The organism is Arachnia propionica (genome assembly GCF_003932785.1).
Taxonomy (GTDB): domain Bacteria; phylum Actinomycetota; class Actinomycetes; order Propionibacteriales; family Propionibacteriaceae; genus Arachnia; species Arachnia propionica_B.
The window spans coordinates 1-57,671 of the sequence record NZ_RQYT01000010.1; the positions used below are offsets into that span (position 1 = coordinate 1).

At 69.2% G+C, this 57,671-nt stretch carries 46 protein-coding genes, 1 tRNA gene, 1 other RNA gene and 1 pseudogene (1 of these 49 running past the window's edge); 20 read left to right on the top strand and 29 right to left on the bottom strand.

Annotated elements, in window-relative coordinates; genetic code table 11:
• The 3 genes from EII35_RS06095 to EII35_RS06105 form a co-directional block, all read left to right on the top strand.
• The coding region (locus EII35_RS06095) for a DUF4132 domain-containing protein (RefSeq protein WP_148098934.1) at positions 1-2,619 on the top strand (2,619 nt) is incomplete at its 5' end.
• A gap of 225 nt (positions 2,620-2,844) precedes the next feature.
• On the top strand, positions 2,845-3,402 hold the full coding sequence (locus EII35_RS06100) for a hypothetical protein (protein WP_125227575.1): 558 nt from the start codon (positions 2,845-2,847) through the stop codon (positions 3,400-3,402).
• A gap of 80 nt (positions 3,403-3,482) precedes the next feature.
• Complete coding sequence (locus EII35_RS06105; protein ID WP_125227576.1) at positions 3,483-4,514, top strand: PDDEXK nuclease domain-containing protein; 1,032 nt, start codon at positions 3,483-3,485, stop codon at positions 4,512-4,514.
• A 32-nt stretch (positions 4,515-4,546) separates the two neighbouring features.
• On the opposite strand, the gene EII35_RS06110 is transcribed toward EII35_RS06105, so the two are convergent.
• The 13 genes from EII35_RS06110 to EII35_RS06170 all read right to left on the bottom strand — a co-directional run bounded on the left by EII35_RS06110 (position 4,547) and on the right by EII35_RS06170 (position 18,320).
• Entirely contained in the window at positions 4,547-6,265 is a 1,719-nt protein-coding gene (locus EII35_RS06110) for a WD40 repeat domain-containing protein (protein ID WP_185744206.1), read from the bottom strand.
• Positions 6,262-8,205 carry a WD40 repeat domain-containing protein gene (locus tag EII35_RS06115; RefSeq protein WP_125227578.1) on the bottom strand — a complete coding sequence of 648 codons (1,944 nt, stop codon included), beginning with the start codon at positions 8,203-8,205 and terminating at the stop codon, positions 6,262-6,264. The genes EII35_RS06110 and EII35_RS06115 overlap by 4 nt, the downstream gene beginning before the upstream one ends.
• Before the next feature lie 127 nt (positions 8,206-8,332).
• Complete coding sequence (locus tag EII35_RS06120) at positions 8,333-9,319, bottom strand: aldo/keto reductase (RefSeq protein WP_125227579.1); 987 nt, start codon at positions 9,317-9,319, stop codon at positions 8,333-8,335.
• A gap of 73 nt (positions 9,320-9,392) precedes the next feature.
• Positions 9,393-10,781, bottom strand: coding sequence for an alpha/beta hydrolase family protein (locus EII35_RS06125; protein ID WP_125227580.1), 1,389 nt, complete (start codon positions 10,779-10,781; stop codon positions 9,393-9,395).
• A 47-nt stretch (positions 10,782-10,828) separates the two neighbouring features.
• Complete coding sequence (locus EII35_RS06130; RefSeq protein ID WP_125227581.1) at positions 10,829-11,701, bottom strand: WD40 repeat domain-containing protein; 873 nt, start codon at positions 11,699-11,701, stop codon at positions 10,829-10,831.
• Entirely contained in the window at positions 11,695-12,798 is a 1,104-nt protein-coding gene (locus tag EII35_RS06135; RefSeq protein ID WP_125227582.1) for a hypothetical protein, read from the bottom strand. The genes EII35_RS06130 and EII35_RS06135 overlap by 7 nt, the downstream gene beginning before the upstream one ends.
• Positions 12,795-13,205 (bottom strand): WD40 repeat domain-containing protein, encoded by a 411-nt coding sequence (locus EII35_RS06140; RefSeq protein WP_185744210.1) that lies wholly within the window; start codon positions 13,203-13,205, stop codon positions 12,795-12,797. Before EII35_RS06140 ends, EII35_RS06135 begins: the two co-directional genes overlap by 4 nt.
• 78 nt (positions 13,206-13,283) lie before the next feature.
• Positions 13,284-13,700 (bottom strand): type II toxin-antitoxin system VapC family toxin, encoded by a 417-nt coding sequence (locus tag EII35_RS06145; RefSeq protein ID WP_125227584.1) that lies wholly within the window; start codon positions 13,698-13,700, stop codon positions 13,284-13,286.
• Positions 13,697-13,933: a FitA-like ribbon-helix-helix domain-containing protein gene (locus tag EII35_RS06150; protein ID WP_125227585.1), complete on the bottom strand. Its 237-nt coding sequence runs from the start codon at positions 13,931-13,933 to the stop codon at positions 13,697-13,699. The genes EII35_RS06145 and EII35_RS06150 overlap by 4 nt, the downstream gene beginning before the upstream one ends.
• Before the next feature lie 86 nt (positions 13,934-14,019).
• On the bottom strand, positions 14,020-16,065 hold the full coding sequence (locus EII35_RS06155; protein WP_185744207.1) for a GDSL-type esterase/lipase family protein: 2,046 nt from the start codon (positions 16,063-16,065) through the stop codon (positions 14,020-14,022).
• A gap of 11 nt (positions 16,066-16,076) precedes the next feature.
• Positions 16,077-16,415 (bottom strand): hypothetical protein, encoded by a 339-nt coding sequence (locus EII35_RS06160; RefSeq protein WP_125227587.1) that lies wholly within the window; start codon positions 16,413-16,415, stop codon positions 16,077-16,079.
• Positions 16,416-16,844: 429 nt separating this feature from the next.
• Positions 16,845-16,932, bottom strand: a tRNA-Ser gene (locus EII35_RS06165).
• Positions 16,933-16,979: 47 nt separating this feature from the next.
• Positions 16,980-18,320, bottom strand: coding sequence for a Na+/H+ antiporter family protein (locus EII35_RS06170; protein WP_125227588.1), 1,341 nt, complete (start codon positions 18,318-18,320; stop codon positions 16,980-16,982).
• 73 nt (positions 18,321-18,393) lie between these two features.
• On the opposite strand from EII35_RS06170, the gene ffs reads away from it, so the two are divergent.
• From ffs to recR, 4 genes and pseudogenes are all read left to right on the top strand, one after another.
• An RNA gene (gene ffs / locus EII35_RS06175) (signal recognition particle sRNA small type) lies at positions 18,394-18,490 on the top strand.
• 281 nt (positions 18,491-18,771) lie between these two features.
• Positions 18,772-20,967 (top strand): DNA polymerase III subunit gamma and tau, encoded by a 2,196-nt coding sequence (locus EII35_RS06180; RefSeq protein ID WP_395858230.1) that lies wholly within the window; start codon positions 18,772-18,774, stop codon positions 20,965-20,967.
• A 417-nt stretch (positions 20,968-21,384) separates the two neighbouring features.
• Positions 21,385-21,690, top strand: coding sequence for a YbaB/EbfC family nucleoid-associated protein (locus EII35_RS06185; protein ID WP_125227590.1), 306 nt, complete (start codon positions 21,385-21,387; stop codon positions 21,688-21,690).
• A gap of 1 nt (position 21,691) precedes the next feature.
• Positions 21,692-22,273 (top strand): annotated as a pseudogene (recR, locus tag EII35_RS06190) (recombination mediator RecR); the annotation flags it as partial.
• A 106-nt stretch (positions 22,274-22,379) separates the two neighbouring features.
• On the opposite strand, the gene EII35_RS06195 reads toward recR, so the two are convergent.
• The 5 genes from EII35_RS06195 to EII35_RS06215 form a co-directional block, all read right to left on the bottom strand.
• Positions 22,380-24,635: a PEP/pyruvate-binding domain-containing protein gene (locus EII35_RS06195; protein ID WP_125227591.1), complete on the bottom strand. Its 2,256-nt coding sequence runs from the start codon at positions 24,633-24,635 to the stop codon at positions 22,380-22,382.
• Entirely contained in the window at positions 24,632-25,765 is a 1,134-nt protein-coding gene (locus EII35_RS06200; protein WP_221739689.1) for an MFS transporter, read from the bottom strand. Before EII35_RS06200 ends, EII35_RS06195 begins: the two co-directional genes overlap by 4 nt.
• Positions 25,762-26,337: a TetR/AcrR family transcriptional regulator gene (locus EII35_RS06205; RefSeq protein WP_125227592.1), complete on the bottom strand. Its 576-nt coding sequence runs from the start codon at positions 26,335-26,337 to the stop codon at positions 25,762-25,764. Before EII35_RS06205 ends, EII35_RS06200 begins: the two co-directional genes overlap by 4 nt.
• An 82-nt stretch (positions 26,338-26,419) precedes the next feature.
• Positions 26,420-27,016 carry a response regulator gene (locus EII35_RS06210; protein ID WP_260465041.1) on the bottom strand — a complete coding sequence of 199 codons (597 nt, stop codon included), beginning with the start codon at positions 27,014-27,016 and terminating at the stop codon, positions 26,420-26,422.
• 31 nt (positions 27,017-27,047) lie between these two features.
• Positions 27,048-28,271, bottom strand: coding sequence for a sensor histidine kinase (locus tag EII35_RS06215; RefSeq protein ID WP_125227594.1), 1,224 nt, complete (start codon positions 28,269-28,271; stop codon positions 27,048-27,050).
• A 127-nt stretch (positions 28,272-28,398) separates the two neighbouring features.
• Here EII35_RS06215 and EII35_RS16470 point away from each other — a divergent pair, with 127 nt between their 5' ends.
• Entirely contained in the window at positions 28,399-28,524 is a 126-nt protein-coding gene (locus EII35_RS16470; RefSeq protein WP_260465035.1) for a hypothetical protein, read from the top strand.
• On the opposite strand, the gene galE is transcribed toward EII35_RS16470, so the two are convergent.
• The gene (gene galE, locus EII35_RS06220) at positions 28,518-29,507 is read right to left on the bottom strand and encodes a UDP-glucose 4-epimerase GalE (RefSeq protein ID WP_125227595.1); all 990 of its coding nucleotides are present in this window, start codon (positions 29,505-29,507) and stop codon (positions 28,518-28,520) included. The genes EII35_RS16470 and galE overlap by 7 nt on opposite strands.
• Before the next feature lie 118 nt (positions 29,508-29,625).
• Here galE and EII35_RS06225 point away from each other — a divergent pair, with 118 nt between their 5' ends.
• Positions 29,626-30,798, top strand: coding sequence for a hypothetical protein (locus EII35_RS06225; RefSeq protein WP_125227596.1), 1,173 nt, complete (start codon positions 29,626-29,628; stop codon positions 30,796-30,798).
• A gap of 1 nt (position 30,799) precedes the next feature.
• On the opposite strand, the gene EII35_RS06230 is transcribed toward EII35_RS06225, so the two are convergent.
• Together EII35_RS06230 and EII35_RS06235 are read right to left on the bottom strand one after the other, a co-directional pair.
• Positions 30,800-31,402: an MBL fold metallo-hydrolase gene (locus tag EII35_RS06230; protein ID WP_125227597.1), complete on the bottom strand. Its 603-nt coding sequence runs from the start codon at positions 31,400-31,402 to the stop codon at positions 30,800-30,802.
• 8 nt (positions 31,403-31,410) lie between these two features.
• The gene (locus tag EII35_RS06235; RefSeq protein WP_125227598.1) at positions 31,411-31,998 is read right to left on the bottom strand and encodes a TetR/AcrR family transcriptional regulator; all 588 of its coding nucleotides are present in this window, start codon (positions 31,996-31,998) and stop codon (positions 31,411-31,413) included.
• 93 nt (positions 31,999-32,091) lie between these two features.
• Between EII35_RS06235 and EII35_RS06240 the strand changes: the two genes are divergently transcribed.
• Together EII35_RS06240 and EII35_RS06245 are read left to right on the top strand one after the other, a co-directional pair.
• On the top strand, positions 32,092-34,758 hold the full coding sequence (locus EII35_RS06240; RefSeq protein WP_260465036.1) for an MMPL family transporter: 2,667 nt from the start codon (positions 32,092-32,094) through the stop codon (positions 34,756-34,758).
• A complete protein-coding gene (locus tag EII35_RS06245) occupies positions 34,755-37,646 on the top strand; it encodes a hypothetical protein (RefSeq protein ID WP_125227600.1) in 2,892 nt (963 codons plus the stop codon). The genes EII35_RS06240 and EII35_RS06245 overlap by 4 nt, the downstream gene beginning before the upstream one ends.
• Here the strand turns inward: EII35_RS06245 and EII35_RS06250 are convergent.
• The 6 genes from EII35_RS06250 to EII35_RS06275 are packed head-to-tail and all read right to left on the bottom strand — an operon-like array spanning position 37,631 to position 43,233.
• The gene (locus tag EII35_RS06250) at positions 37,631-38,764 is read right to left on the bottom strand and encodes an AZOBR_p60025 family cell surface glycopolymer formation protein (protein WP_125227601.1); all 1,134 of its coding nucleotides are present in this window, start codon (positions 38,762-38,764) and stop codon (positions 37,631-37,633) included. The two genes, EII35_RS06245 and EII35_RS06250, sit on opposite strands and share 16 nt — an antisense overlap.
• A gap of 34 nt (positions 38,765-38,798) precedes the next feature.
• Complete coding sequence (locus EII35_RS06255; protein WP_125227602.1) at positions 38,799-40,001, bottom strand: ABC transporter permease; 1,203 nt, start codon at positions 39,999-40,001, stop codon at positions 38,799-38,801.
• The gene (locus tag EII35_RS06260; RefSeq protein WP_125227603.1) at positions 39,998-40,669 is read right to left on the bottom strand and encodes an ABC transporter ATP-binding protein; all 672 of its coding nucleotides are present in this window, start codon (positions 40,667-40,669) and stop codon (positions 39,998-40,000) included. Before EII35_RS06260 ends, EII35_RS06255 begins: the two co-directional genes overlap by 4 nt.
• Positions 40,666-41,835 (bottom strand): efflux RND transporter periplasmic adaptor subunit, encoded by a 1,170-nt coding sequence (locus EII35_RS06265; RefSeq protein WP_125227604.1) that lies wholly within the window; start codon positions 41,833-41,835, stop codon positions 40,666-40,668. The genes EII35_RS06260 and EII35_RS06265 overlap by 4 nt, the downstream gene beginning before the upstream one ends.
• Positions 41,835-42,818, bottom strand: a complete 984-nt coding sequence (locus EII35_RS06270) for a hypothetical protein (RefSeq protein ID WP_125227605.1) — start codon at positions 42,816-42,818, stop codon at positions 41,835-41,837. The genes EII35_RS06265 and EII35_RS06270 overlap by 1 nt, the downstream gene beginning before the upstream one ends.
• A gap of 13 nt (positions 42,819-42,831) precedes the next feature.
• Positions 42,832-43,233: a hypothetical protein gene (locus EII35_RS06275; RefSeq protein WP_125227606.1), complete on the bottom strand. Its 402-nt coding sequence runs from the start codon at positions 43,231-43,233 to the stop codon at positions 42,832-42,834.
• An 857-nt stretch (positions 43,234-44,090) separates the two neighbouring features.
• Here EII35_RS06275 and lacZ point away from each other — a divergent pair.
• From lacZ to glpK, 9 genes are all read left to right on the top strand, one after another.
• Positions 44,091-47,063: a beta-galactosidase, LacZ type gene (gene lacZ, locus EII35_RS06280; protein WP_221739690.1), complete on the top strand. Its 2,973-nt coding sequence runs from the start codon at positions 44,091-44,093 to the stop codon at positions 47,061-47,063.
• Between the two features lie 175 nt (positions 47,064-47,238).
• Positions 47,239-48,708 (top strand): xylulokinase, encoded by a 1,470-nt coding sequence (gene xylB / locus EII35_RS06285; protein WP_125227607.1) that lies wholly within the window; start codon positions 47,239-47,241, stop codon positions 48,706-48,708.
• A 21-nt stretch (positions 48,709-48,729) separates the two neighbouring features.
• The gene (locus EII35_RS06290; RefSeq protein ID WP_125227608.1) at positions 48,730-49,788 is read left to right on the top strand and encodes an NAD(P)-dependent alcohol dehydrogenase; all 1,059 of its coding nucleotides are present in this window, start codon (positions 48,730-48,732) and stop codon (positions 49,786-49,788) included.
• Positions 49,781-51,280 (top strand): sugar ABC transporter ATP-binding protein, encoded by a 1,500-nt coding sequence (locus tag EII35_RS06295; RefSeq protein ID WP_125227609.1) that lies wholly within the window; start codon positions 49,781-49,783, stop codon positions 51,278-51,280. Before EII35_RS06290 ends, EII35_RS06295 begins: the two co-directional genes overlap by 8 nt.
• A 2-nt stretch (positions 51,281-51,282) precedes the next feature.
• The gene (locus EII35_RS06300; RefSeq protein ID WP_125227610.1) at positions 51,283-52,293 is read left to right on the top strand and encodes an ABC transporter permease; all 1,011 of its coding nucleotides are present in this window, start codon (positions 51,283-51,285) and stop codon (positions 52,291-52,293) included.
• Between the two features lie 12 nt (positions 52,294-52,305).
• Positions 52,306-53,313 carry a sugar ABC transporter substrate-binding protein gene (locus EII35_RS06305; RefSeq protein WP_185744208.1) on the top strand — a complete coding sequence of 336 codons (1,008 nt, stop codon included), beginning with the start codon at positions 52,306-52,308 and terminating at the stop codon, positions 53,311-53,313.
• Positions 53,314-53,331: 18 nt separating this feature from the next.
• Positions 53,332-54,099: an SDR family NAD(P)-dependent oxidoreductase gene (locus tag EII35_RS06310; RefSeq protein ID WP_125227611.1), complete on the top strand. Its 768-nt coding sequence runs from the start codon at positions 53,332-53,334 to the stop codon at positions 54,097-54,099.
• 203 nt (positions 54,100-54,302) lie between these two features.
• Positions 54,303-55,067 (top strand): MIP/aquaporin family protein, encoded by a 765-nt coding sequence (locus tag EII35_RS06315; RefSeq protein ID WP_125227612.1) that lies wholly within the window; start codon positions 54,303-54,305, stop codon positions 55,065-55,067.
• 27 nt (positions 55,068-55,094) lie between these two features.
• Positions 55,095-56,618 carry a glycerol kinase GlpK gene (gene glpK, locus EII35_RS06320; RefSeq protein ID WP_125227613.1) on the top strand — a complete coding sequence of 508 codons (1,524 nt, stop codon included), beginning with the start codon at positions 55,095-55,097 and terminating at the stop codon, positions 56,616-56,618.
• Positions 56,619-56,662: 44 nt separating this feature from the next.
• Here the strand turns inward: glpK and EII35_RS06325 are convergent, their stop codons facing one another.
• Both EII35_RS06325 and EII35_RS06330 read right to left on the bottom strand, forming a co-directional pair.
• Positions 56,663-57,262, bottom strand: a complete 600-nt coding sequence (locus tag EII35_RS06325; protein WP_125227614.1) for a hypothetical protein — start codon at positions 57,260-57,262, stop codon at positions 56,663-56,665.
• 184 nt (positions 57,263-57,446) lie between these two features.
• Positions 57,447-57,671, bottom strand: partial view of a galactokinase family protein gene (locus EII35_RS06330; protein WP_125227615.1) — the end only. The gene runs 975 nt beyond the window's last position; the window shows 225 of its 1,200 coding nt (coding positions 976-1,200); the start codon falls outside the window, past its right edge; its stop codon occupies positions 57,447-57,449.

Genomic DNA, 57,671 nt, shown 5'->3' on the forward strand with positions numbered 1-57,671 from the left:
GTGGTCTCGGATGCGGCGGCGGATGATCTGGGGCTGAGGGTGACGCCGTTCGAGTTGGCCTATGACCTGAGCCGGGAGGTCGTCGTCGAGGCGGATTCGGAGCCCTTCGACCCCAAGATCGAGGCCGAGCGCGCCGCGCGGGTGGTGATCCCGCCTGAGAAGAAGGATGCCTACCTGGGGGAGGTGCCGCTCGTGACCATCGAGCCGTTGTTCACCACCCTGCCCAGCGCGGAGCGGCGGGAGTGGTGGCGCAACCACTTCGAGGAGCGTCGTGCTGCTGCGAAGAGGTCAGACCCCCACATCGAGCTGCCGCACTGGCTGAATGCGGTGCTGAAGGGTGGCGTGCGTGAAGCGGCTGTGACCGGGTGGGTGAGGGCGCACGATGCCCTGCCTGAGGCCTTGGCCTCCCGCCCGCTCCTGACGGCTCTGCCCGAGGAGGAGCGGCAGCGCATCCTGGATTCCCTCCCGCCCCTGTCCGAGCCGATGTACACCTATTCCCCCTGCGTGTGGGATTTCACCCATACGGGGCCCTTCATCCGTGCCGCACTGGGCGCCCTCTCGCCGGAGGAGGCAAGGCAGGTTCTGGAGGACATCCCACAACAGGCTTTGGAGAAGGATTACTGGGTCACGCCACTGGCTGCCCTCCTACTGTCCACCCCTGAGGAACGGGTGGAGTTCGTCACGAGGCACAAGCTGCGAATCCTGACCTGGACCGAGGTCGTGCCTTGGCTGATCGCGACGGGGCGCCACGGGCTCGATCTGCTCAGGAGTGAGATCAGCAGCGAGGGCCGAGGTCCTGAGGAGGCGATGGCCTTTGCCCGCAGCGTCGCTGCAGTGGCTCACGGCCCGGGGATGGCCCCGTTCTTCCTTGATCTGTTGGACACGAAGGTGGCCCTTGTTGCCACCGAATGGCTGAACCACCACATCCCCGAGGCCTTGAAGGCGCACCTGACCCCCGCCCGGGCGGAGCGGCTGAAGCCCACCCTCCGCACCCTCACCGCCGAGCAGTTGCGCGACCTCCTGCCCGGGGTCTCCGAGTCGACCCGGGCAACGGTGGTGGAGGTCCTGGCGGAGATGGAGACCTCCGAGTTGCCTGCCGACACCGGCTGGTGGGTCGAGGCCGCTACCAGCCTGCCGAAACCCCCAGCGGTGTCCTTCGATCTGGCGATGTTGCCGCCGTTGGTGGTGGAGGGTCATCGGCTCTCGGCGGTCCAGGTGGGTGAGGTGGTGCAGGCGCTCAGCACCGACACCGACCACCCCCTTGTCACTGCGGTACGCGACCGCGCCGAGGTGACCAGTCGGGATCGGTTTGCGGTGGCGGTGTTCCGGGCGTGGTTGGCTTCGGGGGCGGTGGCGCGGCAGTCGTGGTGTTTGACGGGTGCGGGCTGGTTGGGGGACTCCCAGTTTGTGGCTGAGTTGACTCCGTTGATTCGTCAGTGGCCGGGGCAGAGTCAGCACCAGCGTGCGGTGAAGGGGTTGACGGCGCTGCGGAATGTGGCCACGGATGCGGCGTTGCAGGCGATCTCGGGGATCGCGGCGAAGGTGAAATTCGCTGCGTTGAAGAAGCGGGCCGGGGAGGCGATGGATGAGATCGCCGCGCAGCGGGGCTTCACCCGGGATGAGTTGGAGGACCGCATCCTGGCCGATGGTGGCTTGGATGAGCGTGGCACCCGGGTGTTCTCCTACGGGTCTCGTCGGTTCCTGGCCTTCGTGGCCCCGGATGGGAAGATCGCAGCCCGGCTGTTGGATGCGCAGGACCGTCCGACGGGGAAGGTGTTGACCAGTCTGCCCGCGCCGAACAAGAGCGACGACCCCGAGCGGGCCAAGGAGTCCAAGGCCGCCTATGCCGGGATGAAGAAGGATCTCACGGCGTTGGTGAAGGTCCAGACCAGTCGGTTCGAGCAGGCGATGATCCAGGACCGTCGTTGGACCCCGGCCGATCATGCGGCGTTCATTGCCCCGCATCCGGTGCTGCGTCGGCTGCTGGCCGGGGTCATCTGGGCCATCCGGGACGGTGACGGTACCTTGGTGGCCACCGCCCGCATCGACGAGGACGCCACCCTCATCGACACCGATGACGATCCCATCACCGTGCCCGAGGGTGGCAGTATCGGGATCGTTCATCGGCTCGATCTGACCGATGAGAAGGCCAGCGCTTGGGGTGAGGTGTTGGCCGACTACGAGCTGACCACCCCGTTCAAACAACTCGACCGCCCCACCTTCACCCTGCCCACCAGCCAGGGCGAGAAGCTGGAATTGCAGGGCATCCCCGAAGGCAAGATCCCGGCGGCGAAACTCATCGGCGCCTTCGGCAAGTACGGCTGGTTGCGCGGGAATGCCTACGACGCCGGGGTGTACTCCGTTCATTACCTGCCCGTCCCCACCGCGAACCTCACCATCGTCGCCCACTACGAGGATGGGATGTGGATGGGGTCTCTCGCGGAGCAGGAGGACCAGCTCCTGGTCGAGGTGTACGTGGTGGCGGGAGTTCAGGAGGCTGACGACCTTGGTTGGGGTGACCCCGATGAGGTGAAGGACCTCACCAAGCTTCCCTGGACCCACGTCCCTGCCAAGATCGCCAGCGAAGTGCTGGCCACCATCCATCAGATGGGTGGCTGATTCCCCGCTGGTCGAGCCGGACCGCGCGCCCGCGCGCCGTCCGTGTCGAGACCCCTGGCACACGGTGCTGGTGCTCGAGTTGAGTGGGTGTCTCGCGGGGGCTCGACACGGTTTCCTTCGCAGGCTCTGGAAACCGGCTCGACCAGCGGAAAAGGGGCCAGCGGGCCAACGGACCACGGTTCCCCTCCGTGAGGGGCAGTCACGATAGCTCGTAGTATCGGGCCCATGACGGAGGAGGCGCGGGCTGCCCTGCAGCAGGTCCGGGAGGCCGTCTCACTGATTCTCTCCGGCGGTTGGGAGCATGGTGACGGGCGCGTGGAGTTCCGGGGCGTCCTCGACAGGGAGTCCGTCCCGGCCGGGCCGTTCTGCTGGTGGAATCTCGATGGGGAGATCCTGCTCTCGTGCCTCTGGGTGAGAAACGGCCACGAGCTGAGTTCGGTGCCCGTGGGTGATCTCACCGCCAACAATGACCGCGGTTGGTGTGGCGAGGTCAACGATCTGCTCCTCGACCTCGACGACGACCACCGGCAGCAGCTGCGGAGCTGGCTCCGTGAGGAATGCGACCTCCAGCATCCCGAGACCGCCATCGTCTGGGCCGCAGACCTGTGGGCCGCGGCGTCCACCGTCGGTGGCGCGCGCGAGGAGGAGGCCCTTCAGCGCCTCGTCGAGACCATCCGGAAACACCTCGACGCTGGACGCATCAGTGCCGCCCGGATCCGGAGACTCACGGGCATGAGCCGCTTGATGCTGAGGCGGACAGCGCAGGGCGAACCAGAGAAGTGACGCGGTGAGACTGAGACCGCTTGAAGGGGCGAATCCAAAGCGCTGGCCCGCTGTCCCTCGACTTCGACGATGATTGATCCATGACCATGCCCGAACCCGGACTTCCTCTCCCCACCGGTCCCCAGGAGGGTCCCCTGGTGGAGCGGATCTCGGCGCTCATCACCCAGACCCGCACCCACGTCGCTGCTCGAGCCAATGCCGCCCTGACCATGATGAACTGGCAGATCGGCCACATGATCCACATCGAGGTACTCCACGAAAACCGCGCTGACTACGATAAACAGATTGTCGCTTCACTGGGGCAACAATTGACGGAGCGCTTCGGGCGCGGATTCAAGCGCGCTGACCTCTACCGGATGATCCAGTTCGCCCAAGTCTTCCCGGACCCGGAGATTGTGGCGACACTGTCGCAACAATTGAGTTGGAGCCACATCAAGACCCTGCTACCAGTCCCCAGCGCAGAGACCCGCGACTTCTACATAGAGCAGGCGGTCAACGCCCGGCTGAGTGTCAGGGCTCTGCGAGAGCTCATCGGGAGGCAGGGTTTCGAGCGCCGGGAGATCGCCAACGCACAGACCCCCGGAGGATCTGCCGTCCCAACCGATCTGTTCCGCGACCCCTACTTCCTGGACTTCCTGGGGCTCGAGGAGGCCCACACCGAGAGCGACCTTGAGGGGGCCATCGCCAGGGACATGGAGGCCTTCCTGCTCGAGGTCGGCGATGGCTGGGCCTTCGTGGCCCGTCAGAAGCGGATCACCATCGACAACGACGACTTCCACCTGGATCTGCTGTTCTACTCCCGCCCGCTTCGCCGTTTGATCGCCGTCGAACTCAAGGTCGGCAGGTTCAAGGCGGCCCACGAGGGGCAGATGAAGCTCTACCTGAAGTGGCTCGACCGCTATGAGCGCCATGAGGGTGAGGAGGCCCCCATCGGCCTGATCCTGTACACCGAGGCCAGCCGTGAGCAGGTCGAGCTGCTGGAGATGCACAAGGACGGCATCATGGTCGCCGAGTACTGGACCGCGCTCCCGCCCAAGGAGCAGCTGCAGGCCCGCATCGCCGAGATCCACCGGGCAGCCCAGGAACGTCTGGCTCGACGACAACCCGGGTGACGAACGGCACCGCGAGGGAGCCTCACGTCTTTTCAGTGCAGCTGGAGAACTGGCGCATTCCACAGCTTCACGGCCTCGTCGCTGACCGAGAGCAGGAGTTCCCCGGAGTCATCCCAGGCCATGTGGGTGACCGGGTTCAGGTGGCCGTCGAACACGTGCGACGGTTCGGGGGAGCCCGGCGTCCACACCCGGACGACGCAGTCGTCCCACGCCGTCGCGAGTCTCGTGCCGGTCGGGTCCCAGATCGCGAGCCACGGGGTGTCGAAGCCGTCCTCGAACATCCCGTCGGGGTCCTGCACCACCAGGGGCGGCAGCGGCTGGCCGGTCGAGGAGACCCAGCGCAGTCCGGAATCCCCCTCCAGCTGTGACCCGAGGATCAGCTCGCCGTCGGTGCTCCAGCGCAGTTCGTGCGTGGTCTCCACCCCCGCCACTCTCCGTACCGCATCCCCGGAGGTCGCATCCCAGATCTGGAACGACCGCCCCGACTCGTTGACGGGGCCCGCCATGACCTCCGCCCCGTCCGGCGACCACGCCACAGCGACGCGGCCGTAGGGCACCCCGCCAGGCAGGGTGTGCAGCACCTCACCCGTGGTCGCGTCCCAGACCCGGACGGTGCCGTCACGTCCCGAACTGATGACCCGGGTCCCATCCGGGCTCCACGCCGCGTCCTGCGGGTACGGATCGTGGTCGAGTCCGGCCACGAGGTCCCCGTCGAGACCCCGCACCTCAAGGGACTCGCCGCATCCCAGCAGGACCCGGGTGCCGTCGGGGCTGAGCTGCAACAGACCTCTCACGGGCCTGTCGCCGACGTTGAATCCGCCGAGTTGTTGCCCCTCGCGATCCTGGAGCTGCACCGAACCAGATGAATCGAGGACCACGACGGCGTCGTCCCGCCCGCGGAAGGCGGCCGCGACAGGTACCGTCGGCTCCTCGGCCGGTAGCAGCAGCCGCCCGCTCGGATGCCAGAGCACCTCGTCCCAGTCGCCGTCCTCGCCGGGTAGCTCCGCCGATTCGCCGGTGGCGATGTCGACGACCCGCGCGCTGCCGTCGTCGTGGACGACGAGCCGACCGCCATCCAAGCTGAAACCCTGCAGTGCCACCAGACCGGGGATCTCGCGGAGCAGCTGCTGCGAGTCGAGGTCGAGCACCTGGGTGACCCACTCGGTTCGGTGGTCGGGCCGCTCCCGTGGGATCGTCATTGCGACCTGCCGCCCCTCCGGATGCCAGACCAGGGTGTTCGCTGCGAGGCCCAGCCGCGTGACCAGCTCGCCGCCGTGCAGCTCGACGATGCTCAGCTGCTCATCGACGTCGATGAAGGCGAGCCGCCAGCCGTCGGGGCTCGGCCGGTTCGCCCGGTCCCAGTCGTGGGGGAGGGGCCAGCGGACGACCTCCTCCCAGTGCTCGTCGAAGCAGATCATGTGGTCGCCGTCGATGTCCGCGACGACACCGCCCTCGCCCCAGGTCGCGGATCGGGCCTGCCGGAGTGCCGGGACCTCGCCGAGTGGGGCGCCGTCGGTGGCGTCCCACAGCCTCGCCACGCCGGAGGTGAGGGTGAGGATCCGGGTGCCGTCGGGGCTCCAGACCGGCCGCCCCATACCGGCCTCCGATGTGGTGAGGGTGAACAGCTCATCTCCGGTGGCCTCCTCCCACACGACCACCTGACGTTGGGCGTGCGCCGTCGCGACGCGCGTCCCGTCGGGGCTCACAGCGGATGGGCCGCGTCGTGGGGATCGGGTGACCTCAAGTCTCATGCCGGGAGGTCCGAGGGGGTGACGGGGAGGAGGACGGTGTCGCCGTCGACGATGCATTGGACGGCCAACCATCGGTGGGCTCCGGGGCTGGTCTGGCGGATGATGCCATCGGGGGAGCGGACCACCCAGTGGTCCTCGGGGAGCGAATCGATCTGGAAGCCGGTCTGTGTGCCGGTGGCGACATCCCAGATCCGGACGGTGCGGTCATCGGAGTGGGAGACCAGGCGTGAGCCGTCGCTGTTGAACTGGACGCTGGCGACCCCTCCGGTGTGGCCCCGCAGTTCCTGAAGGCACTCGCCGTCGTCGAGGCGCCACAGCGTGATGACCCCGTCGGCCCGGCTGAGTGCGGCGGTGTTCGTGGCCGGGTCCCAGTCGAAGGCGGCCTCGTCCGCCACATCATCGGGTTCGAATCCCTGGATGAGTTCCCCGGTGAGGGCGTCGAGCACCTGGATGGGGCCGTTCTCGATGTCCTGAGCGAGGATGCGGGTGCCGTCGGGGCTCCAGCGGGCGGCACACCCCCAGTCGAATCCGTCGAAGGTGCGCAGGTGTGCCCCGGTGCGGGTGTCCCACACCCGGATCTCGAACCCGCCCTCGGGCGGCAGTACCCCGACGGCGAGTTGCCCGCCATCGGGGGACCACGCGGTCCAGGTGGCCTCGACATCCTTGCCGAGCAGGGTGTGGATGGTTTCCCCGGTGGTGGGGTCCCAGATCCAGCAGCCCTTGCCCCGGAACATGTCGCAGCCGCCCGCGACCCGGGTCCCATCGGGACTCCAGGTGAGCGTCCACCAGCTCTCCAGGTGTTCCCGGTGGGAGAGCAGTCGTCCCGCTGGCACCTCGCGCACCTCGGTGCGGTACCGGTTGGACACCAGCAGTCGGGTGCCGTCGGGGCTCCATGCGCTCTGCGGACCACTGCTCAGCTCCGCTGAGCTGCGGGCCTCGCTCACCAGGGCGCCGTCGTCGCCCCACAGCCGCAGCCTCCCGTTGGCCGACACGGTGGTGAGCGCGTCGTCGCCGGGCCGGAAGTAGGCCGAGACGATCCGGTTCTCGCTGGCCTCAGGGGTGTGGTCGCCGCCGAGAACCGCGACCTGTTTGGCGCGGCGGGGTTGGATGTCCCACAGCTGGATGCTGCCATCCTTGGTTTGGGCGATGACGTGTCGGCCATCGGGGTGCCAGATCGCGGAATGGCACCACTGCCCGAGGTCGAGGCGGCGCAGTTCCTCGCCCGTGGCGGCGTCCAGGATCCGCAGGTGATCGTCGTTCGGGATCTCCAGCAGCCGTGAGGCGTCCGGGCTGAACCGAACCGGTGCGGAGGCAGGCAGCTGCCGGACCAGCTCCCCCGAGGACGCCTCCCAGATTCGGGCGGGAGCTCCGCCGCTGCCCACCAGATACCGGGAGTCGGGGCTCCAGTCGAGGGCATGGAGGTGGTCTCCCGCGGGGAAGCCGCCGACCTCCTCCCCGGTACGGCTGTCACGGACCGTGATCTGCATCGAGGCATCCATCAGGGCCAGCCGGGTGCCGTCAGGGCTCAACGCGCCGCGCCACATCAGCAGCGGCGGGGGCCTGAAGTCGTGGAGGAGTTCGCCGTCGGCGTCGACGGTGACCGCCCGCTTCACGGTCATGGTCAGGATGACGTCCCCGCGCCAGGCCACCGGAATCCCCGGGGTCGGGAACTCACGCAGCTGTTTCGCCGTGGCGAAACTCCACAACCAACTCCTCCCCTGGGACGAGGTGAGGATGTTGGCGCCATCCGGGCTCCACACGACGGCATCCACCTTGCCGGGATGGTCGGTCAGGAGGCGCGCCTGACGACGGTTCGCAAGATCCCAGACGGTGACCGTGCGGCTGTACGACCCGACCGCCAGGAACCGACCATCACCGCGGCACGCCACCGCCCACGGATGGCTGCCGTGAGGAAACAGCGAGATGATCTGCCTTGTCATGCCGAGATCCTACGGCCTCAGAGAACGAAGGAGATCCTCCTTGGTCATGATCTCCAGGGGCTCCTCCAAGGAACCATCTGGTGGCGCAACGGATCGGCGATGCGGGCGCGGGGCTGAACCCCGGCCGTCACCAGTTGGCGTGGACATGCTCACGGATGCGCTCGTCGTAGATGCGCTCCAGTGCATCGAGCTGCGGCTGGGTCAGCGGCGCGAGCGAGCCCGCCAACGCATTGGCCCTGGCCTGCTCCGGGTTGCGCGCACCGGGGATGACGACGCTCACGCCGGGCTGGTCGACGATCCACCGCAGCGCGAACTGCGCCGTCGACGCCCCCTCCGGAGTCAACGCGGCGACCTCACGTGCCGCGGCCACGCCGACGTCGTAGGGCACCCCCGAGAAGGTCTCGCCCTTGTCGAAGGCCTCGCCGTGGCGGTTGTAGCTGCGGTGATCGGAGGGGTCGAACCGGGTCGACTCGTCGTACTTGCCCGACAGGAGACCGGAGGCCAGGGGGACACGGGCGATGATGCCCACCCCTGCCGCCGCGGCGGCGGGCAGCACCCGTTCGAGGGGCTTGCGTCGGAACGCGTTGAGGATGATCTGGACGCTCACCACGTTGGGGCGGGCGATCGCCGTGAGGGCCTCGTCGACGGTCTCGACGGAGACGCCGTAGGCCTTGATACGGCCCTCCTCGACCATCGCGTCGAGCTCGTCAAAGACGGCGTCGGTGCTGTAGACGGGTGTCGGCGGGCAGTGCAGCTGGACGAGGTCCAGGGTGTCAACCCCGAGATTGGCACGGGAACGGTCGTTCCAGGCGCGGAAGTTGGCGCCGTTGTACTCCTCTGCGACGTGCGGGTTGGCGCGCCGACCCATCTTGGTCGCGACGGTGAGGGAGTCATCGCCCCGCTCGCGCAGGAACCGCCCGACGAGTTGCTCGCTGCGACCGTCGCCGTAGACATCGGCGGTGTCGAGGAAGGTGACCCCGGCGTCCACGGCCGCATGCAGGGTGGCCAGCGCGTGGTCCTCGCTCACCTCGCCCCAGTCCCCGCCGAGCTGCCAGCAGCCCAACCCGATGACCGATGTGTCGACCCCGAGCCGTTCCATACGCCGTTGTTCCATGGCCCAACCCTATGCCACGGTGGCGGGTGCTGTTCGTCGACGACCTCCGTCACGCCGAGCCGGAGGCTCCGTCTCAGTTCTGCCACACGATCTCGGGATACTCAGGCAGATCCTTGCCCACCATGCGCAACGGTTCGCCCCGCAGCTGGTGGTCGAACCAGTCGCGGATGAGGGGGCGCAGCAGTTCGACCATGCGGGTGTGGGGCAGCAGCCCGTTGCCCATCAGGGGTACGACGGCGAAGGTGTCGTTGAAGCTCGGGTGCTGCGTCCTCTGCACCGTCGCCACGTGGTAGTTCGTTCCGTTCAACCCCCGGATCAGATCATTCTCGTCCTGTTGGTAGTGCAGGACCTCCGGCTGCTCCTCCGGCGGGTGCGTGCCCGGGTCATGGTGCAGTGTCATCAGGGGCTTGCCCACTGCTTCCTGCGTGACGTTGCCGTGGAAGGGGCCGTCGATGTTCAGGGCTGCCTGAACCCGGGGATCGGTGCGCAGCGCCTCGGCTGCTGTCGCTCCGCCGAAGGAGAACCCGAGCATGCCCACCCGATCCAGATCCATCGTCTCCGCCAACTTCGTGCTTGACAGGGAGTCGAGCACGACGTTGGCGTCCTGCGCCCGCTCCTCGACCAATCCTGCTGAATCGTCCCCGGAATCCATTGTCTCCAGATCCGCCAGGATTCGTTCACCGTTGTGGGCCGTGACGACGCCCGAGGTTCCCGCATGGTCCATGCCCACCACGACGTAACCGTGGCTGACCAACTCGGTGATGAGCGCCATGCTCTCGTAGCGGGTGGAGCCGAACCCGGGGGAGTAGAGCAGCACCGGGAACCTGCCCGATGCGGGCTGCGCGTCCTGGAAGGTGTTCGTGCTGATCCGTTGCAGGTGGCCGAGGACCACCGCTGGAGCGCTCAGGTTGGCGGTCAGCGCCTCGGGGACCTCCGGGTCGTAGCCGAGCGGCCTCTGGCCCTCGGTCGCCTCGGCCGGATACCAGATGGTGGCGGGAATGCTGCGTGGCAGGGTGGCGGTGGTGATCCGCGGCTCCGTCCGGTTCTCGTCGACGAACACCTCACTGTGTGCTCCCACGGCGTAGGGGCCACTCGTTGCGGGCGGTGTGAGCACCGGCAGCGCCCACACCGCCACCCCGCTGGTCGCCACCAGGGCTCCTCCGACGAGGGTCGCAGCCGAGCGTCGTGCCACGGTGACCCACCGCTTCCCGCCGCCGCGTTCCGAGTCCAGCCGGGCGGCCCGTCGCCAGGTCACCGCCACCAGCACGGTGAAGACCACGGCTGCGGGGAGCAGCAGGAAGCGCGGGAACTCCAGGATGAGATGCAGCACCAGAACCACGGCCGTCACTGCGATCACCGTCTGCGTCACCCGGAGCCGGAGCCCGGGACGGACCGGCCACCAGATGACCATCACCATCAGCAGGGCTGTGAGTATCACGAAACCCAGTTCACCGACACGCATGAGCAGAGCCTTCCTGTGAGATCGCTCCCATCACCCTGTCCGAGAGGCTACCGGCACCCTCCAAACGTCCAGATGTGAGCGGTGTCGTCGTCGGCGATGCTCAGCAGGCGGGAGCCGTCGGCGTTGAATTCGACGTGGTGGACGTCGCTGTCGTGTGCCGGGATGCGGTGGAGCCGTCGTCCCGAGGCCAGGTCCCAGATGTTGACCGTGCCGTCACTGCCCCCGGTGGCTGCGACCGTGCCCGTGGGATGCCAATCCGGTGAAGTGTGGGAGTGGAAGTCGCGGACCTCCACCCCGCGGCGAACCTCCCAGGAGGTCGTGTCGATCTCCTGGACGTAACTGCCCTCCTCGCAGTGGGTGAGGATCCTGGTGCCGTCGGGGGTCCAGAGAGCGGTTTCGCCCCAGTGGACCTCGGTGAGGATGCGCAGCTGCCGCCCGGTACGCGTGTCCCAGAACGCGACCTCGAAGTCGTCGTCGGCCAGGAGGATCCCGGTCGCCAGCACCGCCGCGTCGGGGGACCACGCCGTCCAGGTCACGACCCCCTCGGGCGTCAGGCATCGACGGGGACGTCCGGTGCGCGGATCCCAGATCGTGCAGCCATCCTCACCGCCGCTGGCGACGAGGCCACCGTCCGGACTCCAGGAGGTCGCGAAGAACCCGGACAAGGCGTCCCAGGTCGAGATCAGGGTTCCCGTGGTGGCGTCGCGCACCTGGGTCGTGACGGCATCGGCCACCAGGATGTGGCTGCCGTCCGGGCTCCAGGCGTGACGCGGGCCGTGAATCCCGAACAGTCCCGTCGCGACCTCCAGGTGGAGCCGGTCGCCGTGGCGAACCTGCAGCACACCGTCGTCGAAGAGCAGGGCCAGCGCGTCCGTCACGGGGCTGAACGACGCCGAGGAGATCCCCGGGAGCCTCAACATTGCAGCCCCTTGGCGGCGGCCCGGAACCCCTCGCTCAGCGAGTCATCGGCGGCGAGCTCCGCGGCCCGGGCGCTCCGTCGCGGGTCGGTGTCGATGTCGCGCGCCCACAGCCGGGGCCGCCCGCCGTGGGCCAGCGCGACCCTCAGGAACGGGTCGTGACGGCCCGCCTCGGCGGCGGCCAGGTCGCAGGCCCGGGCCAGCGGGATGCCCTCCAGCCGGGCGCGACCCGCCGTCGCACCCAGCACCACCCGCGGATCGGCGCCGGGACGCAGAGCCCTCTCCCACAGCTCGTCGACCTCCTCGGGGGTGCCGTACCAGCCGACCAGCGGCGCGTGGACGCTGGTCTCCCAGCGACGGCGATGCTCCCGGATGTGCTCGAAGATCGGGGCGGCGATGCCGAACTCCGCCAACGCCATCCCGTAGACCACGCAGGCACCCAGCCCGGAGAACGGGTCGCTGTCGAACTGCCGGAGGAACCTGCCGCGCCAGCCCGGGGCGAGCGCCAGCAGGTCCTGGTCGGTGAGCTCGCCGACGTCCCAGAGGCGACGCAGGACCAGCCCAAGCTCGACCCCGCGGACGGTGGGATCCGCCAGCCGGGCGCGACACCAGGCGACCTGCTGGGCCGCGAGCCGCTCCTGCAGTTCGAACCAGCGGAGCCGATACGGCCCCCACTGCGAGGTGGCGTCGTCGGCGAAGGGGCCCGGCCAGGCGATCTCCTCCCAGACCATGTGCTCCGCCTCGTCCCAGTCCTCGAGCAGCCCGGTCAGCCAGGCCCGGCGGTCGGGGTCGTCGTCGGGTTCGCTCGCATATCCGCGACGCACCGTGACGGCGTAACGCCAGGCCAGAGCAGCCCGCACCCAGGCGGGCCAGGCGGTGTCCGTCATGAGTTCGACGGCGAGTACCGTGGCGTCGTCGAGAGAGGCCCGATCCTGGTGCGGATTGAGGATCGCGATGACGATGTCGCCCGCCGGAACCCACCAACTCCAGTCCCCGTCGACTCCGTGCGCCCACTCCAGCGCCACCTCACGTACCGGGCGGCCGGTGTGACGGGAGGTCTCGGTGAGGTGTTCGTACACCCCGGCTGGCGGGGTGCTCACGGCCGGGAACTCCGCAGCGTGGTGCGGGCCCCGGTGGTGGCGTCGAAGAGCAGCAGCTGATCGTCCTGGGTCAGGGCCCAGACGTGGCCACCGTCGGTGCTCCATCCGGCGCTGGCCAGGAAGTCGGGGAGCTCAAGCCGAAGCGTCGCGTTGCCCGCCGCGTCCCAGATCACCAACGAGCCCGTCTCGTGGCCGCTGAGCAGACGCTCCCCATCGGGACTGAACGCGACGACCTCCATGGAGCCGGCCTGCTGCACGGCGGGCTGGTCGGAGTGGATGAGCTCCTGGAGCACCTCGCCGGTGCGGGGGTCCCAGACGATCACCTCGGCCTCCCAGGTGCCGCCCGCCACGCGGCTGCCGTCGGGGGACCATGCCACACATCTGATCCCGGGTGGTGCGTTGGTCATGGGGCCAGTCTGGCAGAGGGGCCAGTGGGGCATGAACCCCCGGGAGACGTCAACGCTGGCGTTGTGTTTGCGTGGTGTTCAGGCAAACGGATTGGTGAGCGTGAGTCCTGGGATGCCTGCGAAGTCCTTCGTGTTGCGGGTGGCGAGCGTTGCCCCCATCGCCAGGCAGATCCCCGCGATCTGGGCGTCGGCCAAGGAGAGGGGTTGACCCCTGCCAAGTGCGTCCACCACTGCATGCGCAGTGGCCCGGGCGGCGTCAAGGTCGTACACGGCGATGGTGTCGCGGTGGGCGTCGAGGAAGCTGTGCCACCGCTGTTCGAGTGTGCTGCGCCGACGTCCATGAGGCAGGCGACCGATACCTCGTTCGATCTCCTCGACTGTGATGACGCTGATTGTCAGATCGGCTGGGTCCAGGGTGCTCGCCCACGTGAGAACGTCGTGGTTGGGGGAGTCCTTCATGAACTCCGACACGACGTTGGTGTCCGCGATGATCACGTGAGTTCGACGGTGCGGGGCAGGTCGGAGCGATCGACGGGGTGTAGATCGACGCCGCCTGCCCCGGACATTGCGGCGTGCAGGCTGAGTAGGATGTTCTCCTTCGGCTGCCCCACGGCGGAGTCCAGAATGGCTCGGACCTCCGCCTCGACGGAGCGGCCGTGTTGTGCCGCGCGACGGCGCAGGCGGGCGTGTGTGCGGTCGTTGAGCTGCCGGATCGTCAGTGTCGCCATCGGTGCCTCCTGACAGCAATGCTAGCAAGCCTTCTCCGGGGTGCCGGTCAAGCCCCTATCTGCTCGACCGGCACAAGACCTTCAGCTCACGCCCCGGTGTTGGGCAGCCCTGGTCGCGGCCTATCCGGTCCAGGAGACGCCGGCCGCGACGGAACCGGGACTCCTGGCAGTTCCGGGGTCGTCGGTTGTGGCGTTGTTGGTGCCGGTGCACTTGTTGGCGAAGGTGGCACCGGCGGGTTGGATGTTGGTGAGACCGTCGGCAGCGGAGTACCCGTCGGCTCCGGGCTGAACGTGGGCGGGCCGGTCACCGTGGGCGCGGCAGTGGCGCTTGGTGCTGGCCCTGTTGGTGAGGTGCTTGGTGTCACCGACGGCAACGGCGACACGCTCTCCGACGGCGAGACCGTGGGCGCAACCGTCACACTCGGCTCCACCGAAGGCGACACACTCGGCGAGGCTGAGGGCGAGACCGAAGGCTCGGGCGATGCCGTGGCCGACGGAGACAGGCTCGGTGAGGGAGCCACCGACGGCGTCTGGGAGGGCGTCGGCGACGGACTTGACGTCGGGGATGCGCTCGGCGAGGTAGTAGGCGGCGGTGAAGGCGTCGGACTGGGCGAGGGCACAGGATCGGGGGCTGGCGCAGGCCCTTCACCAACGCCCGGCCGATCCTCGGTCGGATACCCCGGTGTCGGGTCACACTCATCACCGATACCGTCACCGTCGTAATCGGTTTGTCCGTGGTTGTTCACCTCAGGGCAGTTGTCCTTGGCGTACGGGGTGGAGTCACCATCGTTGGTGATCATCGCCTCCGTGGTCCCGGTGGCGGTGGCTCCGGTGTCGGTGGTGATCCTCACAGTGATGTCACCGACGAACTCCTGGCTCCAGACGTAGGTCAGATACGGACCCTTGGTGGTGCGGTCGAACTTCTTGTCGCCATCCAGATCCCACTCATACTTGATGATCGCCCCGTTGGCACTGTACGAGCCAGTGGCATCCAACAAAAGCGTCTCACCGATGGGATGCGCATACGGCCCTTGAATCCAAGCGAGCATCGACTTCCGCTCCCGCGCATCAGGTTCAGCATCGGAAGAGTTCGGCGGAAGTTCCTGTCGACGAACGCGCGGAATGCCAACATCTTCAGAAAGAGCCTTGCCGATCTCTTTGTGCCCAGTGCGATTCGGGTGATACCATTCCATCTTGTCGAAAGATGGAACGGAGGCAGTTTCATCGAACCTGCTTTTTACTCCCATGGTTTCAAAGAACTCGTTGATCCAACGCTTGCTGTTCTTGGCCAAGACACTGGGGTTGGGTTCATGCCAAAGGAAACGTTCGGGTATGGAGTCGATGTAGCGCGCCTTGGCAGAGTTTCCCGGGACAGAATTCACCAACCAATTCCACTTGCTCACTGCCTCGTGCTGAGCATTGGCCATTTCCTTTCCGGCCTCAAGGATGGCTGTTCCTGCTGCATACTCACCATACTCGAGACAAGACAGCCCTTCCCATTTCAAGCACTCGTGGAGAATGTACTTCTCATCGCTGTCGGGCAGCAGTAGGTTCGGATAGCTGACCAAGATGATCTGCACTCCCTTCCGGCCCATGGACACCGCCTTGGCATTGATTGCATCGAGCGCCTTGATCGTCCGAGCCACGATACCCTCGGGGCCGGGATCGCGGATGGCGCTCCGTGCGCCCTCGACAACCTCCTTGCACTCCAGTGGATGGCGGTAATGCAAAGCGAAGCACTTCTCAATGACTTTCTCGAAGTTGATGTCATTTCCGCCGATCGTCAACATCACGATGTCGACATCCGAAGGGATTTCTCGGACTTGCTCCTTGAGTAGCTGTTCGGTGGTATGTCCAGAGTGAGCCAAGTTGACCAAGCGCGCGGCAACCCCTTGCTCAACCAGCCACTTTCTGTACTCGTGCGCCCAGTTAAGGGGACTGCGATATGTCCCAGCAGGGGAGCTGTCGTAGAAACCAGCACCATTTCCTGCGGAATACGAATCCCCCAACAAAACCATGCTCAGCCCGCCCGCGGGATTCTGCTCATCAGCAGCAGCGCGAGTCGGAGGCAGCATCACCAGAAGCAATACAGCAAACACCAGCACACTCGGCGCGGCGAATCGGGTAAACACGACAGGCCCTTTCATCGATAGTGGATAATGATCTGAAACTGAGAGTAAGGATTTTCGTCACATACTTGATGCTGAGCGCTGAGGAGCACTGAAGCTACGGCGTCATTGATAGTTTTCCTGGCCACAGCTTCCCGGTTCGTCCTCACACCAGCGTCTTCAACCCACCCATGCTCCTCGGCGGTTTCAAGGACCTTGGAAAATGCCTCATCGACGGGGATCGTCAGCTTGTAGCACCGGGTGATACTGGGCCCGGGTGGCTTGTGTCCCTCGTTGGTCGTCTCCTCAGCATTGAGCAACTCCAAGCCCTCCCAGGTCGCCGAGGCCATCGGGTCGGCCTTCAGTGCCTGCATTCCCCGATCCCACTCCGAGACACACCCAGCCACCAACAGACACACCGCAACCAGCATGACCGCCACGGGTCGACACCAGCGCCTCATCGTCAACGCCAACCTAGGCGTGACCCGGATGTCTCGTCCATGGGAAGAAGCTGGTTCACTGCCAGCCAGATGGTCAGGCAGCTGGTCTGCTTGCACCGGGGCCGAGGCCTGCGAAGGAGCCGGTGTCGAGACCCCGGGGGTTCCAGCCCCAGCTCCACCTCCAGCGCTGCGCGCAAGAGGGCTCGACACTGATGACTCGCTGACGCTCGCGGTCCGGTGTGAGCAGCGGAGAAGAGGGGGTCCAGAGCCGCGGGTTCACAGGCAAGCCGGGCGGGACTGAACGTGCCCCTGACACGCAACGAACCCTCGGTGTCGTCACCGAGGGTTCGAGCAGTTGTTGTCTGGCGGAGGATACGAGATTCGAACTCGTGAGGGCGTGAACCCAACCCGCTTTCCAAGCGAGCGCCATAGGCCTCTAGGCGAATCCTCCAAGGAAGAACCCTACCGTAGGGGGTCAGGGGTCGCAAATGGCCTGGGTCACAGCACCATGGCGGCGACCCAACCCGCGGCCAGCAATGGCAGGTTGAAGTGGAGGAAGGTGGGGATGACGGTGTCGCGGATGTGGTCGTGCTGGCCGTCGGCGCCGAGACCCGCGGTGGGGCCGAGCGTGGAGTCGGAGGCGGGGGAGCCCGCGTCGCCGAGCGCCCCGGCGGTGCCGATGATCGAGACCGTCGCGAGCGGGGAGAAGCCGAGGGTCGCGCACAGCGGCACGTAGATGGCGGCGATGATCGGCAGCGTCGAGAACGACGAGCCGATGCCCATCGTGACCAGCAGTCCGACGAGCAGCATCGCGAGGGCCGCGGCGGCCCTGTTGTCCCCGACCAGGGCGGCGCTGCCCTCGACGAGGGGGCCGATCCGGTCGGTCGCCTTCATGACGGAGGCGAACTTTTGGGCGGTGATCATGATGAAACCGATGAGGGCCATCATGCGCATCCCGGCCGTGAACACCTCGTCGGCCTCCAGGACCCGCACCGCCCCCGTCGCGACGAAGATGAACAGGCCGACGAGCGCGCCGACGAGGAGGGAGTCCGCCTTCGAGTCGCTCGCCGTCAGCCATGTCTGGACGGCGAAGGAGCCGAGGATTGCCACCACCGCGATGATCACCTTGGGGCGGCTGACGACGGTGGTCGCGCGGACCTCGTCGTCGACGGGCGTGTAGTCGCGGGGCCTGCGGTAGGTGACGAGCAGGGCGACGACGAGCCCCGCCACCATCCCGAGCGCGGGAATCCCCATGGCGGCCATGACGTTGACGCCCGCGACGTCCATCCCGGCGGCGGCGATGTTCTTCAGCAGGATATCCTCGAGGAAGATCTTCCCGAAACCGAGTGGCAGGAACATGTAGGTCGTGACGAGCCCGAAGGTCAGCGCGCACGCGATGGCGCGACGGTCGAGGCGGAGCTGGGTCATGATCGCCAGCAGGGGCGGGATGAGCAGCGGGATGAAGGCGATGTGGACCGGGATGAGGTTCTGGCTCATCACCGCCATCGCGACGACCCCGCCGATGATGCCCCACTTCACCCAGAACGCGGCGCGACCGGCGGCGTCCTGACCGCTCAGTCGGCAGATGAGCGCGTCGGCGAGGAGCTGCGGCAGCCCCGAATGGGCCACGGCCATGGCGAAGGCGCCGAGCAGCGCGTAGGACAGCGCGATCTTGGCGCCGTCGCCCAGTCCGGTCTGGAACGCGACCATCGTCGCCTCCAGGCCGACCCCGGCGAGCAGCCCGCCGACGACGGCGCCGACGAACAGTGCCAGGACCACGTGGACACGGAGCAGGGCCAGCGCCAGCATGACGACGACCGCGATGAGGACAGGATTCATCGCTCAACCTCCAAGGCGATGATGCCGGGTCCGGGCGGTGGCGGTGAGGGCCGTCCCAGTGTGTAGACTGGGGGAAGGTTCCTCGCGCGGCGGTATCTCGCCCAACTCCCCCAGGGCCGGAAGGCAGCAAGGGTAAGTGAGCTCTTCCGGGTGCGCGAGGGGCCCTTTTTCATGTCCGGCCGACGGTGGCCCAGGACGTCCCACGGCCTGGCCCCGCGGCCTCTTCTCGGTCACGAACCGCCGTTCTGCTTCGCCTAAAACGTTTCAAACGCGGGCTCGCCGAAGTAAAGCGGCGGTTCGTGCACGCCGGGGGGAGGTCCGCGCTCGGGTATCACCCGGACGACCGCCGCGGACCTCCTCGACTGCCACGATCCAGGGTGCTCCTCGTCGTCCGCCTTGCCAGGGGCCACCGTGACGATCCCCCGTCCGCGCACCCTCTAAGGTGGGGGGCGTGGAAGACGAGTACGACGGCATCGAGGACGAGTACGCCCCTCTCGACGACTACTTCGACGCCCCCGCCCCCGAGCAGGAGGGCCCGGGGCTGTTCGACGAGCCCGCCTTCGAGCAGGATGGCCCGGGATTGTTCGACGAGCCCGAGGAGGAGCCGGAGGTCGCAGCACCCTCGACCCCGTCGGCGGTCCCGTCCGTGACCGCCGAGCCCGCGCCGACGACGGAGGCCGCCCTGCCGCTGGCCCTCTACCGTCGCTACCGGCCCGACTCGTTCGCCGAGGTGATCGGGCAGGAGCACGTCACCGTCCCCCTCATGCGGGCCCTCGACAACAACCGCGTCAACCACGCCTACCTTTTCTCCGGGCCCCGCGGCTGCGGCAAGACCACCTCAGCCCGCATCCTCGCCCGCTGCCTCAACTGCGAGCAGGGCCCGACCTCCACCCCTTGTGGCGAGTGCCGCTCCTGCACCGACCTCGCCCGCGGCGGCCCCGGCAGCATCGACGTCATCGAGATCGACGCGGCCAGCCACGGTGGCGTCGACGACGCTCGCGACCTCAGGGAACGTGCCTTCTTCGCCCCCGTGCACAGCCGCTACAAGATCTACATCATCGATGAGGCCCACATGGTGACCCAGCAGGGCTTCAATGCCCTGCTGAAGCTGGTGGAGGAGCCGCCGCCGCACGTGAAGTTCGTCTTCGCCACCACCGAGCCGGAGAAGGTGATCGGGACCATCCGATCCCGCACCCACCACTACCCGTTCCGCCTCGTCCCGCCGCGCCTGCTGGGTGAGTACCTCGCCGAGATCTGCGCCTCCGAGGGGGTGGCGGTGGATCACGCCGCCCTGCCGCTGGTGGTGCGCGCCGGTGGCGGCTCGGTGCGTGACTCCCTGTCGATCCTCGACCAGCTCCTCGGCGGGGCGGGGGAGGCGGGGGTCTCCCACGACCAGGCGGCCGCGCTGCTCGGCTTCACCCCCGACGCGCTGCTCGACGAGATCGTCGACGCCTTCGCCGCCGGGGACGGTGCCGGGGTGTTCCGCTCCATCGACAAGGTCATCGAGGTGGGGCAGGACCCGCGTCGTTTCGCCGAGGACCTGCTGCGTCGTCTCCGTGACCTCGTCATCCTGGCCGCCGTCCCGCAGGCCGCCGAGACCGGGATGCTCGACGTCCCCGCCGACCAGGCCGAGCGCCTCGCCACACAGGTGGCGGGCATGGGGGCGGGAGAGCTGACCCGCGCCGCCGAGGTCATCGCGACGGGGCTCACCCAGATGCGTGGCACCACGGCCCCGAGGCTCCACCTCGAACTCATGTGCGCCAGGGTGCTGCTGCCCGGCGCCGACACCGACGAGCGGGGCCTCCACGCCCGCATGGATCGGTTGGAGCGTCGCGTCGGGATGATGGGCGAGGCTCCCGCCCCCGTGGCCCCGCCCGCTGCACCGGCCCAGGCCCCCGCCGCGCCCATACCACCGGCTGCCCCGCCGGCGCCGAGTCAGCCCGCCCCGTCGGCCCCGGAAGCGCCCCCGCCGCCCGCGCCGACGCCCCCTCCCGCGCAGCCCGCACCCCAGCCGACGTCGGGATCCCGGCCGCAGCGACGCCCGGCCGGGGCGCCTCCCGGCAGTCGCGATGTCCCCGCGCCCGCCGCCCCGCCCCAGTCGGAGCAGCGGACCGCCCGCCCGGCGGGGGGTGGGGCCATGACCACCCCGGAGTTGCGTCAGGTGTGGCCGAGCATCCTGGAGGAGGTCAAGCGGCGTCGCCGGTTCGCCCACATCATGTTGTCGCGGCACGCCCAGGTGCTCGACGTTTCCGACGGGCAGCTGCTCCTCGGCTTCTCCGACGCCGGGGCGAGGGAGAACTTCAGCTCCTCCGGGGTGGGGGACCTCCTCGTGGAGGCGATCGTCCAGGTGATCGGGGTGGAGTTCAGGGTGCAGGCGATCATGGGTGGCGAGACCCCGCCCCCCATCACCCCGACGCCCTCGCCGCCCCAGCAGCCGCGGCCGCAGGAGGTGCGCGTTCCGGCAGAGCAGCCGTCCGCCCCGGAGCCCCCGGCCTCGTCGCGACGTCCGGCCCCGAGCCCGCCCCCGCCCCCGGAGGTCGAGCCCGAGGTCGCCGAGGACGACCAGGACCTCGAGGACCCGGACACCCTCGCCGCCCGACTCCTCACCACCGAGCTCGGCGCCGAGATCATCCCCGACGCGGACTGAGGCCCCGGCGGGGGAGGCCCACGTGCATCGCGGCGTGGGCCGCGACGAGAGGTGAGCATGAACCGCCGCCTTGCCTCCACGAGCCCGCGATGTCAACGCTGCCACCGAAGCAGAACGGCGATTCGTGACCGTGATGGTTTCGCCTGCCTTGTCGCGGGTTCGCCTGTCTTGGGTGGGGTTCGCCTGCCTTGACGACGGCTCGCCTGTCTTGTTGGGCAGGCGAAGTGAAAGAAGGCAGGCGTTTCCGACCCAAGGCAGGCGAATCAGCGTGCCGAGGAGGCCGGGGCGGAGGTGGCCGAGGCGTCCGGGCGATCGTCGTGGGTTCCGACCTCACCGTGAACCCGCCGCGCTGCGACATCCCGGATTGGTCGGTGCGACCTCCTATCATGGACGCGACACGACACAGAAGGAGCCGAGATGTTCGAGGGCATGGACATGAACGCGCTGCTGGCGCAGGCCCAGCAGATGCAGGAGCAGATGATGGCTGCCCGCGACGATCTCGCAGGCCAGGAGTTCGAGGCCGCCGCCGGCGGGGAACTCGTCAAGGTCAAGGTCAACGGCCTCGGGGACCTCGTCGACGTGACCATCGCGCCCGCCGCCTGCGACCCGGAGGACACCGAGACCCTCGGCGCCCTCATCGTCGCCGCCTACCGGACGGCCCGGCAGGACGCGGAACAGGCCGCCTCCGCCGCGGCCCCGAAGATCCCGGGACTGGGGTTCTGAGTTGTACGAGGGCCCGATCCAGGACCTCATCGACGAGCTGAGCCGGCTGCCCGGCGTCGGCCCGAAGGGGGCGCAGCGCATCGCCTTCCACCTGCTCGACGCCCCGGAGGAGGAGGTCTTCCGGCTCGCGGAGGTGCTGCGTCGTGTCAAGGAGGCCGCCCAGTTCTGCGAGGTCTGCTTCAACGTGACCCAGGAGTCGAGGTGCCGGATCTGCCGGGATCCGCGCCGTGACCCGTCGCTGCTGTGCGTGGTGGAGGAGTCGAAGGACGTCGTCGCCATCGAACGCACCGGCGAGTTCCGCGGGCTCTACCACGTGCTGGGCGGGGCCATCTCGCCCATCGACGGCCGCGGCCCGGGCGATCTGCGGACCCGGGAGCTGTTCCAGCGGCTCGCCGACGGGGTGGTCACCGAGGTGATCCTCGCCACCGACCCGGACACCCAGGGTGAGGCCACCGCCTCCTACCTCAGCCGGATGCTGCGCGACTTCGGGGTGTTCGTCACCCGTCCTGCCTCGGGGCTGCCCGTCGGCGCAGACCTCGAGTACGCGGATCAGGTGACCCTCGGCCGCGCCTTCGAGGGCCGCCGCTCGATGTTCGGCGACGCGCCGCCGCCCACCCCAACCCTGCCCACCCCGCAGCCGACGCCCCCGGCCGTGGCGGAACCGCAGCCGGTCAGCGCCTTCGCCTCCGTCATCCGCTGACGGTCCCGGCCGAGCCGTCGACGACGAGTCGGGTCCCGTCGACGATGTCCATCGCCTCCGGCACCCCGAGGACGGCGGGGATCCCGTACTCGCGGGCGACGATCGCGGCGTGGGACAGCCGACCCCCGGTGCTCGCGACGACGGCGACGGCGCGGGCGAACAGCGGCGTCCAGGCCGGGTCGGTGGCCCGGCACACCAGGACATCGCCGGGCTGCAACCGGTGGAAGTCCTCCGGCCCGTGGATGATGCGCGCGGGTCCGCTGGCCCGTCCCGGGCTGGCGGGAACACCGTCGCCCGAGGCGTTGGCGGTGGCGGCGCCGTGGGTCGAGGCACTCCACACCGCCTCCGCGCGGTCCCGCTCGGGTTGCCGACGCTCGACGAGGGCCGCCACGTCGAGCCCCTCGCCGCGCAGCGCCCGCAGGGTCTCGTCGAGGGTGAGGAACAGCGCCTCCTCGCGGGTCAGCCCGAGACGCCCGGCGGCCTGCCCCGCGAGCCGACGCATCGCCACCCCCAACTCCTCGAACTCCTGCACCGACGCCTCCCGCATCACGTGCCCGGCCCGGTAGTCGGCCAGCAGCCGGGGGAACCGACGGACCAGGAAACGAGGCAGGCGGATGTCCTTCGTCGGGGGCGCGTCGACGGCCATCGCCGCCAGCATGAGGAACCCGGGCAGGTCCTCGCGCCAGGACCGGCTGGAGAAGACCTGGTACATGCGGGTGGCGCGGGCCCCGAAGCGGTCGAGGAAGGCCTTGACATCCACCCACCACGCGGTGCCGCGCAGGGCTTCGACGTCGATGGGGCTGCGGTTCAGCAGGGCGTGGACCTCCGCCGGGGCGCTGGTCGCCAGTTCGTGGAGTTCCCGGTTGAGCGTGGCGGTGACGTAGTCGAGGTCGCCCAGGAGGTCGAACTGGGAGAGCCCGGAGCGGGTCACCCGCAGCAGCGCGTCCAGCCGCAGCCCCCGCATGAGGTGCTGGCTCAGGTACTGCATCCGCCGATCCACGATCTCTCGGGCCTCGGCCAGGAGTTCGACCATCGCCGCAGCGAGTTCCCCGTCGGTGAGGGGGTCCAGGGGCAGCGTCGAGAACCGTGCCGCGAGCTGCCGGGCGCGACGCCCCTCCGCGTGTTCCCAGTCGCGCGGGTCGAGCCGGTTCCTGCGTCGAAGCGACGTCCAGATCCGCCACGGCGCGCGGACCCGCACCCGGGGATGGCCGATGCGCGCCACCCCGTCGTCGTCCATCGTGACCAAGTCGTCGACGCCCTCGATCTCCAGTCCGATCCGGCGCGCCACCGAGGCCAGGATCGGCAGCAGCATCTCCACCATCGCCAGGTCCAGCGGGTGGGGGGAGGGGAAGTGCTCGATGACGTCGTCGCGGAACATCCGGGCGAGCAACCCCGGGCGTTTCTCGATGCTCGTGGTGACGGGGCGGGCCTGGAGCAGCCACAGTCGATCCCCCTCCAGCGCCCATTCGATGTCCATCGGGGTTGCGTAGTGCCTCTCGACGCGGAGGGCCAGGGAGGCGATCCGCCGGGCCTGACGGTCGGTGATGGCCGGTGCCGTCGGGTCGGCGACGGGGCGGGTGACGGTCGATCCGTTCGGGGCGAGGTCGATGCGGGTGGCCTTCACCCCGGGCCGACGCCGGATCCGACGCCCGACCTGGTGGGCGTCCGGGGTGACGGCCCCGGAGACCACTGACTCGCCCAGCCCGAACGCGGACTCGATGCTCACCTCGCGGCTGCCCGTCACCGGGTCGACGGTGAAGGCGACGCCTGCCGCGTCGGCGGGAACCATCCGCTGCACCACGACCGCCAGGGCCACGTCCGCGTCGTCGATGCCCTGCTCCCGGCGGTAGGCGATCGCCCGTTCGCTCCACAGCGAGGCCCAGCAGCGCCGCACGGCCGCGATGACGTCGTCGCCGACGACCCCGAGGACGGTCTCCTGCTGGCCCGCGAAGGATGCCTCCGGGAGGTCCTCGGCGGTGGCGGAGGACCGGACCGCGACGGGGCCGCCGAGCGCGGCCGTCGCCTCCAGCAGCTCCGCTTCCAATCCGTCAGGCAGCTCCGCACGGGCCACCGTCTCCGCGGTGATGCCGGGCAGGGCGGCCACGGCCCGGCGGTAGGCCTGTGTGGTGAGGCAGAACCCGTCGGGGACCGGCATCCCCATCCGGATCAGCTCCCCGAGGTTCGCCCCCTTCCCGCCGACGAGGTCGAGGTCGTCCTTGCCGACGCAGTGCAGGTCGATGATCATGGGATGGCCTTTCGGGTGAGGTGCAGCCCCGCCAGCGCGGTGACGGCGAGGGTGAGGAAGAGTCCGGGGAGGGCGGCGGATCCGGCGGCGAGCCAGAGGCTCAGCAGGGGCACCCCGACGGCGGCGCCGGCGTTGCGGCCGAACTGGATGAGCCCGCTCGCCCGGGCGAGGTGCTCGCGGTCGACGGCGGCCTGCGCGTCGAGGAGCAGCAGTGGGTAGGCGGCCCCCAGGCCGATGCCGCCGAGGCCGAACCCGACGGCGACGACGACGGGGGACGGAGCCAGGGCGGCGACGGTGCCGAGGAGGACGAGCGTCCAACTCATGGGGCGGATCGCGGGGTGTTTCTCCAGGCGGCCCGAGACGGCGACCCCTGCGCCCAGCCCGAGCAGCATCGGCAGCAGCAGCCAGCCCGTGACGGTGGGGGACAGGGCGTGACGGTCCTGCAGCAGCAGCGGCGCGTAGGTGAGGCAGCCGAGCATCACCACCCCGAGGAGGAGGGCCAGCGCCGCCGAGGTGCCGAGGCGGGCGTCCTGCCACATCCGCCACTGGGCGCGCGCCGAGAACCCCCACCACCTCGGTGGCACGTCCCGGGTGGGGAGGTGCCGGGCCAGGACGAGGGAGAACAGCCCGATGGGGACGGTGACGGCCATGCCGACCCGCCAACCGGGGCCGTCGGTCATCCACCCACCGAGCGGCGCCCCGATGCCGTTCGCGACCACCTGGCTGAGCGCGAACCACGTGAGGGCGTGGCCGCGCTGATCCTCGTCGTGGACCATGCCGATCGCGGCGACCGTGGCAGGGGCGATGGCCCCGCCACCCACACCCTGGAGGGCGCGGGCCGCGAGCAGCCACCCCATGTCGGGGGCGAGGGCGACCCCGAGCGCCCCGGCGGCGAAGCAGAGATGTCCCAGTGCGAACACGCGCCGGGGTCCGATCCGGTCGGCCCACTGGGCGAAGACCGGCAGGGTGAGGGTGGACATCGCAAGGTAGCAGCCCCCGACGAAGCCGTACCAGTGGGGTGCGTGCAGTTCGGCGACGATACGCGGGGTGGCGTTGGTGAGCAGGGTCTGCATGAGCGCGGAGGCAACCGCACCGGTGACCCCGGCGCCGATCACTCCCGCGCGGCTCACTGGATGCCCCGGAACAGGACGTCGAGGGCGGCGTCCATGCGGTCGTTCAGTGGCCGGTCCTCCGGGGTGCTCAACCAGGTGATGACGCTGAGGTAGTAGGTGCCCTGGATCAGCAGGGCCGCGTCGGCGACGGCGAGGTCGGAACGGAACTCCCCCGAGGCGACCCCCTCCGCCAGGAGGTCCATGACGATGCCGGAGAACCGTCGCTGGTTGTCGGAGCCCAGGTCCTTGGCGAAGTTGAAGGAACGCACGAGCAGCATCTGCCTTCCGAGGTCCTGGTGCTCGACGTGCCACCGGGCGGCCGCATCGAGGGCGGCGGTGATGCGTTCCCTGGCGGTTCCCTCGCCGGTGGCGGCGGCCGCCATGGCGTCGACGGCCTCGCTGCCGACGTAGCGGAAGATGTCGCTCTTGCTGGGGAAGTGGGTGAAGAAGGTCCCCTTCGCGACGTCAGCGGCCTCGGTGATGTCGGCGACGGTGACGTTGTCGTAGCCGCGCTCGACGAACAGCCGCATGGCGACGTCGACGATCCGGCGTCTGGTCTCGGCCCGCCGTCGGGCCACCCGCTCACTCATGACCACAGTCTAAAAATGACCACGGTCATTTTTCAAGCGGGCGCGCGGAACCGACGCTCGAGAGGTGGTCGATGTTCCGTGGTCAGTCCAGCAGGCCGCACTCGTGGGCGACGAGGACCAGGCCCACCCGGTCCCTCGCCTGGAGCTTCGACAGCAGCCTGCCGATGTGGGTCTTGACCGTGCCCTCCGCCATGTAGAGGCGGGCCCCGATCTCGGCGTTGTTCGCGCCGCGCGCCACCTCCATGAGGACCTCCCGTTCGCGGTCCGTCAGGCCGTCCAGCCGGGTGTCGTCCCGTTTCCTGCCCACGGGCAGCTTCGGTGCGACATGGTCCAGCAGCCGCCTCGTCGCCGACGGCGCCACGATGGCACCCCCGCCCGCCACCGTACGGATCGCGCCCAGCAGGTCCTCTGGGAGGGCGTCCTTGAGCAGGAAGCCGGAGGCGCCGCCCCGCAGCGCGGCGAAGACGTACTCGTCGAGATCGAAGGTGGTCAGCACCAGCACCTTCGTGTCCCCGCCGAGGGCAGTGATCTGCCGGGTTGCCTCCGTGCCGTCCATCACCGGCATCCGGATGTCCATGAGCACCACGTCCACGGGACGTTCCTTGACGACGGCCACCGCCTCGGCCCCGTTCGAGACCTCGCCGACGGCCTCCATGTCGTCAGCCGAGTCGATGAGCATCCGGAATCCGCTGCGGACCAGCGACTGGTCGTCAGCCAGCAGAACCCTGATCACTGTCCACTCCTCTCGTCAGCCAGCTCCTGCCGAGCTGGGAGGGCAACGGGATACGCGCCCTCACCTCGAATCCCCCGCCCGTGCGGGGACCTGCCTTGAAGGTACCGCCCATCGCGATCACCCGCTCGCGCATCCCCCGCACCCCGGAACCCGGCCCGTCGGGGGCACGATGGCTGCCGATCCCGTCGTCGCTGACCCGGATCTGCACCGCGTCCGGGTCGAACTGGACCACGACCTGCGCCACCGCCGTCGGGCCGGCGTGCTTGAGGAAGTTCGTCACCGACTCCTGGGCCACCCGATACACCGCCAACCCCAGCGAGTCCGGTACCGTCGGGATGTCCTCCGGCATCTCCAGCGAGATCCGGTCCCCCGCCTTCGCCACCATCTGCGGGATCTGCCGTAGCGACGGGGTCGGGCCGAAGGCCGCGTCCGACTCGCCCCGCAGCAACGACACGATGCGCCGCATCTCCCCGATCGAGGAGCGCCCCGTCGCCGCGATCACGTTGAGCGCGTCCATGGCCGCCTCGGGTTTCTTCGTGGCCAGTGCCTTCGCGCCCTCCGCCTGCACGACGATCACCGACAGCGAGTGCGCGACGACGTCGTGAAGCTCCCGCGCCACCTCGGCGCGCGCCTTGTTGTCGGCGATCTCGCTCTCCTGCTGGGAGCTTCGGCTGCCCGCCAGGAACCGTTCCTCCGCGATGAGACGGTCCATCGCGGCGCGCTGCACCTGGTAGCGCAGTTGCTGCCCGATGAGGAAACTGCTCGTCACCAGGGACAGGCACAGCATCATCAGCAGCCCGCCGAACATGAAACGTTGCTCCGACGGCAGGGTGGACACCCAGGTGAGCGGGCCGACAATGGAGGCCGCGATCCCGATCGGCACCACCGCGAGCCGGGTCCGGTCGCTGGCGTAACGGGCCGCCGAGTAGACGATCACGAGGACGACCAGAACCGCGGGCGATGGCCGCGGGGTGGTGGCCACCATGCCGAAGCCCGCAACCGCGCACACGGCGACGGCCCACATCGGGTACTCGCGCCGCAGGGCGACGGAGGCCACCATGAGGGTCGACCACCCGAAGGCGACCCCCACGTGGGCGGAGGTCACCGTCAGAGTGGGGACGACCAACGCGAGCCACACGACAGCCGCCACGCCGATGTCGACCACCAGTCGGCGTGAGATGCGGGGGCGTTGGATCCTCATGGGGTGCAAGCCTAGGTGGAGGCGCGGCGCCGCGGCGTCAGACCCGGGTCACCGATCTGCGCTTCGGGGTGCAACCCGGGTCTTTCCGGAGCCCCGAGTGCGCGGTCATGAGGGTAGGTTGGCCTGCATGATCCGCAAACTCTTCTGGACACTCCTCACACTGACGGCGGTGTTCACCGTCACAGGTCTGCTCGACCTGCGCCGTGCGGAACAGCGCCGTCAGCTCTGGGCCGAGGCCACCGACGCTCAGTAACCCAGCTTCTCCCTGCGTACCGGCAGCCAGGCGATGGCGTCGCGTACGGCGTCGATCTCCGTGAGTTCGGCCCGCCACCCGAGGAGGTCGCGCGCCTTCGTCGAGACCGTGTAGACGCCCGCGACGTCGCCGGGGCGGGGGTCGCCGAACTGGACCTTCAGGGGGTCGCCGGTGATCTCCTCGAAGGAGGCGGCGAGTTCCTTGACCGTGACGCCGTTGCCGGTGCCGATGTTGAACACCTGGTAGGGGGTCTCGGCCGTGGCCTTGTCGAAGCCCTCGAGTGCGGCGACGTGGGCGCGGGCGAGGTCCCACACGTGGATGAAGTCGCGGATGCCGGAGCCGTCACGGGTCGGCCAGTCGACGCCCGTGACGGTGAAGGTCTCCTTGTTCACCCAGGCCTCCAGCAGCTTCGCCAGCACGTGGGAGGGCTTCTCCAGCTGCTGGCCGGAACGCAGCTTCGGGTCGGTGCCGATGGGGTTGAAGTACCGCAGCGACGCCACCCGCACGTCGCTGGCTCTGGTGAAGTCCTCCAGGATCAGCTCGACCATGTACTTGGTGCGGGCATAGGGGGAGCCAGGCTCCAGCGGGGAGTCCTCGGTGACGACGAAGTTCTCGTCGGGGGCGTAGATGGAGGCCGAGGAGGAGAACAGGAACCGCCGGATGCCGTTGCGCTGCAGCGCCCCCAGCAGGGTGACGGTCCTGGAGACGTTGTTCTCGTAGTACGCCAGCGGCTCGGCCACGGACTCGGGCACGATGATCTTGGCCGCGCAGTGGACGACGGCATCGATGTCCTGCTCCTTGAAGAGCCGGTCCAGCAGGGCGTCATCGGCGATGTCGCCCTCGTAGAGGGGGCGGTCGCCGACGAACTCCCGCCGTCCTGTGGAGAAGTCGTCCAGGATGACGACGCTGTGACCCGCGTCCTCGCAGGCCGACGCGACGGTGCTGCCGATGTATCCGGCCCCGCCGGTGATGAGAACCTTCATTGCTGCTCCTATCCGTGCCCTCCCACCCTATAACCCAGGGTTCGCGGTGAGCATCGAGCGCGCAGGGCGGATGCCGAAGGACGGCGCGTCCGCCCTGCCGGGGTCGTAGGCTTGGCCGATGGACACGGAGGAGATCATCGCGCTCGTTCGCAGCCACCCGGCCGTCGCCGAGGTGCCGACCCCCCAGCCCGACGACCACGTGCGCGCCGGGATGCTGCAGGTGAGGTTCCGTGACGGGCGGGAGGCCGGTCTGGCCCTGGGGCTGCTGTCCCCGGCGACGGGGGAGTCGCGGGAGGCGTGGCTGGCCCGCGTCGATCAGCTGCTCGCCCAGCACGTCGACCCCGGGGCGGAGGTCGAGGTGAACCTCGATGAGGTGCTGCCACTGGTGCGCAGCGCCGACTACTTCGTGGCCCACGGTCAACTCCAGACCCCGCTGTGGGACCGGCTGACCGGCTTCATCGGGCTGGGGCTCGCCATCGACACCCCCAGCCAGATCCGTCTCGTCGGGGCCGACGAACTGCCCGAGGACCGCAGCCCGGAATCCGTGGCCAGGTGGCGGCAGGTCGCCGCGACGAACCTGACGCGGCTCGTCACCGGGCCGATGCTGCGGGCCCTGCCCCACGGGCCGGACGTGCTCGCCGTCGTCCAGCCGGAGGCCTACGAGTCGTCCTGGTTCGCCCACCCGACCGCGCTGGCCGATGCCCTCGACCATCATCAACGGACGACGGGGACGCCGTGGCTGGTCATCCCCGCCACCCGCGGCGACCTCATCCTCGTCAACTCGATGACCCACAGCTGGCACCCGCTCATCGACGCCCTCGAGGCGGTACTGCCGGAGCGGGACTCGGTGCACCCGGTGCCGCACCTGCTGGTCGACGGCGTCTGGCGCGAGTACCTGCCACCCGTCGCCCCGGAGGTGGTGGAGCGGCTCCGGCTGCTGCGGATCCGGGCCGAGGGGCGCGCCTACGAGGCCTGCCGGGAGGCGCTGGCGGCGCAGGACCCGCCCGTCGTCGACCATCTCGCCTCGTTCGAGGCTGCGGGACGGGACGGGCAGGTCTTCACCTGGACCGCCATCTCCTGCGAGCTGGACACCACGAGCATCCCGCGCGTCGACCAGGTCGGCTTCGTCCTCAGCGAGAGCACCCACCACATGGTGTGGTTCGAGCACCTCCAGGCCCGGTTGCCGCACCTGGTCACCGTGCATCCGGGCACCTTCCCGACGCGGTGGATCGTCGCCAAGCCCTCGCCGGCGGACCTCAGGGTGATCGCCGACATGGCCATCGACATCTGACTCACCAGCCGCGGGCGATCCACTCGTCGAGGTGGGGTTTCTCCGCGCCGATCGTGGTGGACTCGCCGTGCCCGGTGTGGATGAGTGTCGCGTCGGGGAGCGGGAGCAGCCGGTCCCGGATGGAGGCGATGATGAGGTCGAAGTCCGAGTAGTCCCAGCGGGTGGCGCCCGGCCCGCCCTGGAAGAGGGTGTCGCCGCTGAACACCACCCCGTCGGTGACGAGGCAGGTCGCGCCCGGGGTGTGGCCGGGGGTGGCCAGCGCCCTGAGGCTCCCGCCCGCGACGGTGAACCCGTCGCCGTCGCGGAGGGGCTGGAACGGCACCCCGGGGTGGACCTCCTCCCACAGGAACCGGTCGGCCGGGTTGAGGTGGATCGGCGGATCCCCGACGAGCGCGGCGAATGCGGGCGCCGCGGTGACGTGGTCCCAGTGGCCGTGGGTGAGCAGGACCGCCCGGACCGTCCGCCCCGCCACCGCCTCGGCCACGCCGGCCGCGTCGTGGGCCGGGTCGATGACGATCACCTCGGTGTCGTCGCCGACGAGCCACACGTTGTTGCGGAAGTCGGGCTGCCCCGGGGCGTGGGTCTCGAGATGCTCGATGCGCATGCGACCTCCTACCGTTTGATGAGGGCCAGGGCCAGCGGGGCCATGACCGTGCGTGCCCGGCTGGCCTCGCCGCAGTGGGCGTTGTAGAAGAAGAGGGCCTCGAAGACCCGCAGCACCTCGTCGAAGGACAGGGTGAACCGGACGCCGAGCGAGTCGGCGAGCGCCTCGATGAACGCGACCTGGCGGGGGCGGGTGCGCTCGTCGGCCTCGGTCAGGCGGCGATGGAGCTCCGGGTTGCGTTGGGCGCGGAGCTTGATCTCCAGCAGGGCCAGTGTCATCTGGGGGGTGGGGCTGATGACGGAGGAGACGGTGTCGAGGACCTGCTCGATCCGGGCCTCGGTCCCGGCCTCGTCGGGCAGTGAGGTGATGGTGTTCTCCAGCGCGTCGAGCAGCCGGTCCTGGAACAGCTGGATCATCGCGGCGCAGAGGTCGTCCTTGGAGGCGAAGTTGGAGTAGAAGGCCCCGCGTGAGAATCCGGCGGCCTCACAGATCTGTTCGACGCTCGTGGCGTCGATCCCATGGGTGGCGAACTGTTCGATGGCCGCCTCCACCAACCGGGTGACGGTGGCCTCGCGCCGGGGGGTCAACTCGGTCATGGCGTCATGATAGCCCCGGCCGACGGGTTTCCATGCACGAATGTATCCAGTACAGTGGTGTATGGATTCATCGGTGTATCGAAATGGGGTCCCATGTCCGCCCAGCTCTACGCACTCGGTCGCTGGTGTCACCGCCACGCCCGGACCACGCTGCTGGCCTGGCTGGCCGTCCTCGTCGTCCTCGGGGGACTGGCCATCGGGTTCAGGGGCCAGTTCGAGGACGTGTTCAAGATCCCCGGCTCCTCCTCCCAGGTGGCCATCGACAAGCTCCGGATGACCTTCCCCCAGGGCGCCATGACCCAAGGCATGATGATCTTCGTCGCCGAGGAGGGGCACCGCGTCGACGAGTTCCGCGACGTCATCGAGCGCGCCGTCACCCAGCTCGAGGGCCTCGACTTCGTGGACTCCGCCACGTCCCCGTGGAACGAGTTCATCACCGACCTCATCTCCGATGACGGCCGCGCCGCCATCGTCGTCCTGCTCGCCGATCTCGCCGGCCCCGCCACCCCCGACCAGCTCCACCAACTGACGGCGGTCGCCGACGGGGTGCGCGGCCAGCTGCCGCCGGGCGCCACCGTCGACATGGGCGGGCAGGTGTTCAACATCGAGCTCCCCGAGATCAGCCCCGTCGAGGGCATCGGCCTGGTCGTCGCCTTCGTCGTGCTCACCCTGGTGCTCGGCTCCCTCGTCGCCGCAGGGCTGCCGGTCGTCACCGCCGTCGCCGGGGTCGTGGTGACGATGGCCGTCCTCCTGCTCGTCGCCCGCATCTCCCCGATCACCTCGACCACCCCGATGCTCGCGCTCATGCTGGGGCTCGCCGTCGGCATCGACTACGCCTTGTTCATCCTCTCCAGACACCGCGACCAGCTGCGGGAGGGCATGGCCCCGGAGGAGTCGACGGCCCGCGCCATCGGGACGGCGGGATCCGCCGTCGTCTTCGCGGGACTCACCGTCTTCATCGCCCTGCTGGGGCTCGGGGTCTCCGGCATCCCGTTCCTCACCATCATGGGCATCTTCGCGGCACTCGGCGTCGTCGCCGCCGTCGTCATCGCCCTGACCATGCTGCCCGCCCTCATGGGGCTCATGGGGGAGCGGATGCGGCCCAGACCACGACATCGACCCGAACACGCGGCCCCCGGGCGTCCCTCCTCCTACCGCTGGTGGGTGGGGATCGTCACGAGGCGCCCCGTCGTCGTGATCCTCGCCGTCGTGGCGGTGCTGGGCGCGCTCACCGTCCCCGGGCTGCGGCTCCACTCCGCCCTGCCGAACTCGGGCCATCACGCCCCCGACGCCCCCGACCGCATCACCTACGACCTCATCGCCCGGCACTTCGGCGTGGGACGCAACGGGCCACTCGTCGTGACCGCCGACATCATCGGCTCCACCGACCCGCTCGGCCTCGTCGAGGATCTCAAGCAGGACATCCTCACCGTGGAGGGGGTCGCCGCGGTCCCGCTGGCCACCCCCAACCGGAACGCCGAGGTCGCCATGATCCAGGTGGTCCCCACGACCGCCTCCGACGACCCCGCCACCGCCGACCTCGTCCAGGCCCTGCGCGACCGGCACGACGAGTGGCTGCAACGCCACGACGTCGAGACCGCCGTGACCGGGATGACCGCCCTGCAGATCGACGTCGCCGACCGTCTCGCCAAAGCGCTGCTGCCGTTCGGGCTGCTCGTCGTGGGGCTGTCCCTGGTGCTCCTGGCCGCCGTGTTCCGGTCCGTGTGGGTGCCGGTGAAGGCCACCGTCGGGTTCCTGCTGTCGTTGGGCGGGGCCTTCGGGGCGACGGCGCTGGTGTTCAACGACGGCTGGTTCAAGGAGATCGTCAACTTCGAACGGGGCATGCCCGTCATCTCCTTCCTGCCGATCCTGCTCATGGGCATCCTCTTCGGGCTGGCCATGGACTACGAGGTGTTCCTCGTCAGCCGCATCCGGGAGGAGTACGTCCACGGCAAACCCCCGTTGGAGGCCATCCGCGACGGCTACGTCGCCTCCGGCCGGGTGGTGGTGGCCGCCGCCGTCATCATGTGCGCCGTCTTCGCCTTCTTCGTGCCCGGCGGCATGGCGTCGATCAAGCAGATCGCCTTCGCCCTGGCCGTCGGGGTGGCCCTCGACGCCTTCCTCATCCGGATGACCTTCGTCCCCGCCGTGCTGGCCCTGCTCGGGGAGCGGGCATGGTGGCTGCCCCGCTGGCTGGACCGGGTGCTGCCGACCTTCGACGTCGAGGGCGAGGTGCTGTCCCGTGAACTCGGCATGGCCGACTGGCCGGGCACCGATCACGTCCTCCACGCCGAGGACCTGGAGGTGGCCGGGCTCGTGCCGCCGACGAGTGTCGCGCTGAGCCGCGGCAACGTCGTCGGCATCGCCGGCCCCGTCGCCACCCGCACCGGAACCGCCCTCGTGCTGTCCGGGCGGCTCGGGGCGACGGGAGGTCGCGCCCGGGTCGCGGGCCAGTTGCTACCGGGGGCCGAGTCGGCCGTCCACCGTCGCACCGGGTTCATCGACCTGGCCGGGGAACGCGACGTCGAGGCCGCGCTGGCGCGTGCCGTCGTCAAACCCGGTTCCGTGACCTTCATCGACTCGGTGGAGTGCGTGAGCACGACGGAGGGGCGCCGCCTCCTCGACGCGCTCATCGACCGCACCCGGGCCGACGCCGACGCCGCACTGGTGCTGTGCGCCAGCCATGAATCCTTCCTCGACCCCCTCGACCTCGACGGGGTCCTCGATGCCGCCCCACCACGAGACAGGAGCCTGCGATGAGACCGGAGAGCATGCACCCAGGACACCGACTCGGCTGGCGGGCCATCGCGGCGATGACGCTGCTCCCCCTCGTCGCCGTGGCGATGCTGCTCGGCGTGGGGAGGGGCAGCGAACGCCGGGCCGTCCAGGCGGCGGTGGTCAACCTCGACAAGGCCGTCACCATCGACGGCCAGGTGGTCCCGCTGGGACGTCAGCTGGCCGCCGAGATCGTCGCCCGCGACGAGGAGGGGATCTCGTGGACCCTCGCCGACGCCGAGGACGGGCGTGCCGGGCTGGCGGAGGGCCGCTACGCCGCCGTCGTGACGATCCCTGAGGAGTTCTCCGAGGCGGCCACCTCCTTCAGCGAGAACAAGGCCGTCATCGCCCGCCACGCGACGGTGCAGGTGACGGTGTCCGCGAACTCCGCCGTCAACGACGCCGCCCTGGCGCGGGAGGTCGCGGGGATCGCGACCGACACCATCAACGCCACCGTCACGAAGTCGTATCTCGAGAACGTCTACGTCGGCTTCAACACCCTGGGGGAGCAGTTCACGCAGGTGGTGGACGGGGTCTCGACCCTGGACGACGGGGCCGCCGCCCTCAGCGGGGGCGTGTCGGATGCCGCCACGGGAGCGGAGGAGTTGACGACGGGTCTGGACACCCTGGCCGGGAAGGGCGACGAACTGTCATCCGGGGCCGGGAAGCTCTCCGACGGGGCGTCGCAGCTGAGCGACGGGGCCGGGGCCCTCGCTGAGGGCGCGGACACCCTCGCCGACGGCACGGGCGATCTGGCCGACGGCTCCCGGCAGCTGGCGGACGGGGCGTCGTCGCTGGCCTCCGGGTCGGATGACCTGGCCGCGGGCTCCCGGCAGTTGTCCGACGGCGCGTCGTCGCTGGCCTCGGGGGTGAACCAGTTCGACCAGGGGGTGCAGCAGCTCAACGAGAAGGCCCCGAAGCTGACCGAGGGGGTCACCGCCCTGACGACCGGGGCCGAGGCGGTGCTCGGGGCGGTCCCCGACTACACCGCCGGGGCGGGGGCCGCGGTGGACGGCGTCGGGCAGCTGCGCGACGGCCTCGTCGTCCTCGACGACGGACTCAAGGGCAAGCTGGACGCGGACGCCATGGCGAAGCTGCAGACCCTCATGGATGAGCTGGTCCCGGCGCTCAAGGAGGCGCGGGGAGCGTTCACGGTGTACTTCCCGGACCGCGACCCCGCCACCGTCACCTACGAGGAGCTCGCCGCGGACGTGCAACGCCTCGACGAGCGGTTGACCGCCCTGGAGGCCACCGTCGACGCGGTGGCGGAGGGATCCGCCCCGACCCCGCCCGAGGTGGAGGAGCTGGCGAAGCGGATCATCTCGGAGTGGCAGTGCCCGGTCACCGACCCCGACCAGTGCCAGCAGCTCGGCCAGATCTACGCCCAGGGGGTCATCGACGGGATGGGCAAGGGCATCCGGTACGGGGCGGGCATCGTGCGGGACGAACTCCGCAGGAAGGATCCCCGCACCGGCATGACCCCGCTCGAGTCGGTGAGGGCCCTGTCCGGGTTGGCCCTGCGGATCGCCAAACCCGCGTTGGGCATCCGGGACCTGCTCGGCAAGGACCTGCCCGATGGTGCCGATCCGCTCGACGTGCTCCAGGCCCTGCCGACGACCATCCAGACGGCGGTGACCGAACTCGTGGACGGCGTCGGCAAGCTGCGGTCCGGTGCGGATGAGCTCGCCACCAAGGCCGCGCCGCTGAAGGAGAACGGCCCCGCGCTCAGCGAGGGGGCGACGACGCTGCTGGAGGGGATCCGGACCCTCGGCACCGAGACGGCAGCCCTCCCGGCGGGCACCCAGGCGCTGGCCAATGGCTCGTCGAGGCTCAACGAGGGGGCCAGCTCGCTGGCGAGAGGGGCGGGCGACCTCGCCGACGGGGCCGGGACCCTCGCCTCCGGGGCCGGGAAGCTGTCGAACGGCGTCAGCACCGCCGCCGACGGAGCGGCTGCGCTGTCCGCAGGGGCCGACCGACTGTCGTCGGGGGCGGGCGAGTTGGCCGCCGGGGCGAAGGAACTGAGCGGCGGCGCGTCGAGCCTCGCCGACGGGACCGTCCAGTACGTCGACGGCGTCTCGCAGGCCGGCCGGGGTGCCGCCCAGCTCGGACAGGGGCTGATCCGGCTCAGCGACGGGGCCACGGCTCTCGCGGCCGGGGTGGACCGGCTCCACACCGAACTCTCAGGCGCCGCCAGCGAGCTGCCCACCTTCTCGGACAGCGACATCGACACCCTCGCCGGGGTCGTCGCCTCCCCGATCGAGCGGACCGGCGGGCTCGCCGCCCCCGCGATGGTGCCGATCACGGCCCTGCTGGCGGTCGCCGCCCTGTGGCTGGGGGCGCTGCTGGCCTACGCCTTCGCTGCCCCCGTCCCGTCGGATCTCGTCACCAGCTCCCGCACCTCGGCGACGCTGTGGCTGCGCACCCTTGGGGTGCCCACCCTCATCGGGGCCGGTCAGGGGCTGGTCATCGGCCTCGTCGCGGGCATGGTGCTGCAGCTGCCGCTGGGGCGGACCCTCGGTGCGGCCGCGCTGCTGGGGCTGGTCGGGGCGTCCTTCGTGCTGGTCAACCACGCCCTCGCGGGGTGGCTCGGCAACCTCGGGCGTGGCGTCTCGGCGCTGCTGCTGGTCCTCACCGTCGGGCTGGGGCTGACCTCGGCGGTGCCGGGACTCCTGACCCAGGTGGCGGCCTGGTCCCCGCTCCACAACGGCCTGCTGCTGGTCCGGACGTGGCTCTCCCACGGGTCCGGTCTGGTGGGGCTCGGCGGCGGGGCGCTGCTGTTCGCGGCCATCGCCCTGGCCTGCTCCTACCTGGCGATCGCGGCCCGCCGTCGCCTCACGGCCGATCAGTTCCGGGCCCGTCAGGTGGAGGCCTGACGGCGCGGCGCCGACAGGGAGACGGCCAGGACGAACAACGCGAGGCACACCGCCACCGACGGGATGCGGAACATCTCGTGCGGGTAGAGCAGCGTCCGCCACCCCAGGGTGGAGATGAGCGCGGTCTGGAGCAGCAGGACGAGCCCCAGGCTCGGGTGATGGATCATGCCCACCACCGAGGCGAGGATCAGCAGGGCGGCGATCGCGACGAGGCCGGGGACGGCGGTGGAACCGACCTGGGAGGAGAGGAAGTCGCCGACCCGCAGCCGGGTGGCGAGGTCGAAGGTCTCCCACCAGCCCGCGCCGGGGAGGCCGATGTTGCCGTCGTCGTAGGTGCTCTGCTCGGCCGTGAACCGCGAACGGATGTACAGCAGCCAGACGCCAAGCACGAGCGGACCGGCGAGGAGCGCCGGGATGGGGCGCCAATCCAGGAGAGTTCGCCTGCGGAGCCAACGCCATGCCTCGATCATGCCGAGGGCGACGGGGACGAGGACGAGCTGCTCCTTCGTCAGACAGAGGGCGACGCCGAGGGCGGCGATCGCGAGCCAGGGTCGTCGTTCGCGGGTCCAGGCGAGCAGCAGCGCGCAGATGAGGGCCACCTGGGTGGGTTCGGTCAGGGCGGTGGTGGCGCTGAACAGCAGCCCCGGCATGAAGCAGACGAGCAGGCCCAGCCACGGCGAGGCCCCGAGCCGCCTGGCGAGGAGGGACATGAGGGCTGCGGCGGCGGCCATGGAGGCGACGCTGAGCCCCCAGAACACCCACGGCATCGCGGCGGGCTGCCCGGCGGAGAGCAGAGCGGCGAGCCAGCCGTGGAGGGGATGGCCGTACCGGTAGGCGGCGAGGTCGATGAGGTCGTGGGCCTGCCCCGTCGCGAACGGGTCGAGGGCCATCGCGAGGTAGTAGATCCCGTCGTAGTGATCGGCGGGGACGGTGAAGTGGAATGTCGGGTCGTGCTGTGCGATGAGGGCCGCGAGGGGATCGTTCACGGCAACACTCAGCAACCGGCTGGGGTGGAAGGGGGTCGGATGGGCCGCCAGCTGGCACAGCACCGTGACCACGGCGGCCACCAGGGCACAGACGCCGGGAGCGAGGAATCGACGACGCGGGGAGGTGGACACGGGCTGACCATACCGGCTGTCAGCGTGGTGTTCGTCATCGTCGCAGTGCCTCCGTCGGTTGGATACGGGAGGCCTGCCAGGACGGTTGGAGTCCGGCCAACGCCCCGACGACGAGCCCGAGCAGCGGGGCCAGGAGCGCCAACCACGGGTCCATCACCGGCGCCCAGTGCTGCGTGAGCGAGACGATGAGCACGACGAAGATCCCCACCGTCGCCCCGATGAGGCCGCCGAGGGTGCCGAGCATGGCCGATTCGGTGATGATCTGACCGAAGATGTGGATCGGTCTGGCTCCCAGGGATCGGCGCAGCCCGATCTCAGGGACCCGTTCCATCACCGCGACCAGTGTGGTGTTGGCGATGCCGACGGCTCCGATGAACAGGCACACCCCGGCCAGGATGAGCAGCAGGGTCGACAGGTCGCGGTTGACCGACTCCCTGAGCGACCTGGGGTCGGGGGGTGGCGCCACGGAGACCTGCCCGGTGTCCTGCGGGCTGATCGCCCACGGCACCTCCTGGGCGACCTGTTGGGCGGCACCGGCGCGGGTGGTGATGAGCATCGTCGCCGCGTTGTTCCCCCCGCCCTCGGGTTCCGGGTAGATCGTGAGGGCGGTCTCGGCGGGGATCAGCACCTCGCTGAGGAGTTCGGGTCGACGCTGGGTGGCGGTGATGATCCCGATCACCGTGAACGGGCGGTTGTCCAGCAGGATCGCGGGCTGCGTGCTGACGTCGGAGATGCCCAGCCGGTCGGCTGCCAGCTGGCCGAGAACCGCGACGGGAAGTTTCGCGTTGTCGTGGAAGGGATCGAGGACCCGTCCGCTGGAGACCTCGGCCTCGACGGCGTCGAACAGGCCGCTGCTGACGGCGGTGACCCGGGTGGATGTGACGGGTCGGGCCGTGGGTGTGGCCTGGATGGTCTCGACCTCGGAGATCGGCCACGAGTACCCGACGGCGGTCACCCCGTTGACCTGGCCGAGCACCTTCTCGGCAGTGGCCGGGGTGAACACCCGTTCCTTGGTGTGGTGGTCCTCGACGGTGACGGTGGTGGCCGCCAAGGCGTCGAATCGGGCCGAGACCTGCGCCTGGGCGGTGGTGGTGAGTCCGACGACGCCGACGAGGGTGCCGACCCCCATGATGGTGCCGAGGCAGGTGAGCACGGAGCGCAGGGGCCGGGACAGCAGGGCCGCGACGGATTCCAGCAGCAGGTCCTTGAACCGCAGGTGCGAGGTGGGTGTGGTCATTCGGTGACCCTCCCGTCCCGGATGTCGAGGGTTCGTCCGCCGCGGGCGGCGACGGTGGGGTCGTGGGTGATGAGCATGATGGTGAGCCCGCTGGAGTGCAGGTCCTCGAGCAGGGCCAGCACGTCCAGGGTCCGTGCGGAGTCCAGGTTTCCGGTGGGTTCGTCGCACAACAGCAGGGCGGGGTTGGTGACGAGGGCGCGGGCAATGGCGACCCGCTGCCGTTCACCGCCGGAGAGCTGTGACGGCAGGGCATGGGCGCGGGCGGCCAGTCCGACCTGTTCCAGCGCGCGTTCGGCGCGTGCCGTCCGGGTGGTGGGGTCAGCCCGGTTGTAGAGCAGCGCCAGTTCGACGTTCTCGACGGCGGTGCGGTGGTTCATGAGGTGGAAGGCCTGGAACACGAATCCGATCTGCGAGCCACGCAGTCCGGTGCGGGCGTCCTCGTCGAGGGTGGTGGTGTCGACGCCACGCAGCCGGTAGGTGCCGCCGGTGGGCAGGTCCAGCAGCCCGACGACGTTGAGGAAGGTGGACTTCCCGGACCCGGATGGCCCCACCACCGTCACGAAGTCACCTTCGTTGACCGTGACGGTGGCATCCACCAGGGCGTGGACGGGTGGTGGGCCGGGGTAGGTGCGGCTGATGTGGTCGAGTTCGATGACCGGAACGGTCATGTCGACACCCCGATGACCACCTCGTCGCCCTCGTTGATCTCGCCGGTGATCTGGACGTAGCCCTCTCCCGTGGCTCCGACGACCACCTCGACATCGCGTCGCCGGGTGTCCTTGACGACGGTCACGACGGTGCGGCCCCGGCTGTCGGTGTGGACCGCGGCCTGGGGGACGGCCAGCACGCTGCCCTCGGATGCCGCGGCGGTGACGGTGACCCGGACGCTGCTGTCGAGCCAAGTGAGTGGGAGGGGTTCCTTCGGGACGATGGTGAGGACGGTGCCTCTGCCTCCGGCCTGGCCGTCGGGCTGTGCGCTGTCCTGGCCTCCTGCGGTCTGGTCCGTGCCGGCCTCCCCACCCTCGGTCTGCGTCGTGACCGGTTGGATGGTGGCGTCGGCTGCTTCGCCGGTCAGTTCGTTGGCCAGTCGCACGGGGACGTCCTGGCGGGCAAGTGCGGCGAGGTCCCGATCCGGGTTGGTGATGGTCACCACCAGTTCACCTGCGGCCAGCTTCAGGGATGCCTCAGCGGCGGGCCCACCGCGTCGGGCGGTGGAACTGATCACCCTGGCGGGCAGGGAGGGAACGAAGGCCACCTCGCTGGCGGGCAGGCTGTCCTGGGCGGCGTAGCCTGCCCTGGTGTACAGCTCGGCGACGGCGGCAGCGGTGGACCTTCCGTAGAGGCCCTCGGGGTCGTCGATGGTTGCCCCCGCGGCCCTGAGTGCAGCCTGCAGCTGGGTGACCAGCGGTCCGGTGGAGCCGGTGGCGAGGTCCTCATAGGCCGGGAGTTCGCCGGGCAGGGCGAGGATCGGTCGCCCGTTGACCTCCGCCACGGCGGTGCCCGCGGCAGCGCTCTCGCCCACCTTGGCCCGCACCGCGGTGAAGATGGCTGTGGCGCTGGGGTAGGTGCGTCCCGCCAGGATGTCGACGGCCTCCGAAGCGGTCACATCGCCCCGGGTGACCACGGTGTTGGCGATCTCACGGGAGGTGACGGTGGCGGTCAGGGTGCTGGCCGGTGGGGCCTCGGCATTGGCGGCACGCTGTTCGGGGGTTGACATGAACTGCGTGGCCACCACCCCGCCGGCTGCGAAGGCCACAGCCAGCCCGACAATGTATCCGAGCAGCCGCAGCCGCCGCTGCATCGGGGTGGAGGAGGCGTGTCTCGGCTCACCCATCAGTTCTCCTTGAGCACCTCATTGGCCTTCGCCAGCACGTCGTCGATCCTCTGCCGCTCTTCTGTGAGAGCAAGCTGATGTTCCTCGATGGCCTTGTTCTGCAGTTCGACGTTCACCTGATTGGCAACGGTGTGGTAGCCCACTTCGTTGTTGCACTCGGCCTCGGCCACGGCCAACTGGATCTCCTCCTTGGTCGGGCGCTCCTCCTCCTTCAAACCGGCCGTCGCCTTGTCCCGCTCCGTGTCATCCTTCATCCCCTGGACCGAATAGCCTCTTCCCGCCATGCAGGACACCCAGTTCTTCTCGGCTGCGACAACCTTGGGATCGGCCCCGGCTTTTTCAGAAACAGCGAACGTCAGATCCCCGGCGACCACGAAGTTGATCATGGTGCTGTTCGTGCCGTAGATCTTTTTGCGAGCATCCCCGAGGCAGCCATTGGGTGGGATCGCCTTGCCATCGATTTCACCGGGGGATTCTGTTTGATCTTCGACGCTTTCCCCATCCTTGCTCCCAAGTAGCACGAAGATCTTTGTGGGGTCCTCTTTCTCCTTCGGTCGACTGTTGGATGCCAGCACGGATGCTGGCAACAAGCCCGTTACCTTGGCCTGTTCAACATCGGTCAGACCATAGAGGCGGTTCCTCGCTTCGCGTTCATCTATCACCAACTCCTCCAGAGGGCGGAGCTCCTCTCCCGGTGGGAACCCGAAATCCGCCATGCAGCGGTCAACCAAGACCTTGATGGCCGAGTCCAACTGATACCGTTCAGCCGTGGTCAGTCTGTAGGCGTCCAGCGGGAGTGGGGCGAAGAGGTCCTTCGCGTTGCGCTGAATCGCAAAGGGGTCAGCTGCGTTGTCAGTTGCGGCACTCGTCGCCACGGATGCCTCGTCGGAGGGAGAGGGAGGGGCGGTCGGCTCAGGTGCCGGGCCGGGGCCGCCGGTGCACCCGACGGCCCCCACCGCGAGACTGATGACTGCAAGAGTCATGCGCTTCATCAGATCAGACCCACTTCCAGGATGCGTTGTCGTTCTTGGTCAGGAACAGGTCCCTCGAGGAGTACTTTCCGACCGTGTCGAACCCCCCTTGGTAGTAGCTGTTCTCGTAGACTCGACCATCGCGCTTCCAGCGGTTTTCGACATGGGCGGCATTGTTCCACACCTTGTATCCCCTGCCGTTGCCCTCCGTGACGAAACGGTAGTCCATGGTGCGGAAGGATGGGATCGGCACGTAGAAGTCTGCCATTGATCCCAACCCGTGGGCCTTGGAGTTGTAGTAGAAGCAGGCCTCCCCATGGTTGCACACCGCATCATAGTGTGCAGCGTTGGCCGTCTGCGTCGTCGGCATGAGGGATGCGGCCGCCAGGACCGCTGCTCCGAGGAGCGCCTTCCAACGGTTCTTCATTGAAGTTTCCTCCGTTTCTTGTTCCGGGCTTCCCCCCATTGGGAACCTCGTGACGCTGAGGTTAGCCCCCCCCCCAGAGTGGGGACGCAAGACCGGTCGAGCAACTCTGGACTTTTGTCTGCCCCAAGCCCACAGAACTCGTCTGTTTTCAATTGACGGTTGGTCGCCTCCGGGTTGGTGTGTCGTCGCCACGTCAAGGCAGCCCCTCCCGGGCCGAGTGATGTGGAACAGGAGAGACCGCGCGGTCGCCCGGCACCCCGGTGGCCGCACCGGCCCGCTGTGGGTGGGCCACTCGACTGACTCTTCATCGGACCAGTTCCATTTCTCACGCTGCGTGACGTGGAGCATAGCAGGATCCTACAAACGATCACTCCTCGCTCAGGCCATGGATGGGGCAACAGGATGATCCATTGGCTCTTTGGCAGGAATGATCCACCACGGGCAGAAGCCCGCTCCGGAGGCAGCCGCGTGGCATGGGTGCCGCCGTCCACTCCTGGCGCCGGCAAGGACTTCACCGAGGAGGGACGCCTCCGGAGGCGACCACGGACGCGTCGTGCCGTGCGTGACCGATGACCACGTCGTGTCCTGCGTGACCGAGGAGCACATGCGCTTGGCCGTCGACGCAGCACCCGAGGACTTCTCCAGCCCTCGGATTCGCCTGCCTTGGACACGGTTCGCCTGTGTTGGGTCTGGCTCGCCTGCCTTTTCGGCGGCTCGCCTGTCCAACAAGACAGGCGAAGTGAAACGAGACAGGCGTTTCCGACCCAAGGCAGGCGAATCAGCGGTCGAAGGGGAACGGTGTCTCGATCCGGGGATGAGGCCCCGGCTGCCGTACCACCTCGCGATAGATTCGTCCCGTGGAAGGGAGCCCCATGGTCATCAGCGTCGAGTACCTCGCCGATCCGCAGCGTTTCGAGGAGAACTGTCTGCCGCCGCGGTCCGATCACCGCTGGTTCGCCAGCCGGGAGGAGGCCCTCGCGGGGGAGTCGAGCCTCGAGCAGTCGCTGAACGGCGTGTGGCACCTGCACTGGGCCCCGGACCTCGACTCGCGGCCCGAAGGGTTCGAACACCCCGACTTCGACGTCTCCGACTGGGACGAGATCCCGGTCCCCGCCCACCTGCAGCTCCACGGCCACGGCCGCCCCCAGTACACCAACGTCGCCTACCCGTGGGACGGCCACGACGACATCCTTCCCGGCCAGCTTCCCGCGGCGAACTCCGTCGCCAGCCAGGTCCGGTTCCTCGACGCCCCCGAGCTGGCACCCGGTGAACGCTGGGTCCTGCGTTTCGACGGCGTCGAATCGGCCTTCGGGGTGTGGCTCAACGGGGAGTGGATCGGCTACTCCACCGACTCCTTCACCGCCGCCGAGTTCGACGTCACCGCCGCCATGGTGCCGGGCCGCAACCGGCTCGCCGTCCAGATCTTCCAGTTCTCCTCCGGCTCCTGGCTGGAGGACCAGGACTTCTTCCGCTTCTCCGGCATCTTCCGCGACGTCACCCTCCTGCGCCTGCCCGCCACCCACCTCGCCGACCTGCGCGTGACCACCACCGTCGCCGACAACCTCGACCACGCGATCGTCGAACTCACCGCCACCCTGGCGGGCGAGGGTGAACTGCGGGCGGTCCTCGACGGCGTCGGGGAACTCGTCGACGGGATGATCCGGGTCCCCGAGCCCCGGCTCTGGAGCGCGGAGGACCCCCACCTGTACGACCTGTGGATCGAGGTCCTCCACGACGGCGCCGTCGTCGAGGTGGTGCGGCAACGGGTCGGGATCCGGCGCTTCGGCCTCGAGGACGGGCTGCTGCGCAACAACGGGGAACGCGTCGTGTTCTGCGGCGTCAACCGGCACGAGTTCGGGCCCCGCGGCCGCGTCATGACCCGCGACGAGATCGCCGCCGACCTGCGTCTCCTCAAGGCCCACAACGTCAACGCGGTGCGCACCAGCCACTACCCCAACTCCACCGCCTTCTACGAGTTGTGCGATGAACTGGGCCTCTACGTCATCGACGAGATGAACCTCGAGACCCACGGCATGTGGGAGGCCGTGCGGCTCGGCAGGCTGCCGTCCTCCGACGTCATCCCCGGGGACCGGCCGGAGTGGCGGGACGCGACGCTGTTCCGCGCCGCGAACATGCTGGCCCGCGACGTCAACCACCCCTGCGTGGTGATGTGGTCCTGCGGCAACGAGTCCTACGGCGGCTCCACCCTCCTCGCCGTCGCCCAGTGGTTCCGTTCCCAGGACTCGCGGCCCGTCCACTACGAGGGCGTGCACTGGGACCCGCGCTGGCCCGAGACCAGCGACGTCACCTCCCGCATGTACCCGCCCGTCGAGGAGATCGAGGCGTACCTCGCCACGCACCGGGACCGACCCTACGTGCTGTGCGAGTACGCGCACGCCATGGGCAACTCGTTCGGTGCGGTCCACAAGTACACCGAGCTCGCCTGGCGCGACGAGCTGTTCCAGGGCGGCTTCATCTGGGACTTCGCCGATCAGGCCCTGCCCGCCACCGCCTCCGACGGCACCACCTACTGGGCCTACGGCGGCGACTTCGGCGACCGCCCCCACGACGGCGACTTCTCCGCCAACGGCCTGTGCTTCGCCGATCACACCCCCAAGCCGCTGCTCACCGAGGCCAAGCAGCTGTACGCGCCCCTCCACATCGCCGCCGACGAGAACGGGTTCACCGTCACCAACCGGTGGTCGTTCACCCGCAGCGGTGGCCTCGACTGCGTGCTGACCCTGCTCGTCGACGGGCAGCCGACCCGCACCGAGCGGACCCACCTCGACCTCGCCCCGGGCGAGAGCCGCCACGTCGACTGGCCCTTCGCCCCCTCACGCGGCGACGGGGAGGTCGTGGCGGAGGTGTCGTTCCGGCTGCGCGAGGCCACCGCGTGGGCCGGGCCCGGGCACGAGGTGAGCTTCGCCCAGGCCGTGCTTCGGGAACCGTCGCCGCGACGCGGCACCCCGGCGGCCCCGCGGATCGTGCCCGGCACCCTCAACGTCGGGGTCCGGGGCGACGACGTCGAGCTGCTGTTCTCGAAGTCCCACGGCGGGCTGGTGTCGTGGCGGCTGGGGGAGCGGGAACTGCTCGCCGGGCTGCCCCGCCCCTGCTTCTGGCACGCCCCCACCTCCAACGAACGCGGCTGGGCCTCACCCCACCACGACGGCCTGTGGCTGCTCGCCTCCCGCTACGCGCTGGCCGACGGCGAGCCGGAGGTCTCCCTCGACGAGGGGGTCGCCGTGGTCCGGTACCGGTACCGGCTGCCCGAGGGCGGCCACTGTGGTATCGAGCACCGGGTGGAGGGCGACGGCCACGTCACCGTCCACATGAACCTCGACCCCGACCCCACCTGGAGCGACCCGCCGGAGTTCGGCCTCCTCCTTCCGCTCGACCCGGCGCTGGACCGCATCCGCTGGTACGGCGACGGCCCCCACGAGAGCGCCCTCGACCGGAGGGCCTCGGCGCGGCTCGGGCTGTGGGAGCAGCGGGTGGCCGACCAGCTCACCCCGTACGTCCGCCCCCAGGAGGCCGGCGGCCACACCGGGGTCAGGTGGGCGGAGGTCACCGACGGCACCGTCGGTCTGCGTTTCGAGGCGGAGGTGGGGGAGGAGATGGAGTTCTCCGCCCTGCCGTGGACGCCGTACGAGATCGAGGAGGCCCTGCACCCGTGGCAGCTGCCGCCGAGCGCACGCACCGTCGTGCGTGCCACGTGGCGGCGACGCGGCGTCGGCGGCGACGACTCCTGGCGGGCCCGCACCCACCCCGAGTACTGCCTGCCGAGGGGGCCCCTCGAGTTCACCTTCTCCCTCCGGGCGTTCATCGGCTGACAGGTGCCCCGTCGGCATTTCGGCTGATTTCGTTGCAGCCCCTGACAGGGGTCGTTTCTCTCTCCTAGGGTCATGCGCAGACCCACAGCAGTGAGGATCCGCACGGTGGACGACGTCGTCCACGAACGGGGTGGAACCGACCAGGCGTCGTGCACGGATCCGGGAGGGACGAGTCATGACCACGGTGGTCCTCGGGATCGACAGCTCCACGCAGTCCTGCACCGTCGAGGCGCGGGACCTCGACGACGGCTCCCTCCTCGCAACCGCCCGCACCCCGCACCCGCCGACGACCCCGCCGGTCAGTGAACAGGACCCCGAGGCCTGGTGGCAGGCCCTCGTCGCCGCGGTGCGCCAGGTCATGGCCGGGCGCGACTGGCAGGTCGCGGGGCTCGCCGTCGGCGCCCAGTGCCACGGGCTGGTCCTCACCGACGAGCAGGGCCGGGCGCTGCGTCCTGCGAAACTGTGGAACGACACCACCTCCGCCCCGCAGGCGGCGGCCCTCGTCGAGCGGTACGGGGCGGCCTGGTGGGCCCGGGAGATCGGGCTCATCCCGTCGGCGGCCCTCACCGTCACCAAGCTCGCCTGGGTGGCGGAGCACGAACCGGACCTCCTCGCCCGCGGCCGCCGACTCTTCGTCCCCCACGACTGGCTCACCTTCCGGCTCACCGGCCGCCACTGCTCCGACCGCTCCGACTCCTCCGGCACCGGCTACTTCTCCGCCGACACGATGACGTGGCGCACCGACATCCTCACCGACGTGCTCGGGCCGCGCGACTGGGAGGCCATGCTGCCCACGGTCCTGCGCGCCGACGAGGCGGCGGGCGAGGTGCTGCCGGAGGTTGCCGCGGAACTGGGCATCACCCCGGGTGCCGTCGTCGGTCCCGGCGGCGGGGACCAGCACCTCGCGGCTCAGGGCATCGGGCTGGGGGAGGGGGACGTCGCGTGGAGCCTCGGCACCTCCGGGGTGATCTTCGCCACCGTCGCGGACCCGGTCAAGGACACCAGCGGCGGCATCGACGGCGTCGCGAACACCACCGGCGGTTACCTGCCGTTGGCCTGCACCCTCAACTGCACCAAGGTCACCGACGCCTTCGCCCGGCTCCTCGGGGTGGAGCACGCCGAGTTCGCCCGGCTCGCCCTCGCCGCCGAGCCCGACCCGGACCGTCCGGTGCTGGCCGCCTACCTCGACGGGGAACGCTCGCCCCGGCTGCCGTGGGCGACCGGCATGCTCGGCGGCCTCACCAGCGCCGTCACCCGCGAGCAGCTGGCCCTCGCCGCCGTCGAGGGGGTGTGCCTCGGGCTGCTCCGCGGGGAACGCGCCCTGGAACGGGTCACCGCCCCCATCGGTGGCCGCACCGTCCTCATCGGGGGCGGCGCCCGCTCGGAGGCGTACCGCCAGGTCATCGCCGACCTGACCGGGCGGGCCAGCATCACCGTCGACGCCCCCGAGGGCACCGCCCGCGGCGCCGCCGTCCAGGCCGCCGCCGTCGCCCTCGGCAGCAGCGTCGCGGAGCAGACCCGCCGGTGGCTGCCCGCCGAGACCACCCGCACCGAGCCCCGCGCCGACCGCGCGGCCGTGTGGGACCGCTACCTCGCCCTCGCCGACGTCCAGGCCGAGGGCCCCGTCCCGCCCTCCACCCGCTGAACCCATCGAAAGGAAGAGCCCATGTCCAGCCTGCCGGAGACCATGAGAGCCAGCGTCCTTCGAGCCGTGGGCGACATCGTCGTCGAGGAACGCCCCGTGCCCACACCCGCCGCGGATGAGGTGCTCATCCAGGTGGCCTCCGTCGGGGTGTGCGGCTCCGACGTGCACTACTACGAGCACGGGGCCATCGGCCCCTACGTCGTCAAATCCCCGCTCATCCTCGGCCACGAGGCCAGCGGCCGAATCGTCGCCGTCGGCTCCGGGGTGGACCCGGCACGCATCGGCCAGCGGGTCGCGATCGAACCGCAGCGGCCCTGCCGGGTCTGCGATCACTGCCGTTCCGGCGCCTACAACCTGTGCCCGCGGATGGAGTTCTACGCCACCCCGCCCATCGACGGCGCGTTCTGCGAGTACGTCACCATCCAGGACGACTTCGCCTTCGAGATCCCCGACTCGATCAGCGACCACGCCGCCGCACTCATGGAACCGCTGTCGGTGGGGATCGCGGCGGTGCAGAAGGCCGGGGTCGGGATCGGCGACACCGTCCTCATCGCCGGCGGTGGCCCGATCGGCGTCATCACCGGCCAGGTGGCGCGGGCGTTCGGTGCCACCGACGTGCTGATCTCCGACATCGACCCGGCCCGGCGTGACCTCGCCGCGAGCCACGGCCTCCGGGTGATCGACCCGGCGACCACCAGCACCGAGGGCATGGACGCACACTCCTTCATCGACGCGTCCGGCGCCACCCCCGCCATCGTCACGGGCATCCGTTCCGTTCGCCCCGGCGGGGTCGTCGTGCTGGTCGGCAGCGCCGACGAGATCCCCCTGTCGGTGGCCGACATCGCCATGCGGGAGGTCGTCGTCACCGGCATCTTCCGCTACACCAACACGTGGCCCATCGCCCGGACCCTCCTCGCCACCGGCAAGGTGGAGCTCGACTCCCTCGTCACGCACGTCTACGGCCTCGACGAGGTGGAGGCCGCGCTGACGGGGGAGGGGACGACCGGGTCCCTCAAACGCATCGTCCTGCCGGGTGTCGCCTCGGTCCCCGAGCACGACGTCAGGGCCCGCCGTGGCTGAGCCCCTCCTCAGCGTCGTCGGGGTCTCCAAGTCGTTCCCCGGGGTGCGGGCCCTGTCGGGGGTGAGCTTCGAGGTGCGCCCCGGGACCGTCCACGCGGTGTGCGGGGAGAACGGGGCGGGCAAGTCCACGCTGATGAAGATCATCAACGGCATCCACCGCCCCGACGAGGGCCACATCCTCATGCGCGGTGAGCCCGTCCACATCAAGAACCCGATCGACGCCCGGGCCCGCGGGATCGCGATGATCGCCCAGGAACTCAACTACGTCCCCGACATGACCATCGCGGAGAGCTTCTTCCTAGGGCGGCCCCCCACCCGGTTCGGGAGGGTCGACTGGGGCAGGATGCGGCGCGAGGCCGAGGAGGTGTTGCGCCGCGAGGGCATCGGGCTGTCCGTGCACCGTCGGCTGTCCAGCCTCACCGTCTCCGAGATCCAGATGCTGGAGATCCTCCGGGCGGTGCACCACAGCGCCGACGTCCTCATCATGGACGAACCGACCTCCGCCATCGCGCACCGGGAGGTCCGGTCCCTTTTCGCGAAGATCGACGCCCTGCGCGCCGAGGGCAAGGCCATCATCTACATCTCCCACAAGATGGACGAGGTCTTCGAGATCGCCGACGACATCACCATCCTCCGCGACGGGGCCGTCGTCAGCTCGCAGCCCGCCGACCGGATCAGCGTCGACGAGGTGATCGCCCAGATGGTCGGCCGGGACTTCGACCACCGCTCCTACCCGAAGGAGGAGATCCCCCTCGGCGAAACGGTGCTCCAGGTCACAGGGCTCGGCTCACGCACCCAGTTCGAGGACATCACCCTGCACGTCCGGGCGGGGGAGATCGTCGGGCTGGCGGGTCTCATCGGTGCGGGCCGTTCCGAGGTGGTGCGGGCGATCTTCGGACTGGACCGTCACGACACCGGGATGGTCGAGGTGGCGGGCAGGCCCGTGAGGATCACGTCGCCGCGTCGTGCCATCGCCGCCGGGATCGCGATGCTCAGCGAGGACCGCCGTCTCGTCGGGATCGTCCCGGAACTCAGCATCCGCAAGAATGCCACCCTCGCCAGCCTCGACAAGGTCGTCCACCACGGCTACGCGCACACCAGGGCGGAGGCGGGGCTCGTCCAGGAGGTGTTCTCGCGCCTCGACGTCAGGGCCCCCAGCATCGAGACGCGCATCGCGGCGCTCAGCGGCGGCAACCAGCAGAAGGTGCTGCTGGCCCGGTGGCTCATCGCCGACCCGAGGGTGCTGCTGCTCGACGAACCGACGCGCGGCATCGACGTCGGCGCCAAGTTCGAGATCTATCGGATCATGACCGACCTGGCCCGCCAGGGACGCGCGATCCTCATGATCTCCTCCGAACTCCCGGAACTCATGGGCATGTGCGACCGCATCCACGTCATGTCCGGTGGGCGGCTCACAGCCGAGCTGCAACGCGACGAGTTCTCCCAGGAGACCATCCTCAAACACGCCATGAAAGGGATCGAGGTGGCCTGACCATGCCCCTGAGAGCCAGTGGAGTCGACCTCAGCCGGTACTCCATCTTCGTCATTCTTCTCGCGGTGATCATCGCGGCGACGTTGCTGAGCCCGAACTTCCTCACCACCGACAACATCCTCAACGTGCTGCGTCAGGTGTCCGTGATCACCATCCTCGCCTACGGCGCGATGACCCTCATCATCGGCGGCATGATCGACCTGTCCGCGGGTGCCGTCATGGCCTTCGCGGGCGTCATTTCGGTGATCGTGTACAAGAGCACCACCAACATGCTGCTCGCCATCATCGCAGGCATCGCCATCGGTGTCGCCTGCAACCTGTTCAACGCGTTCCTCGTGGCCTTCCTCCGCACCCCCGCCTTCATCGTCACCCTGGGCATGATGCTCATCGCGCGGGGCGCGGTGCTGCAGATCACCGGGGGCCAGAACGTCCTCCAACTCGGCGACTTCATCCTCATCGGGCAGGGTCTGTGGGGGTGGATCCCGGTGCCCGCCCTCATCCTGCTCGTCATCACCGTCGTCATCTGGTACCTCATGGGTCAGACCCGCTACGGACGTTCCGTCTACGCCGTCGGCGGCAACGAGGAGGCGGCGCGAGCAGCCGGCATCCCCATCAACTGGGTGAAGGTCAAGGCCTTCGTCGTCAACGGGGTCCTCGTCGGCATCGCCGGGGTGATCTTCATGTCGCGGGTCAATGCGGGCCTGCCCAACGCCGGGGTCGGCTACGAACTCCACGCCATCACGGCCCCCATCATCGGCGGCACCAGCTTCTCCGGCGGTGTCGGCACCACACTGGGCACCCTCGCCGGGGCGCTCATCGTCGGCGTGCTCACCAACATCATGAACCTCATCGGGATCGGCTCCTACGTCCAGCAGATCGTCATGGGCCTCATCATCGCGATCGCGGTCTCCTACGACGTGTGGAGCAAGCGCGGTCGAGTCCGCACCACCATCCTCACCACCGCCACCCCGGACGAATCCGCGTCCGGGACCGAACCACGTACCAGGTCCTAGAAAGGAACAGACATGAGGATCAAACGAACCCTCGCCGGTATCGTCCTCGCAGTGCTCTCCGTGACCGCCACGGCCTGCGGGATCTCCACCACCACCCCCGGCTCCAGCCCCTCCACCGCCGCATCCCGGGAGGCCAAGTCCTCCTACCGGGTGGCCTACATCGCTCGCGCCCAGGTGGACTCCTTCGCGGCCTGGCTCGCCAACGAGATGAAGGCCGAGGCGGCGAACCACCCCAACCTCACCCTCGACGTCTTCGACGGGCAGGCCGACGACGAGCAGGAGAACAAACACATCGAGAACGCCATCGCGGGAAAGTATGACGCGATCATCGTGCAGCCCAACAACGGTGAGGCGCAGCGTCCCTACATCGAGCAGGCCGTCGCGGCAGGCATGGTCACGATCACCACGAATCCCCGGGTGGAGAACATCGCCGGGGCCTCCTCCGTCGACGCCAACCCCTACGACCAGGGTGCTGAGGTGGCGAAGGTGGCGCTGGAGCAGGTGCCCCAGGGCGGGAAGGTCGTCGTGCTCAACGGCCCCGGCGCGAACTTCCACTCCACCGCCCGTCGTGAGGCCTGGCAGAAGGAGTTCTTCGACAAGCGTCCGGATGTGGTCATCGTGAACGAGAACGTGGCGAACTGGAACAAGGACGAGGCGCTGCGGCTCATGGAGGACTGGTCGCTGGCCACCCCGCAGATCGACGCGATCATCTCCATGAACGACAACATGGCGGCGGGGGCCCTCGAGGCGGTCAAGGGCAAGCCCGGCTTCGAGAACATCCTCGCCTACGGCGTCGACGGCACCCCGGAGGCCTGTCTGCTCATCGAGGCGGGCACCATGACCGCCTCCACGCTGCAGAACGCGAAGGAACTGGCCCAGCTCAACATCTCCACCGTCCTGAAGCTCCTTGAGGGGAAGGAGAAGGAGATCAACGTCGACGTCGGCAACCCGCTCATCACCAAGGACAACGTCGCCGAGTACATCGAGCTGTACAAGCAGGCCGGTCTCATCGACGGCTGAGCCGGAAGGGAGAACGAGATGAACGTGCTGGATCGGTTCCGGCTCGACGGGTTGACGGCCCTCGTCACAGGGACCGCCCGCGGGTTGGGACGCGAGTTCGCCCACGCGTTGGCCGAGGCGGGGGCCGAGGTCATCGTCCACGCCAGGACCCGGGAACAGGCCGAGGGGGTACGCGACGAACTGGGGGCCGCGGGATTCGTGGCCCACGCCGTCGCCGGGGATCTCAAGGATCGAGGGTGCATCCGAGAGCTGGTGGCCGAGGCGATCGGGTCGGCTGGGCGCATCGACATCCTCGTCAACAACGCGGGGGCCTGCGTGCACGCCCCGGCTCTCAAGGTGAGCGACGAGGACTGGGACCATGTCATCGACACCAACGTGAACGCCCTGTGGCACGTCAGCCAGGAGGTCGGCGCCCACATGATCTCCCGGGGTGGTGGCAGGATCGTCAACATCGGGTCGATGTCGGGGGTCATCGTGAACCGCCCCCAGATGCAGCCCGCCTACAACGCCTCCAAGGCGGCCGTCCATCACCTGACCCGGTCGCTCGGGGCCGAGTGGGCGCCGCTCGGGGTGCGGGTCAACGCGGTGGCCCCCGGCTACGTCAAGACGGACATGTCACCCGTCGACGAGCCCAGGTTCCAGCAGCACTGGATCGAGGATGCGCCGCAGCGTCGCTACGCCCTGCCCGAGGAGATCGCGCCCGTGGTCGTGTTCCTCGCCTCCGACGCGGCGAGCTTCATGTCCGGCTCGATCGTGGTGGTCGACGGGGGGTACACACTGTTCTAGCCCAGACGGCCACGGTCAAGGGTTTCGGGGCCGACGGGGAAAGGTGCACGCCGGGTGCCCCCGGCCTGCATGAATGTGCACTGTCCTTGTCGGGGGTGCCTCGAGACGGTTAGCTGGTGCCACTGCGTCGGGCCGGATCATCCGGCCCGACGCAGGAGGAATCAGCGCCGGTCGTCGGCGCCCGAGTGACAGTGTTGTCAGGAATGGAGCCTGCTGTGGGAACCATATTTCTATCCGAGACCGTCGGCTCGATGCTGCTGCTGCTCTTCGGCTGCGGTGTCGTCGCGAACACGGCGCTGACGAAGACCAAGGGGCAGGGGACCGGCTTCCTGTTCGTCAACTGGGGCTGGGCCATCGGTGTGTTCATCGGTGTCATCGCCGCCTACAAGTCGGGCGGTCACCTCAACCCCGCCGTCACCCTCGGCCTGCTCGCCAAGGGTGAGACGGTCATGGGGGGCCAGCCCGTGACCTTCGGTCTCATCGTCGCGTACCTCGGAGGACAGATGCTCGGCGCGATGCTGGGTGCCCTGCTCGCCTGGGTGGCGTACAAGCAGCACTTCGACGAGGAGCCGGAGCCGGCCAGCAAGCTGGCCGTGTTCTCCACCTCACCGGGGATCCGCCATCCGCTGTGGAACCTCGCCACCGAGGCCATCGGCACCTTCGTCCTCGTCTTCGGGGTCCTGGCGGCCGGGCAGTACACCGCGTCGGCGGGCAGCGACCCGGCGAACCTCGGCTGGCTGGGCGCGCTGGGTGTGGCCCTGCTCGTCTTCGGTATCGGTGTCTCGCTCGGCGGCCCCACCGGGTACGCCATCAACCCCACCCGTGACCTCGGCCCCCGCATCATGCACGCCATCCTGCCCATCAAGGGCAAGGGCGGCTCCGACTGGGGCTACTCCTGGGTTCCCGTCGTCGGCCCCATCATCGGTGGTGTCGTGGCCGGTCTGCTGGCCGGTCCGCTGCTGCCCTGACCCGTTCCCAACCCTGAAGGAAACATCATGACAGAGAAGAAATACGTCCTCGCCATCGACCAGGGCACCACGTCGTCCCGCGCCATCATCTTCGACCATGCCGGGCGGATCGTCTCGGTGGGCCAGTTGGAGCACGAGCAGATCTTCCCCCGGGCCGGATGGGTTGAGCACGACGCCATCGAGATCTGGGAGAACGTCCGGGAGGTCGTCGCCCAGGCCCTGGCGAAGGCTGAACTCAACAAGGACAACATCGTCGCGGTCGGCATCACCAATCAGCGTGAGACGACGCTGGTGTGGGACCGGACCACGGGCAAGCCCGTCCACAACGCCATCGTCTGGCAGGACACCCGCACCCAGAAGATCGTCGACGAACTGGGCGGCGACGTCGGCCCGGACCGGTACAAGGAACGCGTCGGTCTGCCCCTGGCCACCTATTTCGCTGGCCCCAAGGTGAACTGGATCCTCGACAACGTCGAGGGTGCCCGTGCCAAGGCCGAGGCGGGCGATCTCGTCATGGGAACCATGGACACCTGGGTGCTGTGGAACCTCACCGGCGGGGTGAACGGCGGCGTCCACGTCACCGACGTCACCAATGCCTCGCGCACCATGCTCATGGACCTGCGCACCCTCGACTGGGATCAGGAGATCGCCGCCGACATGGGCATCCCCATGTCGATGTTGCCCGAGATCAAGTCCTCCGCGGAGGTCTACGGCGTCGGTCGGGCCCAGGGACTGCTGCCGGGGGTGCCGATCGCGGGCATCCTCGGCGACCAGCAGGCCGCCACCTTCGGGCAGGCCTGCTTCGAGACCGGCATGGCCAAGAACACCTACGGCACCGGCTGCTTCATGCTCATGAACACCGGCGAGGAGATCGTCCCGTCGAAGAACGGCCTGCTCACGACCGTCTGCTACCGCATCGGCGAGCAGAAGCCGGTGTACGCGTTGGAGGGCTCCATCGCGGTGGCGGGGTCGCTGGTGCAGTGGCTGCGTGACAACCTGCGCATGTTCGACTCCGCACCGGAGATCGAGCAGCTGGCCAGCACCGTCGAGGACAACGGCGGCGCCTACGTGGTCCCGGCCTTCTCCGGCCTGTTCGCCCCGTACTGGCGCTCCGATGCGCGCGGTGCGATCGTCGGGCTCACCCGTTACGTCAACCGCGGTCACATCGCCCGCGCCGTGCTGGAGGCCACCGCCTACCAGACCCGCGAGGTGCTGGACGCCATGGAGGCGGACTCGGGTGTCAAGCTGGCGGAGCTCAAGGTCGACGGCGGCATGACCGCCAACGAGACCCTCATGCAGTTCCAGGCCGACCAGCTGGGTGTCGACGTGGTGCGTCCCGTCGTCGCGGAGACCACGGCGCTGGGTGCCGCGTATGCGGCGGGCATCGCCGTCGGCTTCTGGAACGGTGAGCAGGACGTCATCGACAACTGGGCCGAGGACAAGCGCTGGAGCCCGGCGATGGCCGACGATGAGCGCGCCCGGCTGTACCGCAACTGGAAGAAGGCCGTCACCAAGACCTTCGACTGGGTGGACGACGACGTCGTCGAGTGATCGACGGCAGGGCCCCGCACCGGCAATCGGCGCGGGGCCCTGCTTCACACCCGGATCGGGTCATGCGGATCGACCCGGACACTCTCCAGCCGCTCGTCAGCCTCGATGGCCTCGGCGATGTCCTTCGTGCAGCCGATGACGATGCTGGGCAGGTCGGTGTCGGCATCCAGCGTGAAGGTTCCACCGTCGTCCCACATCCGGTTGGGCAACACCGGTGGGTCGGCAGGATCTTCCAGGGCCCGGCGAAGCTCCGGGGTGACCTCGACCACGAAGTATCCGCGGTGGCCATCGTTGAAGGTCATGTGGCGTGAGCCCTCAGGGCGGGGTCTGTGGGCGTAGCCGTCCCACTGCCCGACCCACACCGTCCCGGTGGCCTGTTCCAGCAGGATCTGCATCAGCGGCACCCGGGAATGAGACGAGTCGGCACCCTCAGCAGGCTCCCAGGGCCATGGCGAGCCACTGAAATCTTGCTGCCAAGGGCGACCGGAAACTGATTCCCAGCTGGCACGGGCCAGATCGGTTCCCGGGGCGAGGTCCGCCCAGCGCACCGGGGAGTGGTCCGGGGTGGTCGCCGGGTTGAGCACCCGGATGATGCAGGGCCAGTCCATCCCCACCCAGGTGCCCCATGAGTGAAGCACCGTCACGAATCGCCGTCCTGCTTCCATGGCAGCGTTGACATCGCGGTTTCGCCGAAGCAAAGCGGCGATTCGTGACCACCCCATCACCATCACGAATCGCCCTCCTGGAGGGTTGTGCAGGGGAGGGTGAAGCTCGAGTCAGGGCAACTTTGATGCTGCGGCCGAAAACCCCTCCTTGTGTGCCGGAGAGTCAATCAGACAGTCTCCGGGCCGGGCCTCCCGGGCGGGTGACCAGCGTCGAGGCCCGGTCCTTCACCTCCGGGAACTCGGCGACGTAGCGCTCCAGCCAGGCCTGGGCGAAGGCCTCGGCCTCGCTGACCGGGACCAGCGCCCACACCGACCCGCCGAAGCCCGCGCCGAAGCTCGCCGCCGCCTTCGCGCCCAGCTCTCGGGCCAGCCGCTGCATCCGGATCGT

Coding starts and splice junctions, on each gene's coding strand:
- EII35_RS06245 (WP_125227600.1), top strand. CDS start 34,755: ATGAGACCGGAGAGCATGCACCCAGGACACCGACTCGGCTGGCGGGCC.
- EII35_RS06125 (WP_125227580.1), bottom strand. CDS start 10,781: ATGCGTGTCGGTGAACTGGGTTTCGTGATACTCACAGCCCTGCTGATG.
- EII35_RS06300 (WP_125227610.1), top strand. CDS start 51,283: ATGCCCCTGAGAGCCAGTGGAGTCGACCTCAGCCGGTACTCCATCTTC.
- EII35_RS06265 (WP_125227604.1), bottom strand. CDS start 41,835: ATGGGTGAGCCGAGACACGCCTCCTCCACCCCGATGCAGCGGCGGCTG.
- EII35_RS06275 (WP_125227606.1), bottom strand. CDS start 43,233: ATGAAGAACCGTTGGAAGGCGCTCCTCGGAGCAGCGGTCCTGGCGGCC.
- EII35_RS06240 (WP_260465036.1), top strand. CDS start 32,092: ATGTCCGCCCAGCTCTACGCACTCGGTCGCTGGTGTCACCGCCACGCC.
- EII35_RS06110 (WP_185744206.1), bottom strand. CDS start 6,265: ATGAGACTTGAGGTCACCCGATCCCCACGACGCGGCCCATCCGCTGTG.
- EII35_RS06225 (WP_125227596.1), top strand. CDS start 29,626: ATGGACACGGAGGAGATCATCGCGCTCGTTCGCAGCCACCCGGCCGTC.
- EII35_RS06115 (WP_125227578.1), bottom strand. CDS start 8,205: ATGACAAGGCAGATCATCTCGCTGTTTCCTCACGGCAGCCATCCGTGG.
- EII35_RS06105 (WP_125227576.1), top strand. CDS start 3,483: ATGACCATGCCCGAACCCGGACTTCCTCTCCCCACCGGTCCCCAGGAG.
- EII35_RS06305 (WP_185744208.1), top strand. CDS start 52,306: ATGAGGATCAAACGAACCCTCGCCGGTATCGTCCTCGCAGTGCTCTCC.
- EII35_RS06130 (WP_125227581.1), bottom strand. CDS start 11,701: ATGTTGAGGCTCCCGGGGATCTCCTCGGCGTCGTTCAGCCCCGTGACG.
- galE (WP_125227595.1), bottom strand. CDS start 29,507: ATGAAGGTTCTCATCACCGGCGGGGCCGGATACATCGGCAGCACCGTC.
- EII35_RS06230 (WP_125227597.1), bottom strand. CDS start 31,402: ATGCGCATCGAGCATCTCGAGACCCACGCCCCGGGGCAGCCCGACTTC.
- EII35_RS06215 (WP_125227594.1), bottom strand. CDS start 28,271: ATGAGGATCCAACGCCCCCGCATCTCACGCCGACTGGTGGTCGACATC.
- EII35_RS06120 (WP_125227579.1), bottom strand. CDS start 9,319: ATGGAACAACGGCGTATGGAACGGCTCGGGGTCGACACATCGGTCATC.
- EII35_RS06315 (WP_125227612.1), top strand. CDS start 54,303: ATGGAGCCTGCTGTGGGAACCATATTTCTATCCGAGACCGTCGGCTCG.
- EII35_RS06160 (WP_125227587.1), bottom strand. CDS start 16,415: ATGCAGGCACTGAAGGCCGACCCGATGGCCTCGGCGACCTGGGAGGGC.
- glpK (WP_125227613.1), top strand. CDS start 55,095: ATGACAGAGAAGAAATACGTCCTCGCCATCGACCAGGGCACCACGTCG.
- EII35_RS06100 (WP_125227575.1), top strand. CDS start 2,845: ATGACGGAGGAGGCGCGGGCTGCCCTGCAGCAGGTCCGGGAGGCCGTC.
- xylB (WP_125227607.1), top strand. CDS start 47,239: ATGACCACGGTGGTCCTCGGGATCGACAGCTCCACGCAGTCCTGCACC.
- EII35_RS06150 (WP_125227585.1), bottom strand. CDS start 13,933: ATGGCGACACTGACGATCCGGCAGCTCAACGACCGCACACACGCCCGC.
- EII35_RS06310 (WP_125227611.1), top strand. CDS start 53,332: ATGAACGTGCTGGATCGGTTCCGGCTCGACGGGTTGACGGCCCTCGTC.
- EII35_RS06195 (WP_125227591.1), bottom strand. CDS start 24,635: ATGATCATCGACCTGCACTGCGTCGGCAAGGACGACCTCGACCTCGTC.
- EII35_RS06270 (WP_125227605.1), bottom strand. CDS start 42,818: ATGACTCTTGCAGTCATCAGTCTCGCGGTGGGGGCCGTCGGGTGCACC.
- EII35_RS06205 (WP_125227592.1), bottom strand. CDS start 26,337: ATGAGTGAGCGGGTGGCCCGACGGCGGGCCGAGACCAGACGCCGGATC.
- EII35_RS06235 (WP_125227598.1), bottom strand. CDS start 31,998: ATGACCGAGTTGACCCCCCGGCGCGAGGCCACCGTCACCCGGTTGGTG.
- EII35_RS06290 (WP_125227608.1), top strand. CDS start 48,730: ATGTCCAGCCTGCCGGAGACCATGAGAGCCAGCGTCCTTCGAGCCGTG.
- EII35_RS06260 (WP_125227603.1), bottom strand. CDS start 40,669: ATGACCGTTCCGGTCATCGAACTCGACCACATCAGCCGCACCTACCCC.
- EII35_RS16470 (WP_260465035.1), top strand. CDS start 28,399: ATGATCCGCAAACTCTTCTGGACACTCCTCACACTGACGGCGGTGTTC.
- EII35_RS06185 (WP_125227590.1), top strand. CDS start 21,385: ATGTTCGAGGGCATGGACATGAACGCGCTGCTGGCGCAGGCCCAGCAG.
- EII35_RS06210 (WP_260465041.1), bottom strand. CDS start 27,016: ATGCTCATCGACTCGGCTGACGACATGGAGGCCGTCGGCGAGGTCTCG.
- EII35_RS06170 (WP_125227588.1), bottom strand. CDS start 18,320: ATGAATCCTGTCCTCATCGCGGTCGTCGTCATGCTGGCGCTGGCCCTG.
- EII35_RS06140 (WP_185744210.1), bottom strand. CDS start 13,205: ATGACCAACGCACCACCCGGGATCAGATGTGTGGCATGGTCCCCCGAC.
- EII35_RS06255 (WP_125227602.1), bottom strand. CDS start 40,001: ATGACCACACCCACCTCGCACCTGCGGTTCAAGGACCTGCTGCTGGAA.